Annotated in this window: 53 protein-coding genes (2 of these 53 running past the window's edge); 24 read left to right on the top strand and 29 right to left on the bottom strand. The window is 69.2% G+C overall.

Features of this window, described 5'->3' with window-relative positions; translation table 11 throughout:
* A protein-coding gene (locus tag ASC46_RS10910) for a LutB/LldF family L-lactate oxidation iron-sulfur protein (RefSeq protein ID WP_055459324.1) crosses the window boundary here: on the bottom strand, nt 1-85 show its 5' portion. Its footprint begins 1,352 nt before the window's first position; the window shows 85 of its 1,437 coding nt (coding positions 1-85); the start codon lies at nt 83-85; its stop codon lies beyond the left edge, outside the window.
* 241 nt (nt 86-326) lie between these two features.
* Here ASC46_RS10910 and ASC46_RS10905 point away from each other — a divergent pair, with 241 nt between their 5' ends.
* Complete coding sequence (locus ASC46_RS10905) at nt 327-1,073, top strand: carbonic anhydrase (protein WP_055459323.1); 747 nt, start codon at nt 327-329, stop codon at nt 1,071-1,073.
* Between the two features lie 346 nt (nt 1,074-1,419).
* Here ASC46_RS10905 and ASC46_RS10900 read toward each other — a convergent pair whose 3' ends face one another.
* The gene (locus ASC46_RS10900) at nt 1,420-2,226 is read right to left on the bottom strand and encodes a (Fe-S)-binding protein (RefSeq protein WP_055459389.1); all 807 of its coding nucleotides are present in this window, start codon (nt 2,224-2,226) and stop codon (nt 1,420-1,422) included.
* Nucleotides 2,227-2,425: 199 nt separating this feature from the next.
* Here ASC46_RS10900 and ASC46_RS10895 point away from each other — a divergent pair, with 199 nt between their 5' ends.
* Nucleotides 2,426-3,694, top strand: a complete 1,269-nt coding sequence (locus ASC46_RS10895; RefSeq protein ID WP_096335357.1) for a DUF3422 family protein — start codon at nt 2,426-2,428, stop codon at nt 3,692-3,694.
* A gap of 64 nt (nt 3,695-3,758) precedes the next feature.
* Here ASC46_RS10895 and ASC46_RS10890 read toward each other — a convergent pair whose 3' ends face one another.
* A complete protein-coding gene (locus ASC46_RS10890; RefSeq protein WP_055459322.1) occupies nt 3,759-4,679 on the bottom strand; it encodes a LysR family transcriptional regulator in 921 nt (306 codons plus the stop codon).
* A gap of 310 nt (nt 4,680-4,989) precedes the next feature.
* On the opposite strand from ASC46_RS10890, the gene ASC46_RS10885 reads away from it, so the two are divergent.
* The 5 genes from ASC46_RS10885 to ASC46_RS10865 all read left to right on the top strand — a co-directional run bounded on the left by ASC46_RS10885 (nt 4,990) and on the right by ASC46_RS10865 (nt 10,725).
* Nucleotides 4,990-6,426 (top strand): FAD-linked oxidase C-terminal domain-containing protein, encoded by a 1,437-nt coding sequence (locus tag ASC46_RS10885; protein ID WP_245280525.1) that lies wholly within the window; start codon nt 4,990-4,992, stop codon nt 6,424-6,426.
* On the top strand, nt 6,423-7,643 hold the full coding sequence (glcE, locus tag ASC46_RS10880; RefSeq protein ID WP_055459320.1) for a glycolate oxidase subunit GlcE: 1,221 nt from the start codon (nt 6,423-6,425) through the stop codon (nt 7,641-7,643). The genes ASC46_RS10885 and glcE overlap by 4 nt, the downstream gene beginning before the upstream one ends.
* Nucleotides 7,644-8,963, top strand: a complete 1,320-nt coding sequence (glcF, locus tag ASC46_RS10875; RefSeq protein ID WP_055459319.1) for a glycolate oxidase subunit GlcF — start codon at nt 7,644-7,646, stop codon at nt 8,961-8,963. It abuts the gene before it with no gap.
* Nucleotides 8,964-9,112: 149 nt separating this feature from the next.
* Nucleotides 9,113-9,778, top strand: coding sequence for a DUF1326 domain-containing protein (locus ASC46_RS10870; RefSeq protein WP_055459318.1), 666 nt, complete (start codon nt 9,113-9,115; stop codon nt 9,776-9,778).
* Complete coding sequence (locus tag ASC46_RS10865; RefSeq protein WP_096335356.1) at nt 9,775-10,725, top strand: DUF2182 domain-containing protein; 951 nt, start codon at nt 9,775-9,777, stop codon at nt 10,723-10,725. The genes ASC46_RS10870 and ASC46_RS10865 overlap by 4 nt, the downstream gene beginning before the upstream one ends.
* Here the strand turns inward: ASC46_RS10865 and ASC46_RS10860 are convergent, their stop codons facing one another.
* Entirely contained in the window at nt 10,726-11,181 is a 456-nt protein-coding gene (locus tag ASC46_RS10860) for a nucleoside deaminase (RefSeq protein WP_055459316.1), read from the bottom strand.
* Between the two features lie 209 nt (nt 11,182-11,390).
* Between ASC46_RS10860 and ASC46_RS10855 the strand changes: the two genes are divergently transcribed.
* From ASC46_RS10855 to ASC46_RS21610, 4 genes are all read left to right on the top strand, one after another.
* A complete protein-coding gene (locus tag ASC46_RS10855; RefSeq protein WP_082464801.1) occupies nt 11,391-12,932 on the top strand; it encodes a pseudouridine synthase in 1,542 nt (513 codons plus the stop codon).
* A gap of 11 nt (nt 12,933-12,943) precedes the next feature.
* Nucleotides 12,944-13,534, top strand: coding sequence for a 16S rRNA (guanine(966)-N(2))-methyltransferase RsmD (gene rsmD / locus ASC46_RS10850; RefSeq protein ID WP_055459314.1), 591 nt, complete (start codon nt 12,944-12,946; stop codon nt 13,532-13,534).
* A 265-nt stretch (nt 13,535-13,799) separates the two neighbouring features.
* Nucleotides 13,800-13,925, top strand: coding sequence for a hypothetical protein (locus ASC46_RS21855; RefSeq protein ID WP_276200504.1), 126 nt, complete (start codon nt 13,800-13,802; stop codon nt 13,923-13,925).
* Nucleotides 13,926-14,059: 134 nt separating this feature from the next.
* Nucleotides 14,060-14,221, top strand: a complete 162-nt coding sequence (locus ASC46_RS21610) for a hypothetical protein (RefSeq protein WP_210165989.1) — start codon at nt 14,060-14,062, stop codon at nt 14,219-14,221.
* 448 nt (nt 14,222-14,669) lie between these two features.
* Here the strand turns inward: ASC46_RS21610 and mutL are convergent, their stop codons facing one another.
* From mutL to ASC46_RS10800, 10 genes are all read right to left on the bottom strand, one after another.
* The gene (gene mutL, locus ASC46_RS10845) at nt 14,670-16,505 is read right to left on the bottom strand and encodes a DNA mismatch repair endonuclease MutL (RefSeq protein ID WP_055459313.1); all 1,836 of its coding nucleotides are present in this window, start codon (nt 16,503-16,505) and stop codon (nt 14,670-14,672) included.
* A 79-nt stretch (nt 16,506-16,584) separates the two neighbouring features.
* A complete protein-coding gene (locus tag ASC46_RS10840; RefSeq protein ID WP_055459312.1) occupies nt 16,585-17,910 on the bottom strand; it encodes a glucose-6-phosphate isomerase in 1,326 nt (441 codons plus the stop codon).
* Between the two features lie 175 nt (nt 17,911-18,085).
* Complete coding sequence (locus ASC46_RS10835) at nt 18,086-19,378, bottom strand: M16 family metallopeptidase (protein WP_055459311.1); 1,293 nt, start codon at nt 19,376-19,378, stop codon at nt 18,086-18,088.
* Nucleotides 19,379-19,416: 38 nt separating this feature from the next.
* A complete protein-coding gene (locus ASC46_RS10830; RefSeq protein ID WP_055459310.1) occupies nt 19,417-20,745 on the bottom strand; it encodes a M16 family metallopeptidase in 1,329 nt (442 codons plus the stop codon).
* Nucleotides 20,746-20,902: 157 nt separating this feature from the next.
* Nucleotides 20,903-21,622 (bottom strand): hypothetical protein, encoded by a 720-nt coding sequence (locus ASC46_RS10825; protein ID WP_055459309.1) that lies wholly within the window; start codon nt 21,620-21,622, stop codon nt 20,903-20,905.
* Nucleotides 21,623-21,725: 103 nt separating this feature from the next.
* Nucleotides 21,726-22,220, bottom strand: a complete 495-nt coding sequence (lspA, locus tag ASC46_RS10820) for a signal peptidase II (RefSeq protein ID WP_055459308.1) — start codon at nt 22,218-22,220, stop codon at nt 21,726-21,728.
* A 3-nt stretch (nt 22,221-22,223) separates the two neighbouring features.
* On the bottom strand, nt 22,224-25,190 hold the full coding sequence (gene ileS, locus ASC46_RS10815; RefSeq protein WP_055459307.1) for an isoleucine--tRNA ligase: 2,967 nt from the start codon (nt 25,188-25,190) through the stop codon (nt 22,224-22,226).
* A 274-nt stretch (nt 25,191-25,464) separates the two neighbouring features.
* Nucleotides 25,465-26,652 (bottom strand): methyl-accepting chemotaxis protein, encoded by a 1,188-nt coding sequence (locus ASC46_RS10810; protein WP_055459306.1) that lies wholly within the window; start codon nt 26,650-26,652, stop codon nt 25,465-25,467.
* A gap of 135 nt (nt 26,653-26,787) precedes the next feature.
* Nucleotides 26,788-27,804: a bifunctional riboflavin kinase/FAD synthetase gene (locus ASC46_RS10805; RefSeq protein ID WP_055459305.1), complete on the bottom strand. Its 1,017-nt coding sequence runs from the start codon at nt 27,802-27,804 to the stop codon at nt 26,788-26,790.
* A gap of 84 nt (nt 27,805-27,888) precedes the next feature.
* Nucleotides 27,889-28,326: a MaoC family dehydratase gene (locus tag ASC46_RS10800; RefSeq protein WP_055459304.1), complete on the bottom strand. Its 438-nt coding sequence runs from the start codon at nt 28,324-28,326 to the stop codon at nt 27,889-27,891.
* 293 nt (nt 28,327-28,619) lie between these two features.
* On the opposite strand from ASC46_RS10800, the gene ASC46_RS10795 reads away from it, so the two are divergent.
* A complete protein-coding gene (locus tag ASC46_RS10795; RefSeq protein ID WP_019401321.1) occupies nt 28,620-29,003 on the top strand; it encodes a response regulator in 384 nt (127 codons plus the stop codon).
* A 77-nt stretch (nt 29,004-29,080) separates the two neighbouring features.
* On the opposite strand, the gene ASC46_RS10790 is transcribed toward ASC46_RS10795, so the two are convergent.
* Nucleotides 29,081-29,962 carry a TIGR01459 family HAD-type hydrolase gene (locus ASC46_RS10790; RefSeq protein ID WP_055459303.1) on the bottom strand — a complete coding sequence of 294 codons (882 nt, stop codon included), beginning with the start codon at nt 29,960-29,962 and terminating at the stop codon, nt 29,081-29,083.
* A 254-nt stretch (nt 29,963-30,216) separates the two neighbouring features.
* Here ASC46_RS10790 and aptA point away from each other — a divergent pair, with 254 nt between their 5' ends.
* Both aptA and ASC46_RS10780 read left to right on the top strand, forming a co-directional pair.
* The gene (gene aptA, locus ASC46_RS10785; RefSeq protein ID WP_055459302.1) at nt 30,217-31,560 is read left to right on the top strand and encodes an omega-aminotransferase AptA; all 1,344 of its coding nucleotides are present in this window, start codon (nt 30,217-30,219) and stop codon (nt 31,558-31,560) included.
* A gap of 37 nt (nt 31,561-31,597) precedes the next feature.
* Complete coding sequence (locus ASC46_RS10780; RefSeq protein ID WP_055459301.1) at nt 31,598-32,443, top strand: patatin-like phospholipase family protein; 846 nt, start codon at nt 31,598-31,600, stop codon at nt 32,441-32,443.
* A 78-nt stretch (nt 32,444-32,521) separates the two neighbouring features.
* Here the strand turns inward: ASC46_RS10780 and ASC46_RS10775 are convergent, their stop codons facing one another.
* Nucleotides 32,522-33,409: a L,D-transpeptidase gene (locus ASC46_RS10775; protein ID WP_055459300.1), complete on the bottom strand. Its 888-nt coding sequence runs from the start codon at nt 33,407-33,409 to the stop codon at nt 32,522-32,524.
* A 244-nt stretch (nt 33,410-33,653) separates the two neighbouring features.
* Here ASC46_RS10775 and ASC46_RS10770 point away from each other — a divergent pair, with 244 nt between their 5' ends.
* The 8 genes from ASC46_RS10770 (at nt 33,654) to ASC46_RS10740 (ending at nt 41,422) form a co-directional block, all read left to right on the top strand.
* Complete coding sequence (locus ASC46_RS10770) at nt 33,654-34,391, top strand: hypothetical protein (protein ID WP_055459299.1); 738 nt, start codon at nt 33,654-33,656, stop codon at nt 34,389-34,391.
* 31 nt (nt 34,392-34,422) lie between these two features.
* The gene (locus ASC46_RS10765) at nt 34,423-35,262 is read left to right on the top strand and encodes a DMT family transporter (protein WP_082464793.1); all 840 of its coding nucleotides are present in this window, start codon (nt 34,423-34,425) and stop codon (nt 35,260-35,262) included.
* A 188-nt stretch (nt 35,263-35,450) separates the two neighbouring features.
* A complete protein-coding gene (locus ASC46_RS21245; protein ID WP_157672330.1) occupies nt 35,451-35,615 on the top strand; it encodes a hypothetical protein in 165 nt (54 codons plus the stop codon).
* A gap of 297 nt (nt 35,616-35,912) precedes the next feature.
* Nucleotides 35,913-36,194 carry a hypothetical protein gene (locus ASC46_RS10760; RefSeq protein ID WP_141659680.1) on the top strand — a complete coding sequence of 94 codons (282 nt, stop codon included), beginning with the start codon at nt 35,913-35,915 and terminating at the stop codon, nt 36,192-36,194.
* An 88-nt stretch (nt 36,195-36,282) separates the two neighbouring features.
* Entirely contained in the window at nt 36,283-36,585 is a 303-nt protein-coding gene (locus ASC46_RS10755) for a hypothetical protein (protein WP_055459296.1), read from the top strand.
* Between the two features lie 463 nt (nt 36,586-37,048).
* The gene (gene groES / locus ASC46_RS10750; RefSeq protein WP_055459295.1) at nt 37,049-37,336 is read left to right on the top strand and encodes a co-chaperone GroES; all 288 of its coding nucleotides are present in this window, start codon (nt 37,049-37,051) and stop codon (nt 37,334-37,336) included.
* Nucleotides 37,337-37,379: 43 nt separating this feature from the next.
* Nucleotides 37,380-39,017 carry a chaperonin GroEL gene (gene groL / locus ASC46_RS10745; protein WP_055459294.1) on the top strand — a complete coding sequence of 546 codons (1,638 nt, stop codon included), beginning with the start codon at nt 37,380-37,382 and terminating at the stop codon, nt 39,015-39,017.
* A gap of 302 nt (nt 39,018-39,319) precedes the next feature.
* Nucleotides 39,320-41,422: an ABC transporter ATP-binding protein/permease gene (locus tag ASC46_RS10740; RefSeq protein ID WP_055459387.1), complete on the top strand. Its 2,103-nt coding sequence runs from the start codon at nt 39,320-39,322 to the stop codon at nt 41,420-41,422.
* 219 nt (nt 41,423-41,641) lie between these two features.
* Here the strand turns inward: ASC46_RS10740 and ASC46_RS10735 are convergent, their stop codons facing one another.
* The 8 genes from ASC46_RS10735 to ASC46_RS10695 form a co-directional block, all read right to left on the bottom strand.
* Nucleotides 41,642-42,079, bottom strand: coding sequence for an META domain-containing protein (locus ASC46_RS10735; RefSeq protein ID WP_425349123.1), 438 nt, complete (start codon nt 42,077-42,079; stop codon nt 41,642-41,644).
* Nucleotides 42,080-42,301: 222 nt separating this feature from the next.
* Nucleotides 42,302-43,279, bottom strand: a complete 978-nt coding sequence (gene hisG, locus ASC46_RS10730; protein WP_055459292.1) for an ATP phosphoribosyltransferase — start codon at nt 43,277-43,279, stop codon at nt 42,302-42,304.
* Complete coding sequence (locus tag ASC46_RS10725) at nt 43,276-44,400, bottom strand: ATP phosphoribosyltransferase regulatory subunit (protein ID WP_055459291.1); 1,125 nt, start codon at nt 44,398-44,400, stop codon at nt 43,276-43,278. Before ASC46_RS10725 ends, hisG begins: the two co-directional genes overlap by 4 nt.
* A gap of 100 nt (nt 44,401-44,500) precedes the next feature.
* Nucleotides 44,501-46,003, bottom strand: a complete 1,503-nt coding sequence (gene hisS, locus ASC46_RS10720; protein WP_055459290.1) for a histidine--tRNA ligase — start codon at nt 46,001-46,003, stop codon at nt 44,501-44,503.
* A 504-nt stretch (nt 46,004-46,507) separates the two neighbouring features.
* On the bottom strand, nt 46,508-46,966 hold the full coding sequence (locus ASC46_RS10710; RefSeq protein WP_055459288.1) for a GNAT family N-acetyltransferase: 459 nt from the start codon (nt 46,964-46,966) through the stop codon (nt 46,508-46,510).
* Nucleotides 46,963-47,871 (bottom strand): alpha/beta fold hydrolase, encoded by a 909-nt coding sequence (locus ASC46_RS10705; RefSeq protein ID WP_055459287.1) that lies wholly within the window; start codon nt 47,869-47,871, stop codon nt 46,963-46,965. The genes ASC46_RS10710 and ASC46_RS10705 overlap by 4 nt, the downstream gene beginning before the upstream one ends.
* A 97-nt stretch (nt 47,872-47,968) precedes the next feature.
* Entirely contained in the window at nt 47,969-49,249 is a 1,281-nt protein-coding gene (gene purD / locus ASC46_RS10700) for a phosphoribosylamine--glycine ligase (protein WP_055459286.1), read from the bottom strand.
* 119 nt (nt 49,250-49,368) lie between these two features.
* Nucleotides 49,369-49,665 (bottom strand): Rdx family protein, encoded by a 297-nt coding sequence (locus ASC46_RS10695; RefSeq protein WP_055459285.1) that lies wholly within the window; start codon nt 49,663-49,665, stop codon nt 49,369-49,371.
* Nucleotides 49,666-49,807: 142 nt separating this feature from the next.
* Between ASC46_RS10695 and xseA the strand changes: the two genes are divergently transcribed.
* The gene (xseA, locus tag ASC46_RS10690; protein WP_082464791.1) at nt 49,808-51,403 is read left to right on the top strand and encodes an exodeoxyribonuclease VII large subunit; all 1,596 of its coding nucleotides are present in this window, start codon (nt 49,808-49,810) and stop codon (nt 51,401-51,403) included.
* 90 nt (nt 51,404-51,493) lie between these two features.
* Nucleotides 51,494-51,718: a DUF2093 domain-containing protein gene (locus ASC46_RS10685; RefSeq protein ID WP_019401296.1), complete on the top strand. Its 225-nt coding sequence runs from the start codon at nt 51,494-51,496 to the stop codon at nt 51,716-51,718.
* A gap of 3 nt (nt 51,719-51,721) precedes the next feature.
* On the opposite strand, the gene lpxK is transcribed toward ASC46_RS10685, so the two are convergent.
* The 5 genes from lpxK to ASC46_RS10660 form a co-directional block, all read right to left on the bottom strand.
* Nucleotides 51,722-52,744, bottom strand: coding sequence for a tetraacyldisaccharide 4'-kinase (lpxK, locus tag ASC46_RS10680; RefSeq protein WP_055459284.1), 1,023 nt, complete (start codon nt 52,742-52,744; stop codon nt 51,722-51,724).
* A gap of 74 nt (nt 52,745-52,818) precedes the next feature.
* The gene (locus ASC46_RS10675) at nt 52,819-54,102 is read right to left on the bottom strand and encodes a 3-deoxy-D-manno-octulosonic acid transferase (protein WP_055459385.1); all 1,284 of its coding nucleotides are present in this window, start codon (nt 54,100-54,102) and stop codon (nt 52,819-52,821) included.
* 154 nt (nt 54,103-54,256) lie between these two features.
* Nucleotides 54,257-54,982: a lysophospholipid acyltransferase family protein gene (locus ASC46_RS10670; protein WP_055459283.1), complete on the bottom strand. Its 726-nt coding sequence runs from the start codon at nt 54,980-54,982 to the stop codon at nt 54,257-54,259.
* A 15-nt stretch (nt 54,983-54,997) separates the two neighbouring features.
* Nucleotides 54,998-55,243: a DUF4170 domain-containing protein gene (locus ASC46_RS10665; RefSeq protein WP_055459282.1), complete on the bottom strand. Its 246-nt coding sequence runs from the start codon at nt 55,241-55,243 to the stop codon at nt 54,998-55,000.
* Nucleotides 55,244-55,293: 50 nt separating this feature from the next.
* On the bottom strand, nt 55,294-55,332 hold the end of the coding sequence (locus ASC46_RS10660) for a 3'(2'),5'-bisphosphate nucleotidase CysQ (RefSeq protein WP_055459281.1). Its footprint extends 783 nt past the window's final position; the window shows 39 of its 822 coding nt (coding positions 784-822); its start codon lies off the right edge, out of view; it ends in the stop codon at nt 55,294-55,296.

Here is a 55,332-nt window from a genome sequence, read left to right as displayed (position 1 = left end):
TGCCCAGCGCCTTCTGCAGCTGCGTGTCGCCGAGCGCCTGATGGGCGTTTTCCTTGAACTTCGGAGAGGTGGGATGAAGCGTCATGTCTTTGTCGTCCCTCGGGCGGTCAGCATATCAGGAGGACGGGTCCCGCGCGTCAAGTGCGACGGGCGAGGCCAATCGCGGTGGGGCAGCGTTTCGCCGGCGCACGCTGCTGTCCTTCCGTGCCCGCCGTGCGAGCAATGGCGGAGCTCCCTGAAGTAGAGTCCGGCAATATCAATCCGGCTATCGCAGAGAAAGTCGCCCTATCCGAATACGATGCTCGTTGATTATTTGGAGATGTTGCATGGACCGCCGTTCTTTCATCAAGGGTTTTGCCGGCCTGGCGCTTTGCCCGGTCTGCGCTGGTGCCGCCGCGGCGGGCGAGCCGCATTGGGGTTATGAGGGCGGCGAAGGGCCGGAATACTGGGGCAAGCTGTCGGAGGAGTTCAGGGCCTGCGCCATCGGCCGCGGCCAATCGCCCATCGATCTCGATCATCCGCAGCGCGCCGATCTGCCGAAGCTCGATCCGCGCTATGCTGCCGGCTTCCCGCGCATCGCCAACAACGGCCATACGGTCCAGATCGATGCGGCACCGGGCAACAGGCTGGTCGTCGGCGAGGATGTCTACGACCTCATCCAGTTCCACTTCCACCACCCGAGCGAGCACCGCCTGCGCGGCAGGCGCTTTCCCCTCGAATGCCACTTCGTGCATCGCGGTACGGACGGCGGCCTCGCCGTGCTCGGTGTTCTCCTGGCGCGCGGGCGAGCCAACGGGGCCTTCGAGACGATCCTGGCGCATGCGCCGCAGCAGGCTGGCGCTTCCGCCGCCCTGACGGGCCTCGATATCTCGGGCCTTCTGCCGGATGCCGGACGCTATGTGCGCTATAGCGGCTCGCTCACGACGCCCCCGTGCAGCGAGGGTGTGGACTGGATCGTGCTTACCACGCCCGTGGAGGTGGCCGAGACGCAGGTCGCCCGCTTCGCGGCGCTCTATCCGAACAACGCCCGCCCCGTTCAGCCGCGCAATCGCAGGATCCTGCGCGAGACGTGACGCGCCAAAGAGGCCGAGCGTCATCCTCGGAACCTTCCGGAAGAGGGACGGGCAACGTGTGGGAGCAAAGGCGAGGCGCAACTTCCGGCGGCAATGGGCAGGCGAGCGGCCGCGCACGACCTCTCGCCTGCCCGGTGGCGGTTTGCCGCTCCCCTCTTGGAGCTTGTGGCCGACAGCCGTCCGCGCGTTGTCTTTGTCGTTATCGCCCGGCCGGTGCAGGATGTGCTCCCGCATCACGCCCATCGATCCGCAGGAATCGAAGACGGCAGCACGGGGCGATGAGGCACCACGGGACGGCATCAGGGGCAATTCGCCTTTAGTCGAATGCGCCGTGGTGTGCGCTGGCTCACGCGCTCCCGCTCCGCTGCGCCGCTGCAGCCGCGATGGGGGCCTCGTCCGTCATGCCCGCGAGCACCTCGGCCACGTGCCGCACCTTCGTCGCCTTGCCTTCGCGGGCGAGCTTGCCCGCCATGTTCATCAGGCAGCCGAGGTCGCCCGCAAGCAGGGTGTCGGCCTCGGAGGCCGCGATGTTCTCCGCCTTCTTCGTCACGATGGCATCGGAGATTTCCCCGTATTTCACGGCGAAGGTGCCGCCGAAACCGCAACAGACGTCGCTCTCCTGCATCTCGACCAGTTCGAGGCCCGCGACCGTCTTCAGGAGCTGGCGCGGCTGGCGGGCGACGCCGAGCTCGCGCAGGCCGGAGCAGGAATCGTGATAGGTCACGCGCCCCTCGTAGCGCGCCTCGACGTGCCGCACCTTGAGCACGTCGACGAGAAAGCTCGTCAGTTCATGGGTGCGGGCGGCGAGATCGCTGGCCCGCGGAAGCCAGTTGGGGTCGTCGTGGAAGAGCTCGGGATAGTGCTTCCTGATCATGCCGGCGCACGAGCCCGAGGGCGCCACCACATAGTCGAAGCCGCGGAAGTTCTCGATGACCTGCTCGGCGAGGGCGCGGGTCGTGCCGCGGTCGCCGGAATTGTAGGCGGGTTGGCCGCAGCAGGTCTGAACCGGCACCTCGACGATGCAGCCGGCATCCTCCAGCAGCTTCACCGCGGCAAAGCCGACCGAAGGCCGCATGAGATCGACGAGGCAGGTGACGAAGAGGCCGACGCGCGGCCCGGGGTGGGCGACTTCGGGGGCGGCTTCGGCAGTCACGGGCGGATGTCCCTCACGTGCGGTCTCCCGGCGGTTCAGCTTCAAGATTTTCTAAACGGTTCGAGAACATGACGAACCGTTGCGCCGGTTGCAAGCGGCCTCGACGCGGGGCACGGCAGCCATCCTGCGGTTGCAGGGCTGCGCGCCGCCGCGCATGCTGGGGCACAGGGCGAGCCGGGATATCTTGGCTGGAGGGGCGATGCAGGAGCATCCGTTACGGGCGGCGGTTCTGGGCGAGATGCATGCGCGGCCCTTCGTGCCGCTCGCGACGCCGGCGCGGCTCATGCATTTCGCCTTCATGGCCGATGCGGCGGCATGCCGCGAGGATCGTGAGCGCCTCGGCGCCTTCTGTCTCGCTCGCGGCGTGGCGGGACCGCAGCCGGATACGCGCTTCCACCACGTGCCCCTGTCCGGCGGCGAACTGCGCTGGGAGCAGCACAGCGAGTTCATCACCTACACCTGGCGCATCGCCTGCGACCACAGGACGCCCTTTGCCGCCGTCGAGCGGCCGCATGCCCCGATGAGCGGGCTCCCCGCCCCGGGCCCGCTGCTCGTCGCGCTCGACCTGCATCTCCTGCCCGAGGCCGCGGCCCTGTCGCTGGAGGACATCTTCGACCGGGCCTCGCTCGCCGCCTCCATCATGGACGGCGGGGCGGCGCTGGCGGCGACGGATTTCCGCCCCGACGAGCGCGGCGCCGTGCGCATCCTGGTGCTCGATCTCGACCTGAGCCCCGCCCGCGCCGGTGCGCTGACCCAGCGGCTCATCGAGATTGAGACCTACCGCACGCTCGCCCTGCTCGGCCTGCCCGAGGCTCAGCGCCTTGCGCCCGGCCTCAGGCAGATGGAGGAGGAGCTCGCGCGCATCACCCGTGCCATGCGCGAGACGGTGGGGGCGACCGCAAACTCCGCCCTGCTCGACGAACTGACGGCGCTCGCTGCCGTCTCGGAGGCCGAATCCGCCTCGTCGAGCTACCGCTTCGGCGCGAGCCGCGCCTATGACCGCATCGTGCAGCAGCGGCTCGACGTCATCGGAGAAGAGCCCTACGAGGGCCTGCCGACCTGGGCCGCCTTCCTCGCCCGACGCCTTGCACCGGCCATGCGCACGGTCCAGACGCTCGAGGAGCGGCAGGCCAACCTCTCGCGCAAGCTCGCCCGCGCGGCGACGCTGCTACGCACGCGCGTCGATGTCGAGATCGAGCAGCAGAACCGGGACCTTCTCGTCGCCATGAACAACCGCACCCGCCTGCAGCTGCGCCTGCAGCAGACGGTGGAAGGACTCTCGGTCGCGGCCATCAGCTATTACGTCGTCGGCCTGCTCGGCTACCTCGCCAAGGGTGCCAAGGAGGCCGGCCTGCCGGTACCGGAGCCGGGCCTTGCCACTGCAGCCGCCGTGCCGCTGGCAGTGCTGGCCGTCTGGCTCGTCGTGCGCCGCATCCGCCGCCGCCATGCGGGGGAGGATCATCCTTGATTGATTGCGTTTGGAAGGCCGCGGCTCATTCCCCTCGCCGCAAGGGGGAGGGGAGAAATGTCGCTCATGCCGCTTCGTCGGGCAGGCCGAGGCCGGCGTCCCAGTAGGGCCGCGGCCCGTAGAGCGCGGCGAGAAAGTCGATGAAGGCCCGCACCTTCGGCTGCAGATGGCGGCGGCTCGGATAGACGGCGTAGATGCCGACCCGGCTCACTCCGCGCCAGCCGGGCAGCACGGCTTCGAGCCGTCCGTCCTCGAGTTCGGGGCCGATGTCCCAGGTCGAGCGCAAGGCGATGCCGATGCCGGCCAGCACCGCCTCGCGCACCACCTCGCTCGAATTGGTCCTGAGCGGGCCGGTGACCTTGATAGAGACGAGGCCCTGCGGCCCCTCGAGCCGCCAATGGTCGGTGTTGTGGGCGAGGAGCGTATGGCGGGCAAGGTCCTCCACGCCCCGCGGCCGCCCGTGCACGGCAAGATAGCCGGGCGTGGCGCAGAGCAGGCGGTGGTTCGGTGCCAGCCGGCGGGCGACGAGGCTCGAATCGGCGAGGTCGGCGATGCGCACGGCAACGTCGAACCCTTCGGCCACCACATCGACGAAGGCGTCCGACAGCTCGAGGTCGACGGTCACGCCCGGGTGCTCGTCGAGGAAGCGCTTGACGTGCGGGGCGATGTGCATGCGCCCGAAGGAAGTCGGCGCCGAGACGCGCAGCACGCCCCGCGCCGTCTCCGCGCCGCTCGTCGCCCAGCCCTCCGCTTCCTCCACCGCGGCGAGGATGGCGACGACCCGCTCGTAGAAGCCCTGGCCGATGTCCGTCAGCGCGATCTGGCGCGTCGTGCGCTGCAGGAGACGCACGCCGAGCCGCTCCTCCAACCGCCGGATGCGCTTGGAGATGACGGCCGGCGACAGGCCGAGCTCGCGGCCGGCCGCCGACATGCCCTTGGCCGCGACGACGCGGGCAAAGACGTCGAGATCGCCGAGATGGTCCACCGCACGCCCCCACTTTTTCTGAAAGCGAAACAATCTTGCTGCTTTCGGTCGCGCTGGCAAAGGATTGTCAATCGATTAAAGTGATTCTCGATAAGGTTTGCTGTGCAGATTGTACGGAGCAGGTGGGCTTGATCCCTCCTCTTGAGGGGAGGGTGGATCGGTCCGAAGGACCGAGACGGGTGGGGCCTAGTCGGGAACGGCGCTCACCGTCTCGGGCGCTTGGCCCCCTCCGTCGCTGCTGTGCAGCGCCACCTCCCCCGTGCGAGGGAGGATCAAGATGGTGCTCTCTCGGGCACGCAGGGAGGATGCCGTGACGACCATCGCTTTTCCCGCGCCGGATGCGGCGGTTCTGGGACGGCGCGAGGCCATCATCGCCGGCCTTGCGCGCCTGTTGCCGGCCGAGGCGGTCATCACCTCCGAGGACGAGCGGCGTGCCTTCGAGACCGATGCGCTCACGGCCTACCGCCAGGTGCCGCTCGCGGTCGTCCTGCCGTCGACGACGGAGGAGGTCGCGGCCGTGCTGCGCTTCTGCCATGCCGAGGGCGTCAAGGTGGTGCCGCGCGGCGCCGGCACCTCGCTCGCCGGCGGCGCGATCCCGCAGGAGGATGCGGTCGTTCTCGGCATCGCCAAGATGAACCGCGTGCTCGACATCGATTTCGTCAACCGCACGGCGCGCGTCCAGGCCGGCATCACCAATCTCGCCATCAGCCAGGCGGTGGCGCACGAGGGCTTCTTCTATGCGCCGGATCCCTCGTCGCAGCTCGCCTGCACGATCGCCGGCAACATTGCCATGAACTCGGGCGGTGCCCACTGCCTCAAGTACGGTGTCACCACCAACAACCTGCTCGGCGTCACCATGGTGCTGCTCGACGGCACGGTGGTGGAGATCGGCGGCGCCCATCTCGACGCGCCGGGCTATGACATGCTCGGCCTCGTCTGCGGTTCGGAAGGCCAGCTCGGCGTCATCACCGAGGCGACCGTGCGCATCCTGCGCCAGGCGGAGGGCGCGCGCCCGGCGCTGATGGGCTTCGATTCGGTGGAGACGGCGGGCGCCTGCGTCGCGGCCATCATCGGGGCCGGCATCATCCCCGTGGCGCTCGAATTCATGGACCGGCCGGCCATCAAGGTGTGCGAGGCCTTCGCCCATGCGGGCTATCCGCTCGACGTCGAGGCGCTGCTCATCATCGAGGTGGAGGGCTCGGAGGCCGAGATCGAGGACGCGCTGAAGCGCATCGTCGCCATAGCCGAGCGCTTCTCGCCCAAGGCGCTGCGTGTCTCGCGCTCGGAGGCCGAGAGCGCCGCCATCTGGAAGGGCCGCAAGTCCGCCTTCGGCGCCATGGGCCGCATCGCCGATTATCTGTGCATGGACGGCACCATTCCGACCGGCCAGTTGCCCCATGTGCTGAAGCGCATCAGCGAGATCTGCACCGGCTACGGCCTCGGCGTCGCCAACATCTTCCATGCCGGGGACGGCAACCTGCACCCGCTCGTGCTCTACGACATCAACAAGCCGGGCGAGCTCGAGAAGGCGGAGGCGGCCGGTGCCGACATCCTCAAGCTCTGCGTCGAGGTGGGCGGCTGCCTCACCGGCGAGCACGGCGTCGGCATCGAGAAGCGCGATCTCATGCGGCACCAGTATTCCGAGGTCGATCTCGTGCAGCAGATGCGCATTCGCGGCGTCTTCGATCCGGCGTGGCTGCTCAATCCGGCCAAGGTCTTCCCGCTCGACGGTCGGGTGGTGCAATGACGCTGCCAAGGTCCGCCACCATCTCCGATACGGTGCTGACGCCCGAGAACGAACAGGAGGCGGCCGCGCTCGTCGCGGCCTGCGCGGCGGCCGCTCGCCCGCTCGCCATCCGCGGCGGCGGCACGAAGGCGGCCGTCGGCCGGCCGGTGAATGCCGAGGCGACGCTGTCGACCAAGGCGCTCACCGGCATCACGCTCTACGAGCCGGCCGAGCTCGTCATCGCCGCCCGCGCCGGCACGCCGCTCGCCGAGATAGAGCGCACGCTGGCGGAGCGCGGCCAGATGCTGCCCTTCGAGCCGGCGGATGCACGCGCGCTGCTCGGCAGCGAGGGCGAGGCGACGGTCGGCGGGCTCGCTGCAACCAATCTCTCCGGTCCACGCCGCATCATGGCCGGGGCCTGCCGCGATGCCATGATCGGCGTGCGCTTCGTCAACGGGCGCGGCGAGGTGGTGAAGTCCGGCGGGCGGGTGATGAAGAACGTTACGGGCCTCGATCTCGTCAAGCTCGCGGCCGGCTCCTGGGGCACGCTCGGGCTGCTGACGGAAGTAACCTTCAAGGTGCAGCCCAAGGCGGAGCGCTTGGCGACCCTCGTCATCGAGGGTCTCGACGATGCGCGCGGTGTGGAGGCGCTCAATGCGGCGCTCGGCTCACCCTTCGAGATCACCGGCGCGGCGCACCTGCCGGCCGGCCTCGGCGGCGAGCGGGCGCGTACTGTCTTGCGCATCGAGGGCTTTTCGCCGTCGGTGGACTACCGTGTGGGCGAACTGCGCCATCTGCTCGCGCCCTACGGTCCGGCCGAGCGCATTGTCGATGCTGGGGAGGCGCGGCGCCTGTGGCAGGATGTGCGCGACGTACGCTTCCTCGCCGAGCCGCAGGCGCATGCCGTCTGGCGGCTGTCTACGGTGCCGACGGCCGGCCCGCGCGTCGTCGCGGCCGTTGCCGGCCTCGCCGAAGCCCGCTTCTTCTACGACTGGGGCGGCGGCCTCGTCTGGCTATCGGTGCGGGCGGAGGGAGACTGCGGGGCCACGATGATCCGCGAAGCGCTTGCCCCGCACGGCGGCCACGCCACCTTGTGGCGCGCGCCGGCCGATATCCGGGCGGCGCTCCAGCCCTTCCAGCCGCTCGCCGCGCCGCTGATGCGCCTGAGCGAGGGCGTGAAGCGCGCCGTCGACCCTGCCGGGATCTTCGAGCCCGGCCGCATGTATGCCGGGATCTAGATGCAGACCAACTTCCGCCCCGAGCAACTGACGACCCCTGAGATGCAGGAATCCGAAAAGATCCTGCGCACCTGCGTGCACTGCGGCTTCTGCACGGCGACCTGCCCCACCTATCTCCTGCTCGGCGACGAACTCGATTCCCCGCGCGGGCGCATCTACCTCATCAAGGAGATGCTGGAGAGCGGCAAGCCGGCGAGTGAGGAGGTAACGAAGCACGTCGACCGCTGCCTGTCGTGCCTGTCGTGCATGACGACCTGCCCCTCGGGCGTCCATTACATGCACCTCGTCGACCACGCCCGCGCCCATATCGAGGAGACCTACCGGCGCCCGTGGCACGACAGGCTGGTGCGCACGCTGCTCGCAGCCGTCCTGCCCTATCCCGCCCGTTTCCGCGCCGCCCTGATCGCCGCGCGCCTCGCAAAGCCCCTGCGCGGCACCGTCGCGCGCCTGCCGGGCGTCGGCGCGAGGCTTTCGGCGATGCTGGAACTCGTGCCCGCCGCCTTGCCGGCCGGGGAGAGCGAATACCGCACCGTCCATCCGGCCGAGGGACCGCGCCGCGGACGGGTCGCCCTGCTGTCCGGCTGCGCCCAGCCGGTGCTCGACCCCGGCATCAACGCCGCCGCCATCCGCCTGCTCAACCGCCACGGGGTTGAGGTGGTGCTGGCGGAAGGGGAGGGCTGCTGCGGCGCGCTCGTCCATCACATGGGACGCGAGGCGGCGGGTCATGCCTTCGCACGGCGCAACATCGACGCCTGGACGCGCGAGATCGAGGAGGGCGGGCTCGACGCAATCATCATCACGGCCTCGGGCTGCGGCACCACGATCAAGGACTATGGCTTCATGTTCCGCAACGATCCGGCCTATGCCGACAAGGCACGCCGGGTGTCGGGGCTCGCGAAGGACATCACCGAATATCTCGCCGCGCTGCCGCTCGCGCCGCAGACCGATGTGGGCAATCTCACTGTCGCCTATCACTCCGCCTGCTCGATGCAGCACGGCCAGCAGATCCGCGAGGAGCCGAAGAAGCTGCTGCGCAAGGCGGGCTTTGCCGTGAAGGACGTGCCGGAAGGCCACATCTGCTGCGGCTCGGCCGGTACCTACAACATCCTGCAGCCCCAAATCGCCGGGCAGCTGCGCGAGCGCAAGGTCGACAACATCGAGAAGACCGGCGCGACCATCGTCGCCACCGGCAACATCGGCTGCATGACGCAGATCGGCAAGGGCTTCGCCGACCGCGGCCGGCCGGTTCCCGTCGTGCATACGGTGGAGCTCATCGACTGGGCGACCGGCGGCCCACGCCCGCGTGCGCTGGCGGGATGAAACCACTTGGGCGCGCAAACCCGGCCTCTCGTTTTCGTTACCGGGTGCCGCCAGTGTTTCGGGCTTCGTCTTGCCGGCTGTCTTCTGTCGCCGGGCACAATTTATGTTAAAATAAATAAAAACTAGAGGGCTGCGACCGGGAGGGTGCGATGGCTGGCGCCGTCGAGTGGTCGATCAGGGCTCGTTTCTTCGTGAACTTCAACTGCGCCCACGACTGCCCCTACCAGTTCGACATGCTGCCTTCTCACGGCCCATGCCGTGGCGTGGCTGCCCTCGAGATCGACGAAGGCCGGTACGGTTCCGTTGCGCTCGACCGTCTCAAGGCCGTCGTCGCCTTCTCCTGGCCTGGCGCCATCAGCGAGGGCGGCGGCCAGGTGCTCACCGTCATCGATGAGCGGGCCGCCCCCGACCAGCGGGCCGCCCTCCTGCGCATCATGAGTGGTGAGGATGCCGGCCCCGGCGCCGATTTTTTCCGGATCTTCGCGGCCACCGTCGACATGCGGCACGGGCCATTGTTCTCGGCCATCGAGTTCGAGATCGATATCGATCAGCGCCGCGCCGCCGTCGTCGTTCCGGGCGTCATCGACAGCCGGGGCGAGCCGCTCCACGACGGGTCGGGCCGTATCCGCCGCGTGCGCGTCGACATGCCGGAGGGTTTCGAGCGCCGGCAGGCCGAGGTCGGGCGCGGCTGGACGCGGATATCCGGCCCCATGCCCATGCGCCTCACGGATGCCCACGGCCTTTTCGCCCGCCTCGCCCTGTCCGCTGACCCTGCCCCTCGCCCCGTCCCGACAGTGGCCGAGAGCGCGCCATGAGCAACGGACGGATGGTCTCCCTCGAGGCCGTGCTGAAGCGCGACAGGGCGGTCGTCATCGCCACCCTCACGGTCATCATCCTCCTCGCCTGGGCCTATCTGGCGTGGCTGGCGGCGGCCATGGATCATCGCGGCGTGGATCACGCCGGCATGGATCATGGCAACATGGACCACACCATGCCCGCCGCGCCGGGCACGGAGGCGCCGACGGGCGGCCACGCCGGCATGGACATGACCGGCACCATGGACAAGACCATCGATAAAACCATGGACATGGGCGGCATGGACATGGGGACGCCGAAGGCGCCGCTCGCACCCGCCCTCGCGCCGTGGCGTCCGGGCGAGGCGGCGCTGATGGCCACGATGTGGTTCGTGATGATGGTGGGCATGATGCTGCCGTCGGCCGCTCCCATGCTGCTGCTCTATGCGCGCGTCGGTCGGCAGGCCGAGGCCTCGGGCAAGCCTTTTGCTGCCACTGGCTGGTTCGCGGGCGGCTATCTCGCCGCCTGGGCGCTGTTCTCGCTTCTCGCCACGACCGCGCAATGGACGCTGCAGAGCCTGGCGCTGCTCACGCCGATGGCGGCGCTGGCGAGCCGCGGCATCGGCGGGCTCGTGCTGATCGCGGCCGGGCTCTACCAGTTCACGCCGCTGAAGGGCGCCTGCCTCAGCAAATGCCGCTCCCCTCTCGCGTTCATCCAGTCGCACGGCGGCTTCCGGCGTGATCCCGGTGGGGCCTTCGCGCTCGGGCTGCGGCACGGCCTCTACTGCATCGGCTGCTGCGTGGCGCTGATGGTTCTCCTGTTCGTCGGCGGCGTGATGAACCTGCTGTGGGTGGCGGGGCTCGCCATCCTGGTGCTCGGCGAGAAGGTGCTGCCGTTCGGCGCCTTGCTGGCGCGCGTGGCCGGTGCGGCCCTTATCGCAGCGGGTGCGTGGCTGCTCGCGACCTGATCAGCGCCGTTCGCGAAAGAAGTCCCTGAGCAGGCGCGCGGCCTCGCTCTCGCGGATGCCGCCGTAGACCTCCGGCGCGTGGTGGCAGGTGGGGGAGGCGTAGAGCCGGACGCCGTTCTCGACGGCGCCGCCCTTCGGATCGCCGGCGCCGAAATAGAGCCGCCGGATGCGCGCGAAGGAGATGGCGGCCGCGCACATGGGGCACGGTTCCAGCGTCACGTAGAGGTCGCAGCCGGTGAGCCGCTCGTCGGCCAGCACGCCGCACGCCTCGCGGATGGCGAGCATCTCGGCATGGGCGGACGGGTCGTTGAGCTCGCGCGTACGGTTGCCGGCGCGGGCGAGCACGAGACCGTCGCGCACGACGACCGCGCCGACCGGCACCTCGCCGCGGGCCGCCGCCGCCTCGGCCTCGGCGAGGGCGATGGCCATCGCATCCGTGCGCGCGCTGTTATTCATGTCGAAGCCTGATGCTCCTCCTCGCTTCGCTGCCTGCACTCTGCTATCACCGCGCCATGAACGACAAGTCTGATGATCATCGCGGCCCGCGCCGCACCGGCGGCAAGGGTCCGGCCGGGAGGGGCCCGGCGGGCAAGAGTTTCGCTGACCGGGGAGCCGGCGGCAGGGCGCCTCGCCACCCCGCCCGTGAGGAGGGCGACCGCCCCCTGATGCGAAAGGCGCGCCCCGGACGCGAGGAAAGGCGCGATGCCGCGCCGCGCCGGCCGGCGCGAGCCGCGGCCCAGCGCGAGGTCCTGCCCGATCGCGACGGGCGCCAGCGCATCGCCAAGATCATGGCACGCGCCGGCGTCGCCTCGCGCCGGGATGCGGAGGAGATCATCCGCGCCGGGCGCGTGGCCGTGAACGGCAAGGCCATCGACACGCCGGCGACGCTGATCGGCCCCGAGGACCGGGTGACGATCGACGGGACGCCGATGCCGACGCGCGAGCGCACGCGCCTCTGGCTCTATCACAAGCCGCGCGGCCTCGTGACGACGGCGCGCGACCCGGAAGGACGGCCGACGGTCTTCGACGCCCTGCCGCAGGATCTGCCCCGCGTCGTCGCCATCGGCCGGCTCGACATCAATACCGAGGGTCTGCTGCTGCTCACCAATGACGGCGGCCTCGCGCGCGTCCTCGCCCATCCCGACACCGGCTGGCTGCGGCGTTATCGCGTGCGCGCCTACGGCGAGACGGACCAGGCGGCGCTCGACCGTCTCGCCGACGGCGTCACCATCGAGGACATGCATTATGGCCCCGTCGAGGCGCGGCTCGAGCGCCAGCAGGGCGACAACGTCTGGCTGACGCTCGGCCTGCGCGAGGGCAAGAACCGCGAGGTCAAGCGCATCCTCGAGCACCTCGGGCTCAGGGTGAACCGGCTCATCCGCGTCTCCTTCGGCCCCTTCCAGCTCGGCGACCTCGGTGAGGGGGCCGTCGAGGAGGTGCGCACGCGCGTACTGAAGGACCAGCTCGGCGACAAGCTGGCGGCGGAAGCGGGAACGGACTTCGAGGCGCCGGTCTTCGCGCCGGACACTGATATCCTCGAGCGGCCGGGGCGAAGCCGCAGGCCGGCGGAAGCCCGCCGCGCCTCCGCGGCGGAGCCGAAGGAGGCTGCACGGCGGGAGGAGACGAAGGGCCGCAGCGTGTGGCGTGCCGACGAGGGCACGAGCGGCCGCGCGCGCCCGCCGCGCCGCGGCGCCGACCCCAGGGCCGAGCGCCAGGCGAGCGCGGAGAAGGAACATGCCCGTGCCGGCCGCATCGCCGATGCCCGCGGCCGCAAGGTGCTGGTCGAGCGCATCGTGAGCCCCGCCGAGGAGCCGGCGCGCGAAGCGCCCCTGCCGCGCCGCCGCGTGCCGGCGGAGGGCGGACGCGCCGGTCGCAGTGGTGCCGACCGGGCATGGACCGAGGACAGGCCGCCGCGTCGTCCCACCGGTGACCGTCCCGCACCGCGCGGCCGCGCCGGCGTGGCCGGGCGGTTCGACAGGAGCGACGAGCGGTCCGACAGGCCGGCTGGCGGAAAGCGGTCGGGCAAGTCCTTCGGAACCAAGTCCTTCGGAACCAAGCCCTTCGGCGGCAAGCCTTCGGGTGCCAGGCCCTCCGGCGGCAAACCCGCTGGCGGCGAGCCGGCCGGTGGAAGGCCCGGCGGCAAGCCCGGCGGGCGTCCGCCGCGTCCCGGCGGCCCGCGCAAGCCGTCCGGCCCGCGCAGGGGCTGAGGGGCGGCGCCATGCGCATCGTCGCCGGGCGGTTCAAAGGCCGCGCGCTCGCCGGACCGAGGAGCGAGGCCATCCGGCCGACCTCCGACCGGCTGCGCGAAGCCCTCTTCAACGTGCTGACCCACGCCTATGACGACCCCGTCGCGGGGGCGCGGGTGCTCGATCTCTTCGCCGGCACCGGCGCCATGGGGCTGGAGGCCGTGTCGCGCGGCGCGGCCTTTGCGCTTCTCGTCGACAACGGCGCCGAGGCGCGGGGCGTGATCCGCGCCAATGTCGACGCGCTCGGCGCTGCCGGATTGACGCGCATCTTCCGGCGCGACGCGACGAAGCTCGGTCCCGCAAAGCCCCTCGAGCCCTTTTCGCTCGTCTTCTGCGACCCGCCCTATGGCAAGGGCCTTGCGGAGCGCGCGCTGACGAGCGCTTGCGAAGGCGGCTGGCTGGCGCCGGACGCGCTGGTGGTCGTGGAGGAGGCAGCATCGTCGCCCTTCGTTCCGCCGGAGGGTTTCGAACTGCTCGAGGAGCGGCAGTACGGCGATACCAAAGCGCTCGTCATGCGCTTTGCCGGCGGGGTCGGGGAATCAGGCAACATCGCGGGCGCGTGAAGCAGCGGCCTCGCGCTCCGAAGGACTTCCAACGACCGCACCGGCGCGTCGCCTCAGGACGAACAGCAAGAAACGACGCACCGGCCGTCGCTGTCCTGCGACGGCCGGCGCGTCGTGCCGGCGTGATCACCGAGGCGGAGCTCGGCTCGGCGGCCGGAAATCGTCCGGAGCGGGATCTGTCCCGCTCCGGAGGAGCAATGTCTTACGCCGAAAGCCTCAGGCCGATGAGGAGCCTCGCGAGGAGGTTGCCGATGTCGTTCTTGTTATGGTGATCGCACTTGTTGTGGCACTTGCGACCATTGCCCTTGCCGAAGAGGTCGGCGAGCTTCTCGGAAAAGTCGCTGAACTCCTTTCTGAAGTTCTCGAGCGTATTCTTGATATCATTCTGTAACTTCTTGAGGCCCTTGTCGTCACAGCCGCAGTTCTTCGGCGGGCACGGCTTGGGCGGCGCCGGCGGGCACTCCGGCTTCGGTGGGCATGGGCCCGGCTTGGGCGGCGCCGGCGGGCACTCCGGCTTCGGCGGGCATGGGCCCGGCTTGGGCGGCGGCGGCGGTGGTGGCGGCGGCGGCGGTGGCGGCGGCGGCGGAGGAGGAGGAGGCGGCGGCGGTGGCGGCGGTGGTGGCGGCGGCGGAGGAGGAGGAGGCGGCGGCGGCGGGCACTTGGGCAGGCACACCGGCGGGCACATGACAGGCGCAGGACGGCAAACTCTGATGCAGCAACCCATGGTAATTTCCTTTCGATTATATGTGTTTGTAATCTTGAAATAGACAAAGAAATTAAGTATTCAAATATTATACATGAAAGTAGAGCGTTTTATTGCGTTATTCGTTCTCATATAAGCAGTATATCGCGCTTCGACGGGGCGGAAACTAGCAGAGATATGTGGTTTGTCCAGACGTTGCTCATGCTCGATTGGGAAATGTATTATTTCCCCATCGGGGAGCTGGCGTGCGAGATGTCGGAGGATCGGCGAACGATCGTCCCTGCGCCAGGGACCGGTGAATGCGGATGGGGCTGGATAAGGCCGCAGGCCGCCGATCGATGTTGCGGCGTTGCCGGTCGTGCACGCGAGGCGGGGACCGACGGCAGGCCCCGGCGGGACCGGTGCCGTCACTGCGATGGAAGCCGATTGTGCTCAGCGGCGGCCGAAGAGGCGTTCGATATCGGCCAGCTTGAGCTCGACATAGGTCGGCCGGCCGTGGTTGCACTGGCCGGAATGCGGGGTCGCCTCCATCTCGCGCAGGAGGGCGTTCATCTCCTCCGCGCGCAGCCTCCGGCCGGAGCGCACCGAGCCGTGGCAGGCCATGGTGGCGAGCACATGGTCGAGGCGCTCTTCGAGCGCGCGCGCATCGCCCCATTCCGTCAGGGCGTCTGCGACATCGCGAACGAGCGGCTTGATCGCCCCGCCGGCGAGCGCCGCCGGCACCTCGCGCACGGCAACGGCGCCGTGGCCGAAGCCCTCGACGACGAGGCCGAGCGCCTCCAGCGTCTCGGCATGGGCGATGAGCCTGTCGGCCTCGACGGGGTCGAGCTCGACGATCTCGGGGATGAGGAGCAATTGCCGCGTGATGCCCGTGGCGGCGCGCTCGCGCTTAAGCCGTTCGTAGACGAGCCGCTCGTGCGCCGCGTGTTGGTCGACGATGACAACGCCGTCTTGGGTCTGCGCGATGATGTAGTTCTCGTGCAGTTGCGCGCGGGCGGCGCCGAGCGGCTGCGCCAGCGCTTCCGCCTCCGGCGTCATGGCATCCGCCCGCGCATCGGCGGACGGCCCGGCGAGGTCGCCCAGCGTCGGCTGTCCCGGTTCGTCGAGCCCGGCGAGCGGGGCCTGCCAGCCGCGCCAGGCGGCGGGGGCCGGCTCGCGCTGCTGCAGCGCGGGGGAGGGGACAGCGCGCGGCAGCACGCCGACAGGCGGTAGGCCGACTGCGGGCCGCACCGCCTCCAATGTCCGCAGGCCCCCGGTGGTCGTCGCCCGGTGGCCGGCGCGCGTGAGCGCCTCCTTCAAGGCGCCGACGACCAGGCCGCGCACGAGGCCACTGTCGCGGAAGCGCACCTCCGTCTTGGCGGGGTGCACATTGACGTCGACGGCGCGCGGATCGCAGGTGATGGCGAGCGCCAGTGCCGGGTGCCGGTCGCGCGGCAGGAAATCCATGTAGGCCCCGCGGATAGCGCCGAGGATGAGCTTGTCGCGCACCGGCCGGCCGTTGACCGTGGTGTGGACATGCGTCGCCGTGCCGCGGTGGTAGGTCGGCAGGCTGACGAAGCCCTCGAGGTCGATGCCCTCGCGGCTCGCCGCGACGGGCAGGGCGTTGGGCGCGAAATCGGGGCCGATGAGGCGCGTGATGCGCCTGAGGCGTGCCTCCGCGTCATCCCCCTCCGCCGGCAGGTCGAGCGGCGAGAGATTGTCGCCGGCGAGCACGAAGCGCACGTTGGGGTGCGCCATGGCGAGGCGCTTCACCGTCTCGGCGACGGCCTGGGCCTCCGCCCTGTCGGTCTTGAGGAACTTGAGGCGGGCCGGCGTGGCGGCGAAGAGGCCGGTGACCTCGATGCGCGTGCCGCGCACGGCGGCGGCGGGCCGCGGCTCGTGCTTGACGCCGGCATCGACCACGATCTCCCAGCCGTGCGGCTCGTCCCGGTGGCGCGTCGTGATCGACAGGCGGGCGACGGCGCCGATGGACGGCAGCGCCTCGCCCCGGAAGCCGAGGGTCGCGATGGCGAAGAGGTCGCCGGTCGGCAGCTTGGAGGTGGCGTGGCGCTCGACGGCGAGGACAAGGTCCTCGCGCGTCATGCCCGCGCCGTCGTCGCTGACGCGGATGAGGCGCCGCCCGCCGGCCTCGATCACCACCTCGATGGTCGCGGCTCCGGCATCGAGCGCGTTCTCGACGAGTTCCTTCACGGCCGCGGCCGGCCGCTCGATCACTTCGCCAGCGGCAATGCGGTCGATCAGGATGGGGTCGAGACGGCGCACCGCCATGGGGATCTTTCGTTGCGCTTCTGGTCCATCGACAAGGCACGGTTCTCCCCTCCCCCTGGTGGGGAGGAGGGGCCCCTCCCTAGCCGCGTCCCTCGGCGAGGTAGCGTTTGGCGAGGATTTTCGCCTCTTCCACCGCCGGCTGGTCGAAGGGGTCGATGCCGAGCGCGAAGCCGGTCAGGATCGTCTCCAGCATGAAGTGCATGAGCAGCGCACCCATGGTGCGCTCGTCGATGCGGTCGACATGGATGTGGCGGACGGGGCAGCCGTTGCGCACGAAGGTGTCTATCATGGCGATGCCCTGCGCCGCCACAAGGTCGCCGATGGTCTTGCCGGCGAAATCGGCCTGGCCAGCCCGCTCCGCGAGCCCGGCGTCGATTGTCGGACCACGGCCGCGCGCGGCCGTAGTGACGACGGTGAAGAGCTTGTCCTTGGGGCCGGCGAGATAGAGCTGCTGCTGGCTGTGCTGGTCGACGGGCCCGAGCGCGGCGACGGGCTGCGTGCCCTTGCCGTCCTTGCCGAGACTCTCGGCCCACAGCTGCACCCACCAGCGGGCGAAGCGCTCGAGCCGGTCCGCATAGCCCATGAAGACGGCGATGGCCTTGCCCTCGAGCGTCGCCGCCACGTTGAGCGCCGCGCCGATGGCGCTCGGCGCCTCGCGCACGTCCCCGCCCGAGATGAAGGGCGCCACCACCTCGGCCGCGCCCGCGCGGATCGCGGCGATATCGAGGCCGAGGGTCGCCGCCGGCAGGAGGCCGACGTTGGTCAGCACCGAATAGCGCCCGCCGACGCCGGTGTGATGGTCGAGGAAGGGCGCGCCCTCCGGCTCCAGCAGGGCGCGCAGGGCATTGCGCTTGCCGCCGTCGACCTGCGGCTCCGACAGGCCGACGAACAGCGATCCGGCCCGCGAGCGCAACCCCTCGCGGTCGAGCGCCGAGAGCACGGCCATGGTCTGCAGCAGCGTCTCGCCCGTGCCGCCGGACTTCGAGACGGCGGCAAAGCGCGTCGTCGCGAGCGGCAGGCGCTCCAAGAGGCTGCCGAAGGTGAGCGGATCGAGATTGTCGAGGAAGTGGATGCGTGGCTTGTCGGCAAAGCGGCCGAGGCCCGGCACGGCATAATCGGCGAGCTGGGCGAGCGTCTGCCCGCCGAGACTCGAGCCACCGGTGCCCAGGATGACGACGTCGCTCGCCCCATCCGCGAGGCGCGCGCCGGCTTGGCGGATGGCCGCGAGGTCTCCGGTCTCACCGGGTACGGAAAGGAGCGGCAGCGTACCTGCCCGGTACTCGCTGGCGAGCCGGCCAGCGGCGGTCTCGACGGCGGCGAGTGCCGCATCGATGGCTGTATCCGGCAGGCCGTTGCCGCCGACGGTGGTGGCGCGGGCAAGATCGATCGACTGGGTGAAGGTCATCGAAGGCCTCTCATGACACGGCTCTTGGGACGGGTCGGCCGGGCGTTGGGCGCCCGGCGAGACTCATCAGGCATGAAGGCGACCATAATGTGCCCGGCTGCGTCGGGCTACCGGTGCTCGGCACCCTTGCGCGGCAGACCGGGGCAAGGGCGCCCCCTCGAAAGGGCAACGCCCTCTACAGCCCTTCGGGCCGGCCCACGGCGACCACAAGCATCTCGCCGCCCGCAAACAGGCGCTCCGCCGCGCGGCGCACGTCGGCCATGGTGACGGCTGCAACGAGGGCATTGCGCCGGTCGATATAGTCGATGCCGAGGCTGTCGATAGCGATCTGCAGCAATTGCCGCGCGATCTTCGTCGAGGTGTCGAAGTGCAGTGCATAGGAGCCGATGAGGAACTGCCTCGCCTTTTCGAGCTCGTCTTCACCCGGCCCCTTGGCAAGGAGGTCCGCGATCTCGGCGCGGATCACGGACAGCGATTCGGCGGCGCGCTCGTTCTTGGTCGCCGTCGAGCCGGTGAAGAGGGCGCTGTTGCGCAGCGGCAGCAAGGCCGTGTGGACGCCATAGGCGAGGCCGCGCTTCTCGCGCACCTCCTGAAAGAGACGCGAGGTGAAGGCACCGCCGCCCAGGATGTGGTTTAGGACATAGGCGGGCAGATAATCCGCATCGCGGCGTGCAACACCCGGCCCGCCGAACCGGATCACCGACTGCGGTACGTCGAGGTCGACGACGACGGGCGCAGCCGCCGTTGCCGGCGGCATGTCCGCCGGCGGCATGACCCCGGCGGTCGCGGGCAAGGTGCCGAAGACGTCGTCGAGCCGCGCGGCAAGCGTCTGCGCATCAATGGCACCCACGGCCGTGACGAAGAGGTTGGACCGCGCCATGGTAGCGTCGCGCATGGCCGTGACATCGTCGCGCGTGATCGCTGGCACCTCCGCGAGCGTGCCCTGGGGCGGGCGCCCGTAGGGATGGTCCGGGAAGGCGTGGCGGAAGAACTGCTCCTGCGAGATGGCATCGGGATCCTTCAGGACATGGCGCAGGCCTGCCTCCACCTGCGCCCTGACGCGGGCGATGGCATCGGTGTCGAAGCGCGGCTCGCAGACGGCGAGCCTGAGCAGGTCGAAGGCCTCGTCCGCATTGCGGCGCAGGGTTTTCAGCGAGCCGCGCAGGGTGTCCCGGTCGGCGTAGAAACGCAGCTCGATGGCCCGGTCCGCGAGCATCTGCTGGAAGGCGGCGGAATCGTGCGGGCCGGCGCCCTCGTCAAGCAGGCCGGCGAGCATCGTCGCCGTGCCGCCCTTGCCTGCGCCATCCTGGGCGGTGCCGCCGAGAAAGGCGAACTCAAGCGCCACCAGGGGCACGGCATGCTCCTCGACCAGCCAGGCCTCGATCCCGCCGGGGGATACGACGCGCTGCACCCGATGCGTCGCCCGGGAAGACTTCTCGGCGATCGTCGTGACGGCACTCGTTGTCATGGCGGATCCAGTCGAAACAGGGGTCGGTGGACGACGAATCAATCGGCGTGAGCGAGATGGCCGATGACGGCACGGCGCGCGATGAGGAATTTGCGGGCCGCGTCCACGACCTCCTCGGCCGTCACGGCCTCGATGCGGGCGGGCCAGGCATCGACCTCCTCCACCGTTTCGCCGACGGCGAGCGCCGCCCCGTAGATGCGGGCGAGATGGGCCTGGTTGTCAGCGGCATAGACCATCTCGGCGATGAGGCGGGTCTTGGCACTCGCGAGCTCCGCCGGCTCGACGCCGCGGGCAAGAAAATCGGCGAGGACGCCATCGAGCGCCTCGTCCAGCCTATCGAGGGAGATATCGGGCTTGGGCACCGCATAGACGAGGAAGCGGCTGTCATCCAGCATCCCGGACAGGTAGTAGGCGCCGGCGGACACCGCGATGTCGCGCTTCATCACGAGTTCGCGGTAGAGCACCGATGTCGCGCCGCCGCCGAGGATCTCGGCGAGCACGTCGAGCGCATAGGCCTCGCTGCCCGTCTGCGTGCGGGCGGACGGCACGAGATAGGCGCGCTGCACGTAGGGCTGTTCGACCTTGGGATCGGCCACAGTCACCTTGCGCAGGGCCCGCGGTTCCGGCTCGCGCGGACGCTGCCGCTGGGGCCGCGTGCCGCGCGGCTTGACCTTGCCGTAGGTCTTCTCGGCGAGTGCGCGTACCTCCTGCGCCTCGACATCGCCAGCGACGACAAGGATGGCATTCTCTGGTGTGTAGAAACGCTCGTAATAGGCGAGCGCATCGGCGCGGCTGAGATTCTCGATCTCGTGCATCCAGCCGATGATGGGCGTGCCGTACGGGTGGTGCACGTAGAGCGCCGCCTCCATCGCCTCGCCGAGCTGAGCGGAGGGGTCGGTCTCGACGCGCATGCGCCGTTCCTCCAGCACCACATCGCGCTCGGGATCGACGACATCGTCGCTGAGCACGAGGCCGGTCATGCGATCGGCCTCGAATTCCATCATCGTGCCGAGGTGCTCCTTGGCAACGCGCTGGAAATAGGCCGTGTAGTCGTAGGAGGTGAAAGCGTTTTCCTGCCCGCCGAGGGCGGCGACGACCTTGGAGAACTCCCCGGCGGGATGTTTCGCCGTTCCCTTGAACATCAGATGCTCGAGGAAGTGGGCGATGCCGGACTTGCCGGCCGGGTCATCCGCAGAGCCGTTGCGATACCAGACCATGTGGGTGACGACAGGCACCCGCCGATCCGGAATGACGACAACGTCGAGCCCATTGTCGAGGCGGAAGGTGTGGGTCTGCGCGGCTGCGCCCTCCGGCACCTGATGCCGGGTCGCGGTGGGCGTGAGGTCGGCGGGAGGGGTGTCTGTCATGGTGTTTTCCGGTCGGAGCGCCTGGGACGGATGGGCCGCTGGAAAGCGGCGCGCCGGCTGCATACAACAGCCGGCGCGGCAAGCCCTGTGCCGGACGATCCGGGGGCCGGCCGTGCGCGGCCTACGCCCTGGGACATGGGTTGCAGGCGCGCGCTTGTCACCGGTTGCGGCGCGCTTCCTGATTGATGAAGCCGCGCGGATCGCCGTCCTCGGGCGCGGAGGTGGCGGGGGCGCGCTGGCCCTTGCCGATGGGGGCCTCGGGCGAGGGCAGGCGGTATCCGGCCGGCGGCTCCGTCAGCGCCTGGCGCTGCGGCTCCTGGCCGTAGGCGATCGGCGGCGCGTCGGGATTGCGGCCGTTGGAGTAGCGCAGCTGGTTCGGATTGACCCAGTGCGTCTCGCGGCAGTTGTCACCGTAGCACGGATTTGCAATCGGCTGCGGCGCGCTGTTCGCACCCGTGCCACGGACGGCGAGCAACTCCTGGCTCGACATTCGGCCGCCCTGCGACACCATCTGGTCATTGCGCACAGGCACCGGCCGGCGCGCCGCAGCAGCGGCTTCCCGTGCCTTGGTGACGTCGGGATCCTTTGGCCAGGCGGGATTGGCCGTCAGCCGCTCGCCATCGCGCGGCGGCGGCAGCACATTCGTCGACGGCGGCACGACGAGGGGCGCACGCTCGCGATAGATGATCGCGTCTTTTTCGCCTTCGATGATGCCGAGCGAGCCGAGCAGGTTCTTCATGAAAACGCCGCTCTCGTCCTGCGCCTGCGCCGGCCCCGGGTGGGCAAGGGCAAACGCGAATGCGGCGATGGCGGCCAGGAGCCCCGCCTTCATGAGGCCGGGCTTGGCGAGGCCGGACGTCACGTCGTTTCGCGTCATGATCCTATCCCATCAACAACAACCGGCGTTCTCGTGCCGGTACGCCACGTTTCTGCGACCGGTGCGGCGATAGTGAGGCGCAGCGCCGGCGCGAGGCGGGCCGTCAGCCGCGCGGCGCGGCCGAGCGCCTGCGCTCGAGGAAGAAGGAGTCATACAGAAGGAGCACCACGCCCGCAACGATCGCCGCATCGGCGACATTGAACACATACCAGCTGAAGGAGCCCGCGTGCAGATGCACGAAGTCGAGCACCGCGCCATAGATCAACCGGTCGATGGCATTGCCGACCGCTCCGCCGATGAGGAGGCCGAGCCCGACCGCTATCGCCCGGTGTACGCCGCGCGTCAGCCAGACCGACAGGCCGACCGCCGCCGCGAAGGACAGGACGATCAGCGCCCAACGGCCGGCCTCGCTCGACTGCTGGAAGAGGCCATAGGAGATGCCCCGGTTCCAGACCAGCGTCAGCGACACGAAGGGCGCGAGCACGACCGGCTCGGTCCAGGTCGTGATCTCGGCGACGAAATAGAGCCAGAGTTTCGTCGCCTGATCGAGCGCCAGCGTGATGAGCGCGATGAGGAAGCCGGACCGGGTGTGCGTCATGCGTCAGGCGGCCTTGTGACGGGCATCCCACTCGCGCAGCGCCGCGGCATCGCGCGGCGTCACGTCCGGATAGTCGGCATCCTTGCCGACGTCGGGCGAGATCTTCCACGAGCGGGCGCACTTGCGCCCCTGCGCCTTTGCCGGCACCACGGCGGCGCCGGGTACGTCGTCCAGCCGGAAGGCCTCCGCCGGACCCTCGCCGTCCGTAACGGTGATGGCGGATGTGATGCAGATTTCGGCGAAGTCGACATCGCCCAGAAGCCGGCGCAGCTCGGGGTCCGTCACATGCACGACGGGCGCCGCCTCGAGGCTCGAGCCGATGCGCTTCTGGGCCCGCTCGATCTCGAGCGCGCCGGTGACGACGCGGCGCACGCGCCGGATCCTCGCCCAGCGGCTTGCGAGCTCGTCGTCGCGCCATTCGGGCGGGATGATCGGGAACTGCTCCAGATGCACCGAGCCCGCATCGCTGCCGAAGCGGGCGAGCCAGGCCTCCTCCGCGGTGAAGACGAGGACCGGCGCAAGCCACGTCACGACGCAGCGGAAGAGCTGGTCGATGACCGTCAGCGCGCTGCGGCGCGTCAGGCTCGACGCCGGGTCGCAATAGAGCGCGTCCTTGCGCACGTCGAAATAGAAGGCGGACAGATCCGACGTCATGAAGGCCGCGAGCAGGGCGACGACGCGCTTGTAGTCGTAGGCGGCATAGGCCTTGCGCACCTCGCCGTCGAGCTCGCAGAGCCGGTGCAGCATCAGTCGCTCCAGCTCCGGCATGCGGTTCGTCGTCACGAGCTCGCGCGCGTCGAAATGGTGCAGCGTGCCGAGCATCCAGCGAATGGTGTTGCGCAGCTTGCGGTACTGGTCGACGACGCTCTTCAGGATCTCCGGGCCGATGCGCTGGTCGTCCCAATAGTCGACCGAGGCTGTCCACAGGCGCAGGATGTCGGCGCCAAACTGTTTGATGACGTCCTGCGGGGCGACCGTGTTGCCGAGCGACTTCGACATCTTGCGGCCCTGCTCGTCGAGCGTGAAGCCGTGCGTGACGACGACGTCGTATGGCGCGCGCCCGCGCGTGCCGCAGCTCTCGAGCAGCGAGGAGTGGAACCAGCCACGATGCTGGTCCGAGCCCTCGAGATACATCACCCGGCCGTGCCCGCCGTCGACGCGGCGCCTGGTTTTGAGGTCCGGCCGCACCTCGAGCGTAAAGGCATGGGTGGAGCCGGAATCGAACCACACGTCGAGGATGTCCATCACCGGCGTCCAGGCGGATGGATCGTCGACGAGGCCGTCCAGGAAGCGGCGCGGGTCGGCGCTGAACCAGGCATCCGCCCCCTCCGCCTCGAAGGCGGCGGCGATGCGGGCGGACAGTTCCTCGCTCGCGGCGAAACCGGGACCGGGGGCGAGTTCGACAACGTTGCCGCTGTCATCCTCTCGCACGAAGACCGTGATCGGTACACCCCAGGCGCGCTGGCGCGAGATGACCCAGTCCGGGCGATTCTCGATCATGCCGTTGATGCGGTTCTCGCCCGCCTGTGGCACCCACTGCGTGGCGGCGATGGCCTTCAGCGCCCGCGCGCGCAGCGTATCGCCCGGCCCGTCGAGCGGCTTGTCCATGGCGATGAACCACTGCGGCGTGTTGCGGAAGATGAGCGGCGCCTTGGAGCGCCAGGAATGCGGGTACTGGTGCTTGAGACGGCCTCGCGCGGCGAGCTTGCCGGTCTCGATCAGGGCCTTGATGACGCGCTCGTTGGCATCGCCCTCGCGGCCCTTGTCATCGAGCACCCGGGCGCCGGCAAAGAGCGGCACGTGCGGATAATAGGCTCCGTCGGGCCCGACCGTGTGCGGCACGTCCGGCGTGCCGGCGGCGGCGAAGGCGGCCTTGTGCGTCGCCCAAAGGTTGTAGTCGTCGGCGCCGTGCCCGGGTGCGGTGTGCACGAAGCCCGTGCCGGCGTCGTCGGTCACGAAGTCGCCGGCAAGGAGCGGCACGCCGAAGTCATAGCCCTGGCCGGCGAGCGGATGGGCGCACAGGAGGCCGGCAAGGTCCTTTGGCGCGACGGCGGCGATGCGGTGCCAGCGCTCGACGCGCGCTGCCTTCATGACCTCGTCGGCGAGCTTGTCGGCGAGCACGTAGCGCTCGCCCTTCACCGCCCAGTTGCCGGCCGGAGCGTCGCTGACCTCGTAGAGGCCGTAGGCGATGTCGTCGGCATAGGCGATGGCGCGGTTGCCCGGGATGGTCCAGGGCGTCGTCGTCCAGATGATGACGGAGGCGCCGTCGAGTGGCGTGCCCGAGCGAGCCTTGACCGGGAACTTGACGTAGATGGTCGGCGAGGTGTGCTCCTGATACTCCACCTCCGCCTCGGCGAGCGCCGTGCGCTCGACGATCGACCACATGACGGGCTTGGAGCCGCGATAGAGCTGGCCGCTCGCCGCGAACTTCATCAGTTCGCGGGCGATCTGCGCCTCGGCCGGATAGGCCATGGTGAGATAGGGATGCGCCCAGTCGCCCTCGATGCCGAGGCGCTTGAACTCCTCGCGCTGCACGTCGATCCACTTCTGCGCGAAGGCGCGGCACTCGCGGCGGAATTCGACGACCGGCACCTCGTCCTTGTTGCGGCCCTTGGCGCGGTACTCCTCCTCGATCTTCCATTCGATCGGCAAGCCGTGGCAGTCCCAGCCGGGCACGTAGTTGGCGTCGTGGCCCAGCATGGTCTGCGAGCGGACGACGAGGTCCTTCAGCACCTTGTTGAGCGCGTGGCCGATGTGGATGTGGCCATTGGCGTAAGGCGGGCCGTCGTGCAGCACGAAGCGCGGGCGGCCCTTGCCGGCCTCGCGCAGGGCGGCGTAGAGGCCTACACGCTGCCAGTGGGCGAGAATATCGGGCTCGCGTTCGGGCAGTCCGGCGCGCATTGGGAACGATGTCTGCGGCAGGAACAGCGTTTCGGAATAGTCGCGAGCAGGGGGAGAGGGAGCGTTCATGGATCGGCCGGTTCGGGTAGGCGCAGCGCGCATGCGGCGCCCGGGATGTTGCGGCAAGCGGTTGAGGGGCCCGAATGGGCCCGCGTGACCCCGGACCTTCGCGGGTACCCGCTCTCGGGTGCCTCAGGCGAAGGCCGGGCCGTTAATTCGCAGCTTGAATCGAGGCTCGGTCATGGCCGTCTTCTACGCATCTTTCCACAAAGAGGCCACCGGTTTTCGAACAAAACCGCCGCCGGCACAAGCCGGCCCGTCGCTGCTGCCACGAGGCCGGGCGTCAGGCGACGCGCAATGGCCTTTCGCCGGGCTCGGACTCGCCCGCGAGGGCCTGCGCCTGGGCCCCGAGATCACGTATGAGGTCGCCAAGCCGTTCGATGCAGGCGGCGAGGTCGCGGTCGGCCGGGGGCGTCGGCACGTCCTGAGGCTCTCCCCGCCGGCCGGCTGCCGCCACCGCCTCGATGGAGCGGGCAATCTCCTGGGTGGCGCTGCTCTGCTGGTTCACCGCCTCGGCAATCGTCATCGTCATCGAGTCGATGGAGGTGATCGTTCCCGAGATCGTTTCGATGGCCTCGACCGCCTGGGCCGTCGCGGTTTGCATGGCGGCGATCTGGCCGCGGATCTCGTCGGTGGCGCGGGCGGTCTGGTTTGCGAGCGCCTTGACCTCCTGGGCGACGACGGCGAAGCCCCGGCCGGCCTCGCCCGCGCGGGCCGCCTCGATGGTAGCATTGAGTGCGAGGAGGTTCGTCTGTTCCGCAATGGCGGTGATGAGGGTGATGACCTCGCCGATCTTGGCACTCGACTTGTCGAGCGCCTTGACGAGATCGCTCGTCGCCCGCACCTCGCGCACCGCCCGCGCGGCGATGCCGGAGCCCTGCTGCAACTGCCGGCCGATCTCCGAGATTGAACTCGTCAGCTCGACGGCGGCGGCCGCAGCCGTCTGGACACCGCCGTTTGATGGCCGGCGCGGTAGACGGCGATTTTCCTCGAACGACATTGCGAGCTGGTGTCGCAGTGTCTCGAGCTCCGTGCCGAGTTGGCTCACGCGGCCGTTGATGAGGCCGACCGTCTCGGCAAGTTGCGCGCGGTTTGCCTCCCGGGCACGGTTGCGGTCATCGCGCAGCGAGTGGAGCTCGCGCCGCACGGCCGACAGTTCGCCCTCCTGCTCGCGGGCGATGATGAGCCGCCGGCGCAGTTCCTCGACCGCGCGCGCCGTCTCGCCCGTGGGGCCATCGTCACCTGTATGGGGCACGAGGACGTCGAACCGCCCCCCGGCGAGGCGCGCGAGGCTGTCGTCGAGCAGCCTGCGGGAACGTGGTGGACGCGGCGCGAAACCGACCGCGACGAGCGTGATGAGGACGGCGGCAGCGAGAAGAAAAGGCATGAAATGCTCGTCGCTCTCCATGGCCAGGGCCTGCTGGACGGCGAGAATGGCGACCGTGCCGAGGAAAAAGCCACCGGCGCGCATGAATAGCGGAGAATGTTTTTCTAAGGAAATTCGAGAAAACGGCATTCTGGGCATCGTCTTGGCAATGAGCGGATCGGAATGCTGCGATCTTTGCCGAGACGGGTTAAAGATTGGTGGAACAAGGCCCTTTTTGGATCAGGATTGCTGGGGACAAAGCAGCGACGGCGCGCCGAGATTGGATTCGCCCAGCAGGTGGCGGGCCTCGGCGCTATCCTTGTCCATCTGTCCGATGAGAGCCTCGACCGTGACGAAACGCTCCTCCGGGCGCAGGAAGGCGACGAATTCCACATCCATCGCGCGCCCGTAGAGGTCGCCGCGGAAATCGAAAAGGTGCACCTCGAGCAGCGGCGCGCCGTTGTCGAAGGTCGGCCGCCGGCCGAAGCTCGCGACCCCCATGTGGACGGTGCCAGCCACGGCGGCGCGAACCGCATAGATGCCATGGCGCAACCCGCAGTCGGGCGCGAGCGCCAGATTGGCGGTGGGATAGCCGAGATCGCGACCGCGTTTGTCGCCGTGGCGGACGGTGGCGCGCACCAGCCAGCGATAGCCGAGGAGTTGGTTGGCTCGGCCGATGTCGCCCGCGGCAAGGCTGGCGCGGATGGCGCTCGACGACACGGCCTGCCCGTCTTCCGTGACCGGAGGCAGGATGCGCACGGCAAGACCGAGCGCGGCACCGTGCTCCTCCAGGAAGGCGGGCGTGCCCTGCCGGCCCTTGCCGAAGTGGAAGTCGTGTCCCACGACCACGCCCCGGACGCCGAGCCGCTCGACGAGCAGCTTCTCGATGAAGTCGTGCGCGGTCGTCGCCGCGAGCGCGGCATCGAAGTGAAGCTCGATCATGCCCGCAAGGCCGAGCCGGGCCGCCACCATCGCCTTCACGTCCGGCGGCGTGATGCGGAAGAGCGGCTTCTCGGGTGCGAAGAAGCGCCTCGGATGGGGTTCGAAGGTCAGGAGCGCCGCCGGCGCGGCCTGCTCGCCCGCCAGTGCGACCGTCGCCGCGACGATCGAGCGGTGCCCGCGGTGCAGCCCGTCGAAATTACCGATGGCGACCACCGCGCCCCGCAGCGCCACGGGCATGTCGCCCTCGCCGCCCCAATGCACGAAGGCCTCGTTGCGGGCGAAAAACGGCGAATCGGGCGGGACGATCGAGGGCATCGGCTCTCGCGGCTCGGGACACATGTGCCCGGTTGCGGGCGCGGCGGACCCTGCCAAGAACACGGGCGGCTGGTCAAGCGTCGATCAGAGGCCGGCGCGCGAGGGCACGGCGACCCAGGCCTCGCCCTCGAGCACGGCCTTGCCGTCACAGACGCAGTCGCAGAACAGGCGCACCCGCCGCCGCTCCGGCACGAGTTCGGCCACCTCGACCGTCGCGGTGACGACGTCGCCGATGCGCACGGGTGCCAGAAACTGCAGCGTCTGCGAAAGATAGACGGCGCCCGGGCCGGGAAGGCGCGTGCCCAGAACGGCCGAGATGAGGCTTGCCGTGAACATGCCGTGGGCGATGCGCTGGCCGAAGCGGGTCTGCGCCGCATAGGCCTCGTCGATGTGGATCGGGTTGCGGTCCCCGGTCACGCTGGCGAAGCCCGTGACATCGTCTTCCATGACCGTGCGCATCAGTCGCTCGCGCATGCCGATGCTCAGGTCCTCGAAATAGAAGCTGCGCATGACCTCCAACATGATGCCTTCCCGCTGTTGCGGCCGATGCGGCAGATACCTGCGCCAGTGCCGGGCGGCGGCCTCTCTATGCGGCATCGCACCATTCTACTTATTGCGCCGCACCATGCCATGCGACTTTCGGCCACCCGCATGCGCAAAGGTTGATGCCAAATTTCACCGCATCTGATGTAATTAACCTGATCGCAACAGGGGCATTCTAGGGTAGGGGCATGACGACAACCGTTTCTTATAAGCCAGCCGGGTCGGGACGCCATGGCGGGCATATGCGCCGTTGCCGTTGACCGGAGCAGACCATGGCCCTTGATCTCTCGATGCCGATCCTGATCGTCGACGACTACCAGGCGATGGTCCGCATCATCCGCAATCTGCTGCACCAACTGGGCTTTGAAGATGTCGACGAAGCGCCGGACGGCCCGAGCGCGCTCGCCAAGATGCGCGAGAAGACCTATGCGCTCGTCATCTCCGACTGGAACATGGAGCCCATGTCGGGCTACGATCTCCTGCGCGAGGTGCGCGCCGAGGAGGCCTGGCGCTCCATTCCGTTCATCATGGTGACGGCCGAATCGAAGACGGAGAACGTCATCGCCGCGAAGAAGGCCGGCGTGAACAACTACATCGTCAAGCCGTTCAACGCCCAGACCCTGAAAGCCAAGATCGAATCGGTCTGCGGCGTCTGAGCGACGCCGTCAGCGGACGAACGTCTCGACGATCGCCTGCGGGCGGTGCAACACGTCCTCGAGCCGTGGCGAAGTCGCTACCAGACGAGGCTCTCGATGATCGCCTGCGGGCGATGCGTCGCGTCTTCGAGCCACGCTGCAAGGGCGATCTCGTCGAGGCTGCCGCCGAGCGGGCTGATCTCGGCCGCATGGATGCCGCGCGTCACGAGCAGAGCATCGGCTCCGATGCTGTGGGCGCCGGCCACATCGGTACGGATCGCATCGCCGATGGCGAGCACGCGCGACACCGGCACGTGCGCGCCGCGGATGCGCTCCGCCTCGCCGAGGGCACGCTCGTAGATCGGCTTGTGCGGCTTGCCCGCGTAGGTCACCGTCCCGCCGATCTCCTCATAGGCTGCGGCGAGCGCGCCGGCGCAGTAGATGAGCGCCGTGCCGCGCTCCACGACGAGATCGGGATTGGCGCAGACCATCGGCAGACCACCGGCATGCATCTCGGCGAGGAGACCGGCATAGTCGTCCGGCGTCTCGCGCTCGTCGTCGACGAGGCCGGTGCAGACTGCGTAGCGGGCGCCCGCCGCTGTCGTCAGGGGCGCATCGAGACCGTCGAATAGCGGCAGGTCGCGGTCCGGCCCGATATGGAGGAGGGGCTCGCCTGGCCGGGCAGCGATCTGGCTGCGCGTGACGTCGCCGGAGGTGACGGCCGCGTCATAGGCCTCGCGCTTCACGCCGAAACCGTCGAGCAGCGTCAGGACGTCCCCGTTCGGGCGGGGGGCGTTGGAGACGAGCACGACCTGGCCGCCGCGTTGGCGGAACCGCTGGAGGGCTTCGCCCGCCTGGGCGAAGGCCTCGAGCCCGTTGTGCAGCACGCCCCAGATGTCGCACAGGATGACGTCGTAGCGATCGGCGATCGTCCGAAGTCCCTGGATGATCGGAGGCGGGGAGGCAGGCCGGTCGGTCATGTCTTGGATGGCCTCATGTTCGATAGGCGCTCCGGGAGGGTCCGGACGAGCGGTCCACCCCGGGCTGCGAGGAAGGTCCCGGCGCTAATGCCGGGAGGCGGTTGTGTCAAGCGCGGCCCAGGTGTCGGGCGCAGCATATGTCGCAGGGCGGGCGGCCGGTTCGATTGTTCCTCTTCGGCGCGGCTCTTGATAGCTTGGCATCATAATGGCCGCGGGATCCTGTCTCCCGCGGCCCAAACCGAACGGGAGCCACGATGTCCGCCTCTGCCGCCCACGACCACGCGCTCGCGCCGAACGACCTCGAAGCGTTCTGGATGCCCTTCACGGCCAACCGTGCCTTCAAGAAGAAGCCGCGCATGGTGACCGGCGCCAAGGACATGCACTACCTGACGGCCGAGGGCCGCAAGGTGGTCGACGGCGCGGCGGGGCTGTGGTGCTGCAACGCCGGTCACAATCGCGACCCGATCGTTTCGGCCATCCAGGCGCAGGCCGGCGAGCTCGACTATGCGCCTGCCTTCCAGTTTGGCCAGCCCAAGGCCTTCGCGCTCGCGGCCCGCATCGCTGCGCTGGCGCCGGGCGACCTCGACCACGTCTTCTTCGCCAATTCCGGCTCGGAGGCCGTGGACAGCGCCCTCAAGATCGCGCTGGCCTACTGGAACATCACGGGCAAGGGCTCCAAGACGCGCCTCATCGGCCGCGAGCGTGGCTATCACGGCGTCGGCTTCGGCGGCATCTCGGTCGGCGGCATCGTGCCGAACCGCAAGTTCTTCGGCTCGCTGCTGACGGGCGTCGACCACCTGCCGCACACCTACAACCGCGAGGAGCAGGCCTTCTCGCGCGGCGAGCCGGCGTGGGGCGCGCATCTCGCCGACGAACTGGAGCGCATCGTCGCCCTGCACGACGCCTCGACCATCGCGGCCGTCATCGTCGAGCCCATGGCCGGCTCCACCGGCGTGCTGCCGCCGCCCAAGGGCTATCTGAAGCGCCTGCGCGAGATCTGCGACAAGCACAACATCCTGCTCGTCTTCGACGAGGTCATCACCGGCTTCGGCCGCCTCGGTTTCGCCTTCGCGGCCGAGCGCTACGGCGTCGTGCCGGACATGATCACCTTCGCCAAGGGCGTCACGTCCGGCACCGTGCCCATGGGCGGCGTGCTCGTGCGCAAGGGCATCTACGAGGCCTTCATGCAGGGGCCGGAGCACGTCATCGAGCTCTTCCACGGCTATACCTATTCGGCCCATCCGCTCGCCTGCGCCGCCGGCCTTGCGGCGCTCGACGTCTATCGCGACGAGGGTCTGTTCGAGCGCGCCCGGGCCCTCGAGGGCGCCTGGGCGGACGCGATCCACGGGCTCAGGGGTCTGCCGGGCGTGCTCGACATCCGCTCCGTCGGCATCGTCGGCGCCATCGACCTCGCGCCGCTCAAGGATGCACCGGGCCGGCGCGCCTTCGAGGCGATGGACCGCGCCTTCCACGAGTTCGATCTCATGGTGCGCATCACCGGCGATACCATCGCGGTCTCGCCGCCACTCATCCTGACCGAGAGCGACATCGGCGACATCGCCGACAAGCTCGGCAAGGTCATCCGGGCGGTCGCCTGATGCCTGTGCGCCGCCGTCGGCCAGCCGGGCAGCGGCGATGACGGCGGCGTCCGGCACCTCGATCGGCCTTGCGCTCGGCGGGGGCGGGGCGCGCGGCCTCGCCCACATCGCGGTCATCGAAGTGCTCGACGAACTCGGCCTCAGGCCGGCCGTCATTGCCGGCACGTCCATGGGGGCGATCATCGGCGCTGCCCATGCCGCCGGCATCGGCGGTCGCGACCTGCGCCGGCACGTGCAGGACACGCTGCGCGATCGCACGGCGGTGCTGACCCGCCTGCTGCAGGCCCGCGTCGGCCGCTTGTCGCAGCTCTTCGCGCGCGGCCATGCCAACCCGGTGCTGATCGACGGCGAGAAATTCCTCGACCTGTTCTGGCCGCAGAGCGTGCCGGAGCGTTTCGAGGATCTCGCCGTGCCGCTCCTCGTCGTGGCGACGGATTATTATGCGCGCTCGGAGGTTGTCATCGGCGCGGGGGCGCTCGTCTCGGCCGTTGCCGGCTCGATGGCCATTCCGGGGCTCGTGCGGCCCGTCGTCGCCGGCGGGCGGGTACTCATCGACGGCGGCGCCACCAACCCGCTGCCGTTCGACCACCTTCTGCCGCGGGCCGACGTCGTCATCGCCGTCGATGTCGTCGGCGGCGCGGCGCGTGAGACGGACGGCGTGCCCGATCCGATCGAGACGATGTTCGGCGCCTCGCACATCATGCAGGCGGCCATCGTCGCCGGCAAACTCGCCGCCGGCCCGCCGCACATCATGGTGCGGCCCCCGGTCGGCGCCTTCCGTGGGCTCGACTTCTTCAAGGCGAAGGCCATTTTCGCCGCGGCCGATCTCGTCAAGGATGGCCTCAAGCGCGACATCGCAGCCGCGCTCGAAGCGCGCGCCTGAGGCGCCGTGGTGATGCCCTTCGGACATCACGCGATCCACCAGGTCCCGGGCTCCCTATAAAGCAGCCGAAGGCTCCGCTCAGCTGACGACGACGCGGGTGCCGATGCGCACGCGGTTGTAGAGGTCGATGACGTCCTTGTTGAGCATGCGGATGCACCCGGAGGACACGGCGCGCCCGATCGTGTGCGGCTCGTTCGTGCCGTGGATGCGATAGAGCGTCTTGCCGAGATAGAGGGCGCGCGCGCCGAGCGGATTGTCGGGCCCGCCGGCCATGTGGCGCGGCAGGTCGGGCCGGCGCTTCAGCATCTGCGCCGGCGGGCGCCAGTCGGGCCACTCGCGCTTCATGCTGATGCTCTCGCTGCCGCGCCAGGAGAAGCCCTGGCGGCCGACGCCGATGCCATAGCGGATGGCGCGCCCGCCCGGCTCGACGAGATAGAGGAAGCGGCTAGCCGTATCGATGATGATCGTGCCCGGCTTGTGTGGGCCCGTGTAATCTACGACCTGTCGCGCGTAGCGCGGCTCGGGCGCGCGCATCGGCTGTAGCTCGGCTGCATCGGGCAGGGCGGCGTGGCGCACGTTCCCCGATGGCAGGCGTTCCCATGTCCGTTCAGTGTCGAGCGCGGCATCGAGGGGATCGGACGGCGGGACCGCGTGGATCCGACCGATGCTGCCGGAGGAAGGGGCGACGATGCGCACCGGAGGCCCGGTCCGCCGACCCGCCGTGGGGCTCCGGCCCGTTACCAGCATCTCGATGAAGCCGCCGCCGAGGTCGGCGCGGCGCACGGGCTGCCGCTCGGCCGCGGCTGCCATCTCGCGCGCCCCGGGCGCCTGGATGACCCTGGCCGATGGCAGGGGCGCACGCGTGCCGGTGCCGTAGATGACGGTCTGCGCCCCCGCGGGGCCTGCGGGCAGGGCTAGGCCGCAGGCGAGCGCTGCGGCGAGAGACAAGCGATGGATGGGCAACATGGCTGAACCTGCAATCGATGACGGCATATGATGCCAATGCAGCCGAAGACTTGCGAAACGGGCTCGCCAAATGGTGAACGCCGCGGGCTTTCCGCTCCATGAGCCGGCCGGAGGCGGTGTTTTCCGTCGCGATGGTTAGCGGCTGGTGCCGAGGCGTCCTTAACGATGGATTTAACTCGGTCGGCTACCAATCGGTGTCTTTGCATCGCGGCGACACATTCGCCGCATCCCGGATGAGCAGGCCATGTCGACGCTTCCCGCACGTGCGCGCTATCGCAATGTGACCTCCCTCGACGTCATGCGCATCGACCGGCGCGAGCGTGTGCTGGCGGACCGCCGCATGCCGCGCATCGACACGAGCCGGGCCGAGATCATGGCCGCGCTCGACGATATCCGGGAGATGCTGGAGATCTTCCGCCCCATGCAGCGCCAGGCGCTCGGTCTCATGGACGACTACCGCCGCGAGGCGGCGGAGGTGGCGCGCCTCAGCCAGGAGGTGGCGGGCCTGCAGGGGACGGTTGCCGCTGTGCGGCAGGAACTCGCCGCCATCGGTCACGGCACGGGTGATAGCTCCGTCGCCCGTATCGCCCTGACGGAACTGAGCGCGGTGGGCGACGAGACGGCCCATGCTGCCGGCGACATCCTCGGCGCTGCCGAGGTCATCGCCGCGGAGGCGCGCAGACTCAAGCAAAGTGGTGAGCCGGAGAACGTCGGTTCGGCCGAGAGCATCATGGGCCAGCTCATCAAGCTCTACGAGGCCTGCAATTATCAGGATCTAACACAGCAGCGCGTCGCCAAGATCCGCCGCCACCTCGAAGGGCTGGCGGCACATCTCGACGAACTGGCAGCGATCGTGCAGGTGGCGCCGCGGCAGATGACGGCCCGCAGGGCCGCCAACGACGCGCAACTGCTCAACGGTCCTGCCGTTGCAGGCGCGCCTGGGCACCTGCGGCAGAACGAGATCGACGGCTATTTCGAATAGCCCCTCAGCGTCGGCGCAGATGGAGAGGGTGATGACGGGCGCCTTCGGCCGCGCGGTTCTGGGCATTGCGCTCCTGTCGGCCATGGATGCGCTCATCAAGGCGGTGGCGGCGCGCTACCCCACCTTCGAGATCACCTTCCTGCGCTTCGCCTGCGGCACGCTCGTCGCCGGCGCGGCGCTCGCCGTGCGCAGACCCGGCTGGCCGACGCGCGAGACAGTCGTTGCCAACAGCTGGCGTGCCCTGCTCGTCGTGGTCACCGCGACCTCCTTCTTCTACGCGCTCGGCCGCCTGCCGCTGGCGGAGGCGCAGGCGCTCGCCTTCCTCGCCCCGGTCTTCATCGCCTTCTTCGGCGTCGTGCTGCTGCGCGAACGCATCGACGGGCGCATCGTCGTCGCCCTGCTGGCCGGCTTCGCCGGCATGGTGATCATCGTCCACGGCTCCGGCACCTCGGGCGGCGCGCGTTCGTGGGACGGCATCGCGGCGGCGCTCGCCGCAGCCGTGACCTACGCCTTGTCGATGGTGATGCTGCGGGCGCGGGCGACGCGCGACCGCGTCGAGACCATCGTCTTCTTCCAGAACATCGGGCCGGCACTCGTGCTCGCCGCGCCCGCCGGCGCGGTTTGGGTGCCGCCTCACGTGTCCGACTTGTCGCTGTTCCTCGCCATCGGCTGTCTCGGCGCCATCGGGCATCTCATCCTCGCCACGGCCTTCGCCCGGGTTGAGGCGGCGCGCCTCGCGCCGCTCGAATACACCGCCCTCATCTGGGCGGTGGCACTCGGCTATCTTTTCTTCGGCGAGGTGCCCTCGCTGCAGACGCTCGCCGGCGGTGCCCTGATCGTCCTCGGCGCGCTTGCGACAGTCCGCCGCTGACGGCGGGCGGGAGATGGTTAGGAAATTGTGAGTTTAGAAATAGCAACGTCATAGCAGTTGCGCTGTTCAGTTGGTCTTTGCATCATATCTTGTGAGCGATGATGACTGTATATCTATGTCATAATCGAAATATCGCTCGTTTTTCAGGGGCATTATCGGCCCGTATATTGATATTTTGGAGGTATATCATGGCTTGCTCGTGCTGTCAGAAGAATGGGGCTTCGAATGCTGGTGCGGCCTCTGCCGCCGGTGTGCAGGACGCCCAGAAGCAGAAGCGCTCCGCGGATGATTTCCAGGAGATGCTGGCGCAAGTGGCAATGCAGGCGCAGCAGTCCCAGAACATCCAGAAGTGACATCGTGCCGTGATGGTGAATTGGTTCGGATCGTGACCGACGTTTCGGCCCGGATCAGCTGCGTCACCCTGTCGTAACATGTCGCGACGACTCCCCCGGAGCCGCGGATTGTCCCCGGCTCCGGGTGAGGAGCGCTGCAGACCGGCGGCGCTGCCGAATCCTCGTTGCCGATCGCACAGGGCCGCATGCCGCGGCCGTTGCATCGGGCGGATGAGCGCGGATCAGCGCGTGCTTTTCAGGTGCAGGTGCTTGCCCGTTACCGGGCGGAATATGATCGATCTATCGGTGAGGTTCAGAATGTCATACAGAATCCAGCCCAACGGTCAGGGCAGCTTTATCGGCAATATTGGCCAGAATGATTTCATGGGTACCCTGAAACAGCTGCAGCAGATGATGCAGCTGGTCAAGCTGCTGCAACAGCTGCAGCAGTTCCTGGGGCAGGGCCAGTCGCCGTGCTGCGGCAACGGCCAGGGCCAGAAGCAGCCGCCGTGCTGCGGCAACGATCAAGGCTACGGCGATCTCAGGCTGACCGGACTGACGGCCTATTTCGGGCTGTCGGGGACATCCGGAGCGTTCTGAACGCTCGGGCCTGCCCGGCCGCGCCAGCCACGGTGCCATATGCCCGGCCGGTGCGGCCGGCTGCCCATCACGCTTGAGGAACCGCGTCATGGTGGACATGCTTTCGGGATCTGCCGACCGATCGACGGATCAATGGAATGAGCACGGCGGCGGCGATCTTCCGGATGTCATACAGCTTGCGAGGGAGCAGGTCGGGCAGCTGACGAGGATGCTCGCAGGGCGGCAGGGGGCGCAGGAGGCTGCGATCGCGCGGCTGGCCGGGGAAATGGCGTGGCTGCTGCGTGACATGGCGGGCCAGCCGGCGCTGCAGGGGCAGCAGATGGCGCGGCTGGACCACCTGATGAACCAATTGGCCCAGCTGATGAACGATCCGCCGCGGGATCGCGGATAGTACATGCCGGCACGAGGGCGCTGTCCTCGTGGCAGGGATGCGCGCAAGCGGTCTCGCCCCCGGTTCGCCGCGACTGGCGCCGCGCCCATCCGCAATCGCGGGGCAATGCTCTCACTCGCCGCCCTGCAGGATATCATGGTGCGTCGCAGAAAAGGGCGGGGCCTTCGTGAGGAGGTCCCGCTCTTGGCGTGTCGGCGCGTGATCATGCGCGCAGCGAGGCGGGCAGAGCCGCCGATGCCCGGCATGGTGGCGCCGGCGGTGCCGGCCCGTTAACCATCCCGGCTGAGAGGCCGCCCGCGCGAAGGCAGCGTGCAGCGTGACGGCGAATTTGTCGCGACCGTGCCTTGACTCTCCAGCGCCGCCTGCCTATCTCCGCCCGAGCCTTGGCACTCGCTTCTGTCGAGTGCTAACAGGCCCCGCATGATCAGCGCGTTCCGCTGCTTTCTTTGAGAGGACACGTCTCATGAAGTTCCGTCCGCTGCACGACCGCGTGGTCGTCCGCCGTCTCGACAGCGAAGAGAAGACCAAGGGCGGCATCATCATCCCCGACACGGCCAAGGAAAAGCCGCAGGAGGGCGAGATCGTCGCCGTCGGTCCCGGCGCCCGCGACGACAATGGCAAGCTCGTTGCCCTTGATGTCAAGAAGGGCGATCGCGTGCTCTTCGGCAAGTGGTCGGGCACCGAGGTGAAGATCGACGGCCAGGACCTCCTTATCATGAAGGAGTCCGACATCATGGGCGTGATCGGCTGAGCCGCCCCTCCCCCATCTTGAGTTTCAGGCAGGAGTTGAGCACATGGCTGCCAAGGACGTAAAATTTTCGGCTGACGCGCGCGAGAAGATGCTGCGCGGCGTGGACATTCTCGCCAATGCGGTGAAGGTGACGCTGGGCCCGAAGGGCCGCAACGTTGTGATCGAGAAGTCTTTCGGCGCGCCGCGCATCACGAAGGACGGCGTGACGGTCGCCAAGGAAATCGAGCTTGAGGACAAGTTCGAGAACATGGGCGCGCAGATGGTGCGCGAGGTGGCCTCGAAGACGAACGATCTGGCCGGTGACGGCACCACGACGGCCACGGTCCTCGCCCAGGCGATCGTGAAGGAAGGCGCCAAGTCGGTCGCCGCCGGCATGAATCCGATGGACCTCAAGCGCGGTGTCGACATGGCCGTGGCCGAGGTCATCAAGGACATCGAGAAGCGCGCCAAGAAGGTGAAGTCCTCCGACGAGGTCGCGCAGGTCGGCACCATCTCGGCGAACGGCGACCGCTCCATCGGCGAGATGATCGCCGAGGCGATGCAGAAGGTCGGTAACGAGGGCGTCATCACGGTCGAGGAGGCCAAGAGCCTCGAGACCGAGCTCGACGTCGTCGAGGGCATGCAGTTCGACCGCGGCTACCTCTCTCCGTACTTCATCACGAATGCGGAGAAGATGGTCGCGGAGCTCGACGATCCCTACATCCTCATCCACGAGAAGAAGCTCTCCTCGCTGCAGGCCATGCTGCCGGTGCTCGAGGCGGTCGTCCAGACGGGCAAGCCGCTTCTGATCGTCGCCGAGGACGTCGAGGGCGAGGCGCTCGCCACGCTCGTCGTCAACAAGCTGCGCGGCGGCCTCAAGGTCGCGGCGGTGAAGGCGCCGGGCTTCGGCGACCGCCGCAAGGCCATGCTCGAGGACATCGCCGTCCTCACCGCCGGCCAGACGATCTCCGAAGACCTCGGCATCAAGCTCGAGAACGTGACGCTCGACATGCTCGGTCGCGCCAAGAAGGTGCGGATCGACAAGGAGAACACCACGATCGTCGACGGTGCCGGCAAGAAGAAGGACATCGAGGCCCGCGTGCAGCAGATCAAGGCGCAGATCGAGGAGACCACCTCGGACTACGACCGTGAGAAGCTGCAGGAGCGTCTTGCCAAGCTCGCGGGCGGCGTGGCCGTCATCCGCGTCGGCGGCGCCACCGAGGTCGAAGTGAAGGAGAAGAAGGACCGCGTCGACGACGCCCTCAACGCCACGCGCGCGGCCGTCGAGGAAGGCATCGTCCCGGGCGGCGGCACAGCCCTCCTGCGTGCCAAGGCGGCCGTGGCGAAGCTCAAGAGCGACAACGCCGACGTACAGGCCGGCATCAATATCGTCCTGCGCGCGCTCGAGGCGCCGATCCGCCAGATCGCCGAGAATTCCGGCGTCGAGGGCTCGATCGTCGTCGGCAAGATCTCCGAGAACAAGTCGCAGACCTTCGGCTTCAACGCGCAGACTGAAGAGTTCGTGGACATGCTCGAGGCCGGCATCGTCGATCCGGCCAAGGTCGTGCGCACGGCCCTGCAGGACGCCGCCTCGGTCGCTTCGCTCCTCATCACGACGGAGGCGATGGTCGCCGACAAGCCGAAGAAGGAAGCGGCCGCGCCCGCCATGCCGGGCGGTGGCATGGGCGGCATGGACTTCTGAGGAAGTCCATCCGCCCAAGCTGAGGCAAGTGCTTCGGCCGACTGGATCGGCCGAAGTGGCGGCATGGACTTCTGAGGAAGTCCATTCGGCCAGAGACGGAAGGGCCCGGCATCGCCGCCGGGCCCTTTTTCGTTGGCCAGGCGCTAAGGGGCGATTCCGCCGGCGATCCCTGTACCTGTTTCCGCCGTCTTTCTGCCGCTTTACAAAAGCGTTAGGTGCAGCGCCTGTCGAATTCCTGTAGGAGACGAGGCGGATTTCGGATGCCGGCGGTGCCGGCCCTTCTGGCGGGACAAGCGGACTTCATGAAGCTCATAGCCATTGTCGTTGCGGCCGCGTCCGCAGCCTTTCTGGCGCTGTCGCAGGGGCAGGCGAACGCCCTGCCGCTCTTCGTGCCGGTCAGCGGTTTCGTGCTCGCGGCCATCCTGTGGCTGGCGCGCGACATCTCGATCTTCCTGCGCATCTTCATGGGCATGTATGCGCTCGGCTATCTGCTGATCGCGGCGGCCAACACACTCGCCAGCTACGGCCTCGTGCCGCAGACGCTGGCGGCGCTCGTGCCGCCGGCCTTCATGGCCACCGCTTCCGTCTGCTTCGCGGGTCTCGTCTTCGGCGTCTCGTTTATCCCGGTCGTGCGCACGATCACGAACCTTGCCGACCCCTACTTCTATTCCATCCGCAGCGGCGAAGAGAACTTCAGCTGGTTCGGCCGGCTCTTCCGCTCCGAAGGGCGGGCGGCGGTCGCGATGGTCGCCGCCATCATCGCCACGAACTTTGTGCAGGTTGGCCTCAACATCAAGTTCAACCTCTGGTACCGCGACCTGTTCGACGCGCTCCAGAACAAGAATGCGGACGCCTTCTGGTATCAGATCTGGTGGGTGTTCATCCCGCTGCTGGTGTTCTGGATCATCTTCCAGCTGCTCGATTTCACCATCGACACGATCTTCCGCATCCGCTGGCGGCAATGGTTGACGGAGAGCTATTTCTCGCGCTGGCTCGACCGCTCGACGCACTACAAGATGGGGGTCGCCGGGCAGAACGCGGACAACCCTGACCAGCGCATCTCGGTCGACGTCGCCGCCTTCATCTCGAGCACCATGACCCTGTCAACGCAGATGATGGCGCAACTCGCCACGCTGGTCTCGTTCACGGTGCTGCTGTGGGGCCTCTCCGAGGGTTTCACCTTCCCGGGCACTGCCGTCGTCATTCCCGGCCTTCTCGTGTGGGTCGCCGTCGCCTATTCTCTCGTCGGCACCATCCTGACGCATCTCATTGGCCGGCCGCTCATCCGGCTCGACTTCCTGCAGGAAAAGTTCGAGGCGAATTTCCGCTTCTCGCTGGCGCGCCTGCGTGAATATGGCGAGCAGGTCGCGCTGCTGCGCGGCGCCGATGCCGAGAAGGCGAACCTGCGCGGCGGCTTCGCGCAGGTCATCACCAATGTCATCGACATCCTCAAACGCCGCCTCAAGATCGAGGGCTTCCGCTTCTCGTGGCAGCAGATGAGCGTCGCCTTCCCCTATCTCTTCATGGGGCCGTATTTCTTCCTCGATCGCATTACGCTCGGGCAGCTGCAACAGGGCGCGCAGGCTTTCGGCCAGGTCAATGCCTCGCTCTCCTTCTTCATCTCGGCCTATACGACCCTTGCCGCCTATAAGGCGACGATCGACCGTCTGGTGACCTTCGAGGATGCCATGGGCCGCGCCGAAGTGATCGGCACCGTGCCGCCTCACATCGAGCGCAAGACCGCGCCGGAGAATGCGCTGGTGATCCGCGACCTCAGGGTCGACCTGCCGCACGGCGTCAGGATCGTGGAGATCGACCGGCTCGACCTCAGGGCCGGGGAGCCGGTGCTGGTCAACGGGCCGTCGGGTTCCGGCAAGTCGACACTGTTCCGCGCGCTCGCCGGCATCTGGCCCTACGGCTCGGGCGAGGTCGACGTGCCCGAGGGGCGCAGCGTCATGCTGTTGCCGCAGCGGCCTTACATCCCGCAGGGCAACCTGCGTGCCGCCATCTCCTATCCGGCCGTGGCCGGGGCCTATGACGACGCGGCCATCAGGGCGGTCCTGATCGCCGTCGGCCTGCCGGCGCTGGTGAACCGGCTGGACGATGACGACAACTGGGGGCAGCGTCTGTCGGGCGGCGAGCAGCAGCGTCTCGCCATCGCGCGGGCGCTGCTCGCAAAGCCGGACTGGTTGCTCCTCGACGAAGCCTCCTCGGCGCTCGACGAGAAGAGCGAGCGGGTCCTCTACGAGGCGATTGCGGCGGCCCTGCCGGACACCACGATCGTCTCCATTGGCCATCGCTCGACACTTGCCGCCTTCCATGACCGGCGTATCGATCTGCAACCGATGGACGATGGTGTGGCGCGGCCGGTCGATCTCGCGCGTGAACCGGTGCCCGTCGGCTGATCGGTCCGGGAAGGGTGCACCGGCACGAGCCGACGCGGACAGTTGCATGAAGCGCAGCCGCGATTCGGCATGCCTCGTCGTCCTCACCCGTGCCGGGGGCCTCCATGCCTCACGCTCGCTTCCGCCGCCGGCGTGTCGCCCTTCTTTCGATCATGCCGGGAAGCGGCGACTGGTATTCCTCTTCGGCGCCACCGTTGCCTCCAGCGCATCCGATGCCGCTCAGAGCACCCGCTCGAAGCGCAGCGTGCCGCTCTCGCCGGTCAGCACCAGTTGGCCGTTGACGAGGTCCCACTTGCGCGCCGTGCGCAGGGCGACGAGGAAGGCGCGCTCGGCGGCCATCACCTGCTTGCCGCAATCCTTCTTCGTCATGGCCAGCGGGCCGACGGCGAAGCCCTGGTCGCGCAGCGGATAGGCCGTGGCCGAATAGGTGTTGCACATGCCAAAGCCGCGGGCGCGATACTGGGCATCGAGGGCGAAGCCGGGCCGGTCGCCGGAATAGGGCTTGTCGTTGAGGCTGATGGCCACCCAGCTCGTGCCGACGGGGAACTGCTTCTCGGCCTGCTGCGGCACGTTGGTCTGCCGCTCCTTCTCGCGCGCCGCCTGGGCCGCATTGTTCGGCTGGCCGGACCGCGTCTGCGCGAGCGCGGGAGCGGCCATGGCGAGCGCGATTGCGCCGAGCACGCAGAAACGAACGGACGAACGAGACAACACTTGCTCTCCCCCTCACCGGTATGATGCGGCGCCCTTTCGCGGGCACCGTCATCGAGCCGACGATCCATGGATCGGCGCGACCATAAACGCGGCGCGGGGCACCTGCAATGGCCGGTGTCACCCAACCAATCTATGCGCGTTGATGGCAAAGGCGTGGCGGCTGCGCCACTAGCCAAGGCGCGTGAACAGCCGCTCGCTTAGCGCGTTGCTGGCGCGGAAGACATAGTCGAGCGCACGCACCGTAACCGGCTCGGCGCCGTTGTCCGTCAGCAGGGCGGCGAGCGCGAAGACCCGGTCGGTCGGGCAGTGCACGGTGAGGAGCCCACGCTCGTCCGGGCCCCCGAAGGGCAGACGGCCGCCGTGCCCCTCGATGATCTCGCGCTCCAGTGCCGCATCGAGCGTCCCCACCCGCGCCGTCAGCTCCCGCATCGTGCGCGCCTCCTCCTCCGCCGCGATGCGGGTGAGGATGGTGCGCGCGGCGGCGCGGGCCGTCTCGCTCCAGGGTGCCCTGAGCGAGGCGACGAGATTCGCCTCCGAGCGCAGGATGATGCCGTCGTCGAGGACCTTGAGCGCGTTGGCGGCGAGTGTTGCGCCCGTCGTCGTAATGTCGACGATGATCTCGGCCGCGCCTGTCGCGGGTGCCCCCTCCGTCGCGCCGAGGCTCTCGACGATGCGGTAATCGGCGATGCCGTGGCCGGCGAAGAACTGGCGCGTCAGATTGATGTATTTGGTGGCGACGCGCATCTTGCGGCCGTGGCGCACGCGCATGTCGGCGGCGACATCGTCGAGATCGGCCATGGTGCGCACGTCGATCCAGGCCTGCGGCGCGGCGACGACCACATTGGCATGGCCGAAGCCGAGCGGCGCCAGGAGTTCGACCGCCTCTTCCGCGTCGTGGATCTCCTCGCGCACCAGGTCCTCGCCCGTCACGCCGAGATGGGCGCCGCCCGAGGCGAGCTGTGCGACGATGTCGGAGGCGGAGAGAAAGGCGATCTCGACGCCCGCCACGCCGGCGAGGCGCCCGCGGTAGTCGCGCGCGCCGCGCGACTGCACCACCTCAAGACCAGCGCGGGAAAAGAAGCGGGCGGCGTTCTCCTGCAGCCGGCCCTTCGACGGCACGGCGAGGACGAGCGGGGTGTCGCTCATGATGCGGCTCCGTTGATGCGCTCGATCCAGATGGAGCAGCCGACGGCCGGAATCGTTTCGGCAGCCCCGAGCTGCGACAGGAGGTTGTCGTAGCGGCCGCCGCCGACGATGGGCTTTTCCTCCGGCCGCGCCGGGTCGTGCAGCTCGAAGATGAAGCCAGTGTAGTAGTCGAGGTTGCGCGCGAAATTTGCCGCGAAGGCGAGGCGCGTGACGTCGATGCCGCGCGCGGCCATGAAGCCGGTGCGCGCCTCGAAGGTGTCGATGGCGGCATCGATGGCGAGGTTCGTGTCCCGCGCCAGGGCGCGCAGCGTCGCGGCCGCGCTGTCGGGGTCGCCCTCGACGGCGAGGAAGCGTTCGAGCGTCGCATGCGCCTCGGCCGATAGCTCGCCTGCGCGCGCCTGGGCGCGGGCGAGGAAGCGCTCGGCGATCTCGCCGGCCGTGCGCCCGCCGACCTTGCTGATGCCAGCGATCGCCAGCACGTCCTCGACGAAGGCCCGCGCCGCCTTGGCGTCCTGCCCGGCGATGGCCGCGAGGAGGCCCGCATGGTCGTCGTTGCCGTTGCCGTTCGCCGCGGTTTTCGGTGCATCGACCGGCTCGCCCTGGGTGATGGCGCGCAGCACCCGGCGCCGCGTCGCGGGCGCGAGCCTCAGGGCATCGAGCACGGCCGCGAGCAGGCCCATGTCGCCGAGGCGCACGACCGGCGCCGCAAGGCCGAAGAGCCCGGCCGCCTCCATGGCCAGCGCCAGCACCTCGGCATCGGCCGCCTCGCGGTCGGTACGGCCGAAATTCTCGATGCCGGCCTGCGCAATCTCGCCGATCTCGCCGGCCCGCTGGCGGAAGACGGGGCCGTGATAGCTAAGGCTCGCCGCACTGCCGGCGGCGGGGGAGGCGAGATAGGCCCGGCTGACGGGAATGGTGTAGTCGGGCCTGAGGCACAGCTCGCTGCCGGCCGCATCCTGCGTCAGGAACAGGCGGCGGCGCAGGTCCTCGCCCAAGAGCTCGAGGAACACGTCGACGGGCTGCAGCACGGGCGGCTCGAGGCGCTGATAGCCCTCGCGCGCGAAAAGCCCCATCAGTTCGTCGGTGCGCGCCATCGCGCGCGAATGCGTCGTCGTCACCATGGCCTTCCTGCCTGTCAGGCAGGGTCTTTAGCAAGCGCGCGGGCCGGATGCGACCGCTTTCGCGCTGAAGGGTGAACGGAAGGATAGGGCGGCAACCGCCTCACGCTGTCCGCCGTGCCAGCACGCGCTTGACGGCATCGACCAGTTCCGCCTCCTTGACGGAGAACTGGGCCTCGGCCTGTTTCTGCAGGTAGTCGTCGCGGTCCTTGCCGAGGCCGGCGCGCTCGGCGCCAAGGGCGAGGTCCTTGATGGTGACCTCGCCGGCTGCGCGCTCGTTGGAGCCCTGGATGACGACGCAGGGGCTGGCGCGCCTGTCGGCATATTTCATCTGCGCCTTCATGCCCGAGGTGCCGAGATAGAGCTCGGCCCGGATGCCGGCCTGGCGCAGCGCCGCGACCATGCGCTGGTAGTGGCCGATCTCGTCGCGGTCCATGACGAGCACGACCACCGGACCGGCGCCCGCGGCATCCGTGACGAGCGGGCTCTTGATCGCCTTCAGCGCCGCGAACAGGCGCGAGACGCCGATGGAGAAGCCCGTGGCGGGCACCGGCTCGCCGCGGAAGCGTGAGACGAGCCCGTCGTAGCGCCCGCCGCCGCCGACGGAGCCGAAGCGAACGACCTCGCCCTTCTCGTTGGGCACGTCGAAGGTGAGCTCGGCTTCGAAGACCGGGCCGGTGTAATATTCGAGCCCGCGAACGACGGCGGGGTCGATGACGACGCGCCCGTCGTCATAGCCCGCGGCAGCGACGAGCGCGCCGATCTGCTCGAGCTCGGCGACGCCCTCGTTGCCCTGCGCGGTATCGCCGACGACGGCAGCGAGATTGGCGATGGTCGCCGCCGCATCGGCGCCCTTGGCGGCCGTGAAGGCGATGACGCGCTCGATGGCTGCGGTCTCGAGGCCGGCGCCCTTGGTGAAATCGCCGCTCTCGTCGCGCCGGCCTTCGCCCAGCAGCAGGCGCACGCCCTCCGGCCCGAACTTGTCGAGCTTGTCGATGGCGCGCAGCACGCCGAGGCGCTTGCCGGCATTCTCCTCGCCGGCAAGGCCGATGGCCGTCAGCACCCCGTCGAGCACCTTGCGGTTGTTGATCTTGACGACATAGTCGCCGCGCCCGATGCCGACCTTCTCCAGCGTATCGGCCATCATCATGGCGATCTCGGCATCCGCCGCGACGCTCGCCGTGCCGACGGTGTCGGCGTCGAACTGCATGAACTGGCGGAAGCGGCCGGGGCCGGGCTTCTCGTTGCGGAACACCCAGCCGCAGCGATAGCTGCGATAGGGCTTGGCGAGCGTGTCGAAGTTCTCGGCGACATAGCGGGCGAGCGGCGCCGTGAGGTCGTAGCGCAGGCTGAGCCACTGCTCGTCGTCGTCGAGGAAGGAGAAGACGCCCTCGTTCGGCCGGTCCTGGTCGGGCAGGAACTTGCCGAGCGCGTCGGTATATTCGATCAGCGGCGTCTCCACCGCCTCGAAGCCGTAGAGCTCGTAGGTCTCGCGGATGGCGGCGAGCATCCGGTCGGTCGCGGCGATGTCACCCGGCGCACGGTCGACGAGGCCGCGCGGCAGGCGCGCGAGGAGCTTGTTGCTGGTCTTCGGCTTGTCGGACATGGCGGAAAAGCGAACCTTCTGACGTTGCCCCGCGTCCTAGCGCAGGCAACGGGGGATGTCATCCCCGGCGCATAGCTGTCTCGCCATCGGCACTGCGAGCACGATGGGAAAGCGCGCCGGCCCCCGCGCTCCCGCCGTCATGCCCGCGCTCGTCGCGGGCATCCACGCCGTGCCGCCTGCGCCGGGCCAAAGGGCGTGGATGGCCGGGACAAGCCCGGCCATGACGAGCGGAGGCGACGGGGGACGTCATCCCCGGCGCATAGCTGTCTCGCCATCGGCATCGCGAGCACGATGGGAAAGCACGCCGGCTTCCACACTCCCGCCGTCATGCCCGCGCTCGTCGCGGGCATCCACGCCGTGCCGCCTGCGCCGGGCCGAAGGGCGTGGATGGCCGGGACGAGCCCGGCCATGACGAGCGGAGGCGTTGGCTCCATTCCTGGCCGGGGCTAGGGGCAGCGCGACGATAAAGGAGCAGGGCCGGACGGGCCCGCGTTGCGGCGCGGCTCAGGCGGCCTCGAGGTCGAGCTTCATGCCCTCGTGGCTGGCGGTGAAGCCGAGGCTTTCATAAAAGCGCAGGGCGTCCGGCCGCGCCTTGTTGGTGGTGAGCTGCACGAGCCGGCAGCCGCGGGCACGCGCCTGCTCGATCGCCCAATTGAACATCGCCCGCCCGAGGCCCCGGCCGCGCTGGCTCTGGGCGATGCGCACGCCCTCGATCTGCGCCCGCCAGCCGCCGGTATAGGTGAGGCCCGGGATGAAGGTGAGTTGCAGGCAGCCGACGACCGCCCCGCCATCATCCGCCACGATCAGGCGGTTGTTGGCATCCGCGGCGATGGCTGCGAAGGCCTCGGCATAGGCGGAAGGCAGCTCTACCGCCGGTGCCTCGCGCGTTGCGCCGAGCGGATCGTCGGCGAGCAGCGCGACGATCGCCGCAAGGTCCGCCCCGGTCGCGTCGCGGAACCTCATGCCTTGCCCTCGAGGAAGGGGATCATCGCCGCGAGCACCTCGTCCGGCGCCTCCTCGGCCACGAAATGGGCGGCGTTGACCTTGGTGCCGACGGCCTTTGGTGCGAAGGTCTCGCGCCAGACGTCGAGCGGGCTCTTGTCCGTGGTGACGAGATAGAACTCGCCCCAGATGAGCTGGGTGGGCACGGTGATGGTCCGGCCCGCCGCAAGGTCGGCCTCGTCCTGCGCAACGTCCGTCGTCCTGCCGGCGCGATAGTCCTCGCAGAAGGCGTGGATGCGGGTCGGCTCGTTCCAGTTGGCGCGGTAGTGGGCGAGCGCCCGGGGATCGAAGCCCTTGAGGTCCTTGGTCTTCGACCAGCGGACCAGCAGATCCTCGAAATAGGGCAGGGGATCCTTGCCGATGGCGGTTTCCGGCTCCGGCGCCGGGCGGGCGAGGAACTCCCAGTGCGCGGCCGGGCTCTTGCCGGCCTCGATCAGCTTCCAGACATGGAAGGTGGGCAGGATGTCGAGCAGCACCAGCTTGTCGAGCCGGCCCGGCTCGTCGAGCGCCAGCCGATAGCCGACGCGCGCGCCGCGGTCATGCCCGGCGAAGGAGAAGCGCACGTGGCCGAGCGCCTCCATGACGGCGACGACATCGCGGCCCATGGCCCGCTTGGTATAGGTTTCGCGGCCGCCGTCGCCCTTCGGTGCCGAGGACCAGCCGTAGCCGCGCATGTCCATCAGCACCACGGAAAAGTGCTTGGCGAGCTTGGGCGCGATGCGATGATAGGCGACATGCGTCTGCGGAAAGCCGTGCACCAGCACGAGCGGCGGCCCCGAGCCGCCGGAGCGCGCGAAAATGCGCCCCGCCTCGGTGTCGATCCAGTGCGATTGGAAGCCGGGAAAGAGGTCGGCGAGATCGGGCATGACGAGTCTCCTGTCACACGATCGGTTATAGGCCGCACCGCACGGGGAGAGAAACGGCATTCAGGCGATGTCGCCGTGTGCCGACAGGATGGCGCCCTCACGCCTCCTCTTCGCGCGCCACGGCCCGCCAGCCGATGTCCGAGCGACAGAAGCCTTCCGGCCAGTCGATGCGTGAAACTGCCTCGTAGGCGCGGGCCTTGGCCTCCTTCACCGTACGGCCCGTCGCCGTGACATTGAGCACGCGCCCGCCATTGGCGACGATCCGGCCGCCGTCGTCCTTCGTGCCGGCGTGGAAGACGAGGACGTCCTCGAGCGCCTCGGCCTCGGTGAGGCCGCGGATGACGGAACCCTTCTCGGCGGTGCCGGGATAGCCCCTCGCGGCCATGACCACGGTGAGCGCCACCTCGTCCCACCAGCGCACGTCGACGTCGGCGAGCACGCCGTCGCAGGCGGCGAGCAGTACGGGCACGAGGTCGCTCTTCATGCGCGGCATCAGCACCTGGCATTCGGGATCGCCGAAGCGGGCATTGTATTCTATGAGCTTCGGCCCCTCGGCGGTGATCATCAGCCCGGCATAGAGCACGCCGACATAAGGCGTGCCGCGCGCGGCGAGGCCGGCGACGGTCGGCAGGATGATGCGCTCCATCACCTCCCGTTCGAGGGCCGGCGTCATCACCGGCGCAGGCGAATAGGCGCCCATGCCGCCAGTATTCGGGCCGCGGTCGCCGTCGAAGACGCGCTTGTGGTCTTGGGCGGAGGCGAGCGGGATCGCGGTCCTGCCGTCGGCGATGGCGAAGAAGCTCGCCTCCTCGCCGACCATGCATTCCTCGATGACGACCTCCGCGCCGGCGGCGCCGAGCCCACCGGCGAACATCATGGCAATGGCCTCCTCGGCCTCCTCCACCGTCTCGGCGACCACGACGCCCTTGCCGGCAGCGAGCCCGTCCGCCTTCACTACGATCGGCGCCCCCGTCTCGCGCACATGGGCGCGGGCGGTGGCCTCGTCCGTGAAGCGGGCGAAAGCCGCGGTCGGGATGCCGAATTCGCGGCACAGCTCCTTGGTGAAGGCCTTGGAGCCTTCGAGCCGGGCAGCCGCCTTGCGCGGGCCGAAGGCCTTGATGCCGGCAGCCGCGAGATCGTCGACGAGCCCTGCGACGAGCGGCGCTTCCGGGCCGACGACGACGAGATCGATGGCCTTGTCGTGGCAGAAGGCGACGACGGCGGCGTGATCGGCCACGTCGAGCGCGACATTCTCGCCGCAGGTGGCCGTGCCCGGGTTGCCGGGCGCGACGAAGAGCTGGTCGCAGAGCGGGCTTGCCGAGAGCTTCCATGCGAGCGCGTGCTCGCGCCCGCCCGATCCGATGAGGAGGAGGTTCATGGGTTCGCCCCTGCTTGGCGCCGATTGATCTTGCCGCGCCTCCTACCGGCTGCGGCGGCCCATGGCAATGCCCCGTTGCCGGGCATCCGGCCGCGCAGGCACGGAACCGGCGAGGCGCCTCAGCGGTCGATGTGGCCGAGATGGCGCTGCGGGGCGAGCCTGTCGCGCACGCGTTGTTTCAGCGTCTTCACGTCGGGGAAGCCGCCGTCGCGCTTGCGCTCCCAGATGGTCTCGCCGTCGTAGGTGATGTGGAAGAGGCCCCCCGTGCCGGGAACGAGCGCCACCTCGCCGAGGTCGGCGGCGAAGGTGGACAGGAGTTCCTGCGCCATCCAGCCGGCGCGCAGCAACCAATTGCACTGGGTGCAATAGGTGATGACGATGCGTGGCTTCGCGGGCGCGGTCGTGTCGTCGCTCATGTCGCTCATCCTCCGGCAGCAGCAAACCGGCGTCGCGTGCGCCCTGTCAACCGGGAGAGTGCCGACGCTGAAGGCAGCCACGCGGGGGACGGCCGCCGGCGCGGCGTTTCACTTTGCGGCACGAACGCCTATCCTGCCGCCCATGAATCAGCCGGATCCGAATCACCCCTCCAACGTGCAGGAATGGACGGTCTCCACCCTGTCCGGCGCGCTGAAGCGTACCCTCGAGGACGCCTTCGGCTTCGTGCGCCTGCGCGCCGAGGTGTCGGGCTACCGCGGCCCGCATTCGTCCGGCCACTGCTATTTCTCGCTGAAGGACGAGGGCGCGCGCATCGACGCGGTGATCTGGAAAGGCGTGTTCAGCCGCCTCAAGGTCAAGCCCCAGGAGGGGCTCGAGGTGGTGGTGACGGGGCGCATCACCACCTTCCCCGGCTCGTCGAAATATCAGATCGTCGTCGAGACCATCGAGCCGGCCGGCGTCGGCGCGCTCATGGCCATCCTCGAGGAGCGGCGCCGCAAGCTCGCGGCCGAGGGGCTGTTCGACGAGCGGCGCAAGCAGGTGCTGCCCTATCTGCCGGAGGTCGTCGGCGTCGTGACCTCGCCGACCGGTGCCGTCATCCGCGACATCCTGCACCGCCTCGCCGACCGCTTTCCCCGCCACGTGCTCGTCTGGCCCGTGCGCGTGCAGGGCGAGACGAGCGCGGCCGAGGTCGCGGCCGCGATTCGCGGCTTCAACACCATCGGCCCGGGCGACGCGGTGCCGCGGCCGGATGTCATCATCGTCGCGCGCGGTGGCGGCTCGCTCGAGGACCTCTGGAGCTTCAACGAGGAAGTGGTCGTGCGCGCGGCGGCGGAAAGCGACATTCCGCTCGTCTCGGCCGTCGGCCACGAAACGGACTGGACGCTGATCGATCTTGCCGCCGATCTGCGCGCGCCGACCCCGACCGGCGCGGCCGAGAAGGTCGTGCCGGTGCGGTCCGAACTCATCGCGCAGGTCGACACGCTGGCGCGCCGCCACCTCGGCGCCATGCACCGGCTCCTGGAGAGGCGCCGGGCCGACGTGCGCGCCCTGGCGCGTGCCCTGCCGCGGGCCGAGGACCTGACGGCGAGTGCTCGTCAGCGGCTCGATCTCGCCGCCGGCCGCCTGCGCCATGGCCTCAACGCCAATGCCCGCCGGCACGAGGTCGAGCTCAACCGCCTCGCCCAGCGCCTCGCCCGCCTGTCGCCGCAGGCGCGCCTTGCGGAGCGTTCGGCGGTGCTGCAGGGCCTCGAGCGGCGGCTTGTTGCGGGGCTCGCCGCCAATACCCTGCGGCGGCGCGGCGCCTTCGAGCGGTCCGCTTCGCGGCTCGCCTTCCGCCCGGTGAAGGAGCGCTGGGGCAATGCCAGCGAGCGCCTCGCCCTCGCCGGCATCAGGGCGCGGCGCTGCTACGAGGCGTCGCTGGTGCAGCGGCGCGAGCGCCTGCAGGCCTGCTGGAAGCTGCTGGAAAGCCTCAGCCACAAGGGCGTGCTCGCCCGCGGCTATGCGGTCGTGCTGGACAACGCGCGCCGGCCCGTCCGCTCGGTTGCCGATCTGTCGGAGGGGATGGCCGTCAGCCTGCAGCTCGCCGATGGCGAACGGCGCGCCACCATCGCGGACGAAGAGGGCGCCGCTCCGGCGCGCACGGCATCCCGCCCGCGGGGCAAGGCGCGCGAAGGTGCCATTCCGGCGGCACGCCAGGCTTCGCTGTTCGATCCGTGAGATGCGATCCTGGCCGCTTCGCCTTGAACCCGGTCCGTTCTGTCCTTAATGACGGAAAGAGGGGCAGCGCCCCGCAACAAGGTGAGTGCCATGAACCGCCACGATCCGCGCCTGCCCATGGGCGGTGAAGCCGTCGTGCAGTATCTCGACGCCGACTTTCGCGTGTTGCGCCCCGGCGCCTTCGTGCGCTGCGCCGTGACGGGCAAGCCCATACCGCTTGACGAATTGCGCTACTGGAGCGTCGACCTGCAGGAGGCCTATGCCTCGCCTGAGGCGGTGCTGCAGCGCATCCAGAAAGGTCCGGAGCGCGGCTGAACGTTAGGTACCGTCCTGTTGCGCGCGCCAGTGGCTGATCGCCGCCTGCAGCAGTTGCGCCACCTCGTCCGGCGCCTCGAATTGTAGCGTAACCGGCAAGGTGCCGATCCGTGACAGGACCTCGGTCCGGCCGGCGATCCCCATGAGCCGGACGGCATCCTTCTCCGTGGTGATGGGCATCAGCCCCTTGGCCTCCGCTTCCCGGACGAGCGCCTCGACAGTCGCGACATCGAAGGGCTGATGGTCCGCGAAGGCGCGTTCCACGGCGACGTCGGCGCCGAGGCCGCGCAGGGTAGCGAAGAATTTTTCCGGCATGCCGATGCCGGCGAAAGCGAGGACGCGCCGGCCGGCGAGGCTCGCCGCGACCGCCGGATCCGGCACCATGTGGGCGCGCAGGACCGGCCGCCCGCGCGCGGCCGCGGCCCGCGCGATCCTGACGCCCCGCTCCCCCGCGCCGATCAGGATGACGGCGTGGGCATGGGCGAGCTGGCGGTCGAGCGGCGCCCGCATCGGCCCGGCCGGCACGCACAGCCCGTTGCCGAGACCGAAGGCGGCATCGACCACCGCGAAGGTCAGATCCTTGGCGAGGGACGGGTTCTGCAGCCCGTCGTCCATGACGACCACCGTCGCGCCGCGCCTGTCCGCCTCCTGCGCGCCGGCCGGCCTGTCGGCGGCGACGATGGTGACGAAATGGCGCGCCAGCAGCAGCGGCTCGTCGCCGACCTCGGCGGCCGTGTGCGTGGGGGCGACGGCGACCGGTCCCGTCAGGCTGCCGCCATAGCCGCGCGTGAGGAAGGCCGGGTGCTCGCCGAGCCCGGCGAGGATACGGGCGATGGTGATGGCACTCGGCGTCTTGCCGGCGCCGCCGGCCGTGAAATTGCCGATGCAGATGACGGGCAGGGGTGCCGGCTCGCCCTCCTGCGCCATGCGGCGCACCGTGACAGCCCCGTAGAGCGTGCCGAGCGGGCTCAGGGCCCATGCCGCGAACGACGGGCGCGCCTGCCACCAGAATGCCGGTGCCTTCATTGCCTCCCCCGCGATTCCGCTCGGTGCAGGATTGCCCTTCGATCACGGCGGCGCAAGGGAGGAACGGGTGCGGGTCAGCCGTTGTGGCGAAGGTCCATGTGCAGGATATAGGGCTCGATGGCCCGCATCGTGCGCTCCAGGGCGCCGCCGAGACTCTCGACGGTCTGCGCCGCGGCGCGCGCCATGGCTCGGGTGCGCGCCGTGTCCTTGAGCAGCATGGCGAGCGCCTGGGCGAGACTCTCGGCGTCGGCCACGGGCAGGGCGCCGTGCGCACGGTCGATCGCCGCATAGATGTCGGCGAAATTGTAGACGTGCGGCCCGTGCAGGATCGCCGCACCGAGCTTTGCCGGCTCGATCGGGTTCTGCCCTCCGAGCGGCACCAGCGAGCGACCGATGAAGGCGATGGGCGCGAGGCGGTAGAAGAGCCCGAGCTCGCCGATGGTGTCGGCGACATAGACGTCGACGTCCCGCTCCGGCAGGGCGCCCTCGGAACGCAGGGCGACGTTGAGCCCCGCGCGGTGGGCGATATCGGCGACGGCCTCGCCGCGCTCGGGATGGCGCGGCGCGATGATGGTGAGGAGGCCGGGCCGCCGCTGCATGAGCGCGCGGTGGACGAGCGAGATGATCTCCTCCTCGCCTCCGTGCGTGCTCGCCGCGACCCAGACCGGCCGCCCGGCGATGATGCCGGAGAGGCTCGCGACGGTGCGCGCGTCGGCCGGCGGCGCGGGCACGTCGAACTTGAGATTGCCGGCGATGCCGACGCGGGGCGCGCCGAGGCGCGCCAGCCGTTCGCCGTCCGCCTGCGACTGGGCAAGGCACAGGTCGAACTGCTCGAGCAGCGTCCGCGCGCTCTTCGGCGCCTGCCGCCAGCGGCGGAAAGAGCGCTCGGACATGCGCGCGTTGACGAGGAGGAGCGGAATGCCGCGCGCGCGCACCGCGAAGACCGCATTCGGCCAGATCTCGGATTCGGCGAAGAGCACGAGGTCCGGCAGCCAGTGGTCAAGGAAGCGGCGCAGATAGCGCGGCACGTCGAGCGGCATGAACTGGTGCGCCGCGCCCGGCGGCAGGCGCTGGGCGAGCACGGCCGCCGATGTGAGTGTGCCGGAGGTGACGAGAACGCGGAAGCCGCGCCGCGTCAGCCGCTCCACGATTGGCATCAGCGAGACGACCTCGCCCACGCTCGCACCGTGCACCCAGGCAAGGCGCCCGGCCGGCCGGGCACGCCCCGCGAGGCCCCGGCGCTCGCCCATGCGCTCGGGATCCTCCTTGCCCTTCTTGCGGCGCGAGACGAGCAGGCTGGCGGCCGCGGGCTCCAGCAGCGTCATGCCGATACGGTAGAGTGTCAGAGGCAGCGTCATGCGGCCGCCCATCCTTGTGGCTCCCGCGGCGACCAACAGTCGCCGACGCCATTGCCATCCTGCGAACATGGCATTTCGACGCTCGCCGGCGGCAGGATCGTAAGCCGCGTACACGCTGCAGGGCTGGAGCAGCGCCATACCGTGGACAACGCCGTCATCGGGGTGCCTCCGCCGGCTTGGCGCCCGGATCGCGGTCGCCGACGAGGGCGTAGGCGCGGGCGTGAACGGCATCGAGGCTGCGCTCGACCGCAAGCCGCGCGTCCTCCATGGCGCCAGGGTCGGCTTCGGCCGCGACGTGGATTGGCTCGCCGATGACAATAGCCCCGCGCCCGAAGGGCAGGCCGATGGAGGCGTGGTCCCAGCTGTTGAAGTCGATGCGGCGGCTGGTGACAACGGCGACCGGCACCACCGGCCGGCCGGACAGCTTGGCGAGCAGGATGATGCCTTCGCCGCAGATGCGCGACACCTTCGGCACGTCCGCGGTCATCACCACCATCTCGCCGTCCTTGAGGGCGCGCAGGAGGTGGCGCACCGCGGCGGCGCCGCCCTTCTCGCGCACCTTGCTGCCGCGTGCGCCGGAGCCGCGAATGGCGCGGATGCCCAGGTGGCTGAGGGCGATGGCATTGAACTCGCCGTCGCCGTGGCGCGAGACGAGCGCGGCCGCGCGGTCCTGCGGCCGGCGGGCGAAGGACACCATGAAGTGCTGTCCGTGCCACATGGCGACAATGACGGGCATCTGCGGCCCGACGCGGTCGTAGATGTCTGCCGGCTCCATGACGAAGCGGTTCGTGCGCTCGACGAGGCGCAGGTAGCCGGCGAGCAGGCGCCCGAGGGCCGCCTGCACCGGGCGTGACCGGCTGATCCGCTTGAGAAGCGCCATGGCGCCCGGCCCGTCTCAGGCCGGCTTGCCGGTTTCGGGGTCGAGCAGGCGATGCAGGTGGACGATGAAATAACGCATGTGGGCGTTGTCCACCGTGGCTTGCGCCTTGGCTTTCCAGGCCGCGTGGGCGCTGGCGTAGTTCGGGTAGATCCCGACGATGTCGAGATGGGCGAGATCGCGGAACGTGATGCCCTCGAGGCTTTCCAGCTCGCCGCCAAAGACGAGGTGCAGAAGCTGCTTGTTCGGTGCCGTCTCGCTCATGGTCTCTCAGGTCCCGTGATGGTCGAGGTTGATCAAATGGTGTGCCACCGTCACGCCGTCGCCCCCTCCGCGAGCGCGTCGAGCACGCG

Origin of the sequence: Chelatococcus sambhunathii, from assembly GCF_001418005.1 — a bacterium.
Classification (GTDB): domain Bacteria; phylum Pseudomonadota; class Alphaproteobacteria; order Rhizobiales; family Beijerinckiaceae; genus Chelatococcus_A; species Chelatococcus_A sambhunathii.
This window is presented reverse-complemented; position numbering and strand designations above follow the sequence as displayed.

Excerpts from the sequence above, each read along its gene's own strand:
- ASC46_RS10905 (WP_055459323.1), top strand. The coding sequence starts at position 327 with ATGGACCGCCGTTCTTTCATCAAGGGTTTTGCCGGCCTGGCGCTTTGC.
- ASC46_RS10895 (WP_096335357.1), top strand. The coding sequence starts at position 2,426 with ATGCAGGAGCATCCGTTACGGGCGGCGGTTCTGGGCGAGATGCATGCG.
- glcE (WP_055459320.1), top strand. The coding sequence starts at position 6,423 with ATGACGCTGCCAAGGTCCGCCACCATCTCCGATACGGTGCTGACGCCC.
- glcF (WP_055459319.1), top strand. The coding sequence starts at position 7,644 with ATGCAGACCAACTTCCGCCCCGAGCAACTGACGACCCCTGAGATGCAG.
- ASC46_RS10870 (WP_055459318.1), top strand. The coding sequence starts at position 9,113 with ATGGCTGGCGCCGTCGAGTGGTCGATCAGGGCTCGTTTCTTCGTGAAC.
- ASC46_RS10865 (WP_096335356.1), top strand. The coding sequence starts at position 9,775 with ATGAGCAACGGACGGATGGTCTCCCTCGAGGCCGTGCTGAAGCGCGAC.
- ASC46_RS10860 (WP_055459316.1), bottom strand. The coding sequence starts at position 11,181 with ATGAATAACAGCGCGCGCACGGATGCGATGGCCATCGCCCTCGCCGAG.
- ASC46_RS10855 (WP_082464801.1), top strand. The coding sequence starts at position 11,391 with ATGCGAAAGGCGCGCCCCGGACGCGAGGAAAGGCGCGATGCCGCGCCG.
- rsmD (WP_055459314.1), top strand. The coding sequence starts at position 12,944 with ATGCGCATCGTCGCCGGGCGGTTCAAAGGCCGCGCGCTCGCCGGACCG.
- ASC46_RS21855 (WP_276200504.1), top strand. The coding sequence starts at position 13,800 with ATGGTGATCGCACTTGTTGTGGCACTTGCGACCATTGCCCTTGCCGAA.
- ASC46_RS21610 (WP_210165989.1), top strand. The coding sequence starts at position 14,060 with ATGGGCCCGGCTTGGGCGGCGGCGGCGGTGGTGGCGGCGGCGGCGGTG.
- mutL (WP_055459313.1), bottom strand. The coding sequence starts at position 16,505 with ATGGCGGTGCGCCGTCTCGACCCCATCCTGATCGACCGCATTGCCGCT.
- ASC46_RS10840 (WP_055459312.1), bottom strand. The coding sequence starts at position 17,910 with ATGACCTTCACCCAGTCGATCGATCTTGCCCGCGCCACCACCGTCGGC.
- ASC46_RS10835 (WP_055459311.1), bottom strand. The coding sequence starts at position 19,378 with ATGACAACGAGTGCCGTCACGACGATCGCCGAGAAGTCTTCCCGGGCG.
- ASC46_RS10830 (WP_055459310.1), bottom strand. The coding sequence starts at position 20,745 with ATGACAGACACCCCTCCCGCCGACCTCACGCCCACCGCGACCCGGCAT.
- ASC46_RS10825 (WP_055459309.1), bottom strand. The coding sequence starts at position 21,622 with ATGACGCGAAACGACGTGACGTCCGGCCTCGCCAAGCCCGGCCTCATG.
- lspA (WP_055459308.1), bottom strand. The coding sequence starts at position 22,220 with ATGACGCACACCCGGTCCGGCTTCCTCATCGCGCTCATCACGCTGGCG.
- ileS (WP_055459307.1), bottom strand. The coding sequence starts at position 25,190 with ATGAACGCTCCCTCTCCCCCTGCTCGCGACTATTCCGAAACGCTGTTC.
- ASC46_RS10810 (WP_055459306.1), bottom strand. The coding sequence starts at position 26,652 with ATGCGCGCCGGTGGCTTTTTCCTCGGCACGGTCGCCATTCTCGCCGTC.
- ASC46_RS10805 (WP_055459305.1), bottom strand. The coding sequence starts at position 27,804 with ATGCCCTCGATCGTCCCGCCCGATTCGCCGTTTTTCGCCCGCAACGAG.
- ASC46_RS10800 (WP_055459304.1), bottom strand. The coding sequence starts at position 28,326 with ATGTTGGAGGTCATGCGCAGCTTCTATTTCGAGGACCTGAGCATCGGC.
- ASC46_RS10795 (WP_019401321.1), top strand. The coding sequence starts at position 28,620 with ATGGCCCTTGATCTCTCGATGCCGATCCTGATCGTCGACGACTACCAG.
- ASC46_RS10790 (WP_055459303.1), bottom strand. The coding sequence starts at position 29,962 with ATGACCGACCGGCCTGCCTCCCCGCCTCCGATCATCCAGGGACTTCGG.
- aptA (WP_055459302.1), top strand. The coding sequence starts at position 30,217 with ATGTCCGCCTCTGCCGCCCACGACCACGCGCTCGCGCCGAACGACCTC.
- ASC46_RS10780 (WP_055459301.1), top strand. The coding sequence starts at position 31,598 with ATGACGGCGGCGTCCGGCACCTCGATCGGCCTTGCGCTCGGCGGGGGC.
- ASC46_RS10775 (WP_055459300.1), bottom strand. The coding sequence starts at position 33,409 with ATGTTGCCCATCCATCGCTTGTCTCTCGCCGCAGCGCTCGCCTGCGGC.
- ASC46_RS10770 (WP_055459299.1), top strand. The coding sequence starts at position 33,654 with ATGTCGACGCTTCCCGCACGTGCGCGCTATCGCAATGTGACCTCCCTC.
- ASC46_RS10765 (WP_082464793.1), top strand. The coding sequence starts at position 34,423 with ATGACGGGCGCCTTCGGCCGCGCGGTTCTGGGCATTGCGCTCCTGTCG.
- ASC46_RS21245 (WP_157672330.1), top strand. The coding sequence starts at position 35,451 with ATGGCTTGCTCGTGCTGTCAGAAGAATGGGGCTTCGAATGCTGGTGCG.
- ASC46_RS10760 (WP_141659680.1), top strand. The coding sequence starts at position 35,913 with ATGTCATACAGAATCCAGCCCAACGGTCAGGGCAGCTTTATCGGCAAT.
- ASC46_RS10755 (WP_055459296.1), top strand. The coding sequence starts at position 36,283 with ATGGTGGACATGCTTTCGGGATCTGCCGACCGATCGACGGATCAATGG.
- groES (WP_055459295.1), top strand. The coding sequence starts at position 37,049 with ATGAAGTTCCGTCCGCTGCACGACCGCGTGGTCGTCCGCCGTCTCGAC.
- groL (WP_055459294.1), top strand. The coding sequence starts at position 37,380 with ATGGCTGCCAAGGACGTAAAATTTTCGGCTGACGCGCGCGAGAAGATG.
- ASC46_RS10740 (WP_055459387.1), top strand. The coding sequence starts at position 39,320 with ATGAAGCTCATAGCCATTGTCGTTGCGGCCGCGTCCGCAGCCTTTCTG.
- ASC46_RS10735 (WP_425349123.1), bottom strand. The coding sequence starts at position 42,079 with ATGGCCGCTCCCGCGCTCGCGCAGACGCGGTCCGGCCAGCCGAACAAT.
- hisG (WP_055459292.1), bottom strand. The coding sequence starts at position 43,279 with ATGAGCGACACCCCGCTCGTCCTCGCCGTGCCGTCGAAGGGCCGGCTG.
- ASC46_RS10725 (WP_055459291.1), bottom strand. The coding sequence starts at position 44,400 with ATGGTGACGACGACGCATTCGCGCGCGATGGCGCGCACCGACGAACTG.
- hisS (WP_055459290.1), bottom strand. The coding sequence starts at position 46,003 with ATGTCCGACAAGCCGAAGACCAGCAACAAGCTCCTCGCGCGCCTGCCG.
- ASC46_RS10710 (WP_055459288.1), bottom strand. The coding sequence starts at position 46,966 with ATGAGGTTCCGCGACGCGACCGGGGCGGACCTTGCGGCGATCGTCGCG.
- ASC46_RS10705 (WP_055459287.1), bottom strand. The coding sequence starts at position 47,871 with ATGCCCGATCTCGCCGACCTCTTTCCCGGCTTCCAATCGCACTGGATC.
- purD (WP_055459286.1), bottom strand. The coding sequence starts at position 49,249 with ATGAACCTCCTCCTCATCGGATCGGGCGGGCGCGAGCACGCGCTCGCA.
- ASC46_RS10695 (WP_055459285.1), bottom strand. The coding sequence starts at position 49,665 with ATGAGCGACGACACGACCGCGCCCGCGAAGCCACGCATCGTCATCACC.
- xseA (WP_082464791.1), top strand. The coding sequence starts at position 49,808 with ATGAATCAGCCGGATCCGAATCACCCCTCCAACGTGCAGGAATGGACG.
- ASC46_RS10685 (WP_019401296.1), top strand. The coding sequence starts at position 51,494 with ATGAACCGCCACGATCCGCGCCTGCCCATGGGCGGTGAAGCCGTCGTG.
- lpxK (WP_055459284.1), bottom strand. The coding sequence starts at position 52,744 with ATGAAGGCACCGGCATTCTGGTGGCAGGCGCGCCCGTCGTTCGCGGCA.
- ASC46_RS10675 (WP_055459385.1), bottom strand. The coding sequence starts at position 54,102 with ATGACGCTGCCTCTGACACTCTACCGTATCGGCATGACGCTGCTGGAG.
- ASC46_RS10670 (WP_055459283.1), bottom strand. The coding sequence starts at position 54,982 with ATGGCGCTTCTCAAGCGGATCAGCCGGTCACGCCCGGTGCAGGCGGCC.
- ASC46_RS10665 (WP_055459282.1), bottom strand. The coding sequence starts at position 55,243 with ATGAGCGAGACGGCACCGAACAAGCAGCTTCTGCACCTCGTCTTTGGC.